Here is a 57671-nt window from a genome sequence, read left to right as displayed (position 1 = left end):
TTCCGGTCGTTTGAAACATTGCAGTAATGTCTAACGGTTTTCCTTCTGTAGCGTAGTCGCTCACATAACGAAGAACCGGGAAAACTCCAACATTTTCTCCTTGTTCTGTGGCTAAAGAAAAAGATCTTGGCCCTGATAATTGTATCAGTTTAGTTTGATCAATTTTTTCAAATCCCTGTCTAATTGCTGTGTTTAAAATAACTTTATCAAAAAAAGATGTTTTATTTAAACTATAAATGAAGTTATTACTAAAACTAATTTTTGTTCGGGTCTGTTTATATTTATCAATTTCAGGAGCTCCGTTATCAGGATCGTTTTTCTTCGAATCGATATTGCTTGAAAAATCAATATTTGAACGCCATTCTAAAGGATTAGACCAAAGATTTCCTTTCTTTTTTGAACGGATTGATGCGGTCATTCTCTGGTAATTTTCAAAATCATCGGTCGGATTAGATTTAGAATCTAAAAAGTCTGCACCTGCACTGATTTGCCAATTGTTATTAACTTTAAAACCTTTACCAACATAATATTGCTTGCTGAAACCGTCTGCTTTAAATCTTGCCTGTAAAGGAGATTCGCCAATTTTTCTTTCGATTTTTATCACTCCGGATGTTAAATCTCCATAAGATGCAGAAGGAATTCCTCGGATGATTTCAACTTTTTCAATGTCGTTCGTGGAAATTGTTCTCATATCTACCCCGGTTGTGGCAGTTTCTCTTGCTTCAGGTGAGTATCCAAATTGTCTGTTGTCTAACGAAACCTGCATGTCTGCATTAGAATTGATGACATTTCCGTCTATCATGAATTGGGTTCCCAATGCAGTTGTATTGTATTCTGATGTTCTATATGTAAATTGACCTCTGTTTTCACGAAGCATGGGTCTGTTATTTACACTCAGATTGGGTGTTTTTGCCAATCCACCCGGTAAAAGCTCCATCAAATCTGTAAAACTTGAGGGTTGCAAATGTTCCATTGCTTTTCTGTCGATAATGGTTTTAGTCGTTAAACCTTTTCCTTCTTTAGAGAAAATCACGATCTCTTCAAGTTTATCTACGGGTTGAAGCTGGAAATTAAGTGTTTTTGAATTGTTTAAAGTAACATCAAGCTCTTTTTCCTGATAATTGGAGTGGATGATTTTTAGATGATGTTTGCCTTCACTTAAAACTAATGTTGCAACTCCATTTTCATCCGTAACTGCAGAGTTTTGAGAACTTTTTACAGTAACGCCTTTCAGTTTCTGCTGACTTTCACCTGAAATACTAATGCTTAATTGTAATTTCTCGTTTTGAGCCAATAAAAGTTGAGAGCCGAAGAAAAAAAGTAATATAAATGTTAAGAGCCTGATCATCATTATTTTAGTTTGTCGAATGCAAAATCGACCGCAAAAGTAGGAATTAAATTTGCGGATATGAAATTTATTTAGAATAAATTAAAATAACTGACAAATGTCAGACAAGATATAAGGGAACTTTTTAGACTATAAAATATTAACCTCTCTTTCCAATTCAATCCCGAATTTTTCTTTAACGGAATCAATAATTAAACCTGAAAAATCAAAAATTTCTTTCCCAGAAGCATTTCCCGTTGCGTTAATAATCACTAAAGACTGTAATTGATGAGAAGCCACATTTCCGATTTGTTTTCCTTTCCAGCCACATTGTTCGATGAGCCAGCCTGCAGGAACTTTTACGAAATTTCCGTTCGGATAACCCTGAATGTTGTCGAATTTTAATTTTAAACCTTCAAACTGTGTTAAAGGAATAGTGGGGTTTTTAAAAAAACTTCCAGCGTTACCAATTTTTTTAGGATCGGGAAGTTTGCTTTGTCTGATGTTAATAACGGCTTTTGAAACATCCTGAATTGTTGGATTTTTTATTCCTAAATTTTCCAGTTCAGATTGTATAGCACCATATTCGGTTTTAATGGAGTGGTTTTGAGTGGTTAATTTAAAACTCACTTCCAAAATCACATATTTATTTTTTCCTTCTTGTTTGAAAATAGAATCTCTGTACCCGAATCTGCATTTTTCCAGATCAAAATTTTCAACTTCTAATGTCTGTAAATTCAAAACTTTACAGCTTAAAAAATGATCTTTTATTTCGGTTCCGTAAGCTCCGATATTCTGCATCGGTGAGGTTCCTACATTTCCTGGAATTAAAGAAAGATTTTCAAGTCCACCGTAATTTTTATTCAGGCAAAACATAACGAATTCATGCCAGTTTTCTCCGGCTTTTGCTGTTACTAAAACTTCATTTTCATTTAAAAATTTTTCAGAAATTCCTTTTAAATTTAATTGTATTGCTAAACCGTCAAAATCTTTTGTAAACAAGATATTGCTTCCGCCACCCAAGAATAGGAGTGGGAGAGTTTGAGTGTGGGAGAGTTTTAGAGTTTCAGTTAATTCTTCTACAGTATTTACTTCAACAAAATATTTTGCTTTTGCTTCTACTCCAAAAGTATTGAAAGGTTTTAGTGAAAAATTTTCCTGCATTGGATTTAGTAAATGTTTAGAATTAATTTGAAAATGAAATTTTATTGATATTCCTGAGGAATAATTTTTAAAAGCTCTTGCTTGAAACGGGCAAACTGATTGTAATGAATATCGTTTTGTGCGTTGACGTAAACGTGAGATTTTTTATTGGTTTTAATCTGAAAACTCTCATCAATACCATCAATCGGTTGAATACTTGGTGAACTTTCGATGCCGTCCAAATTTCTAATTTTAAAAGAAGAGGTCATGCTTTTCCAGGTCTCCGGTTTAATGGCGGAATGCCATTCTTTGTGCTTCTTTGTTGAGGTTGCCCCGGTCTCAAAATGAATGGAGTCTTTCGTAACTTTTATCACTCTGTAAAAACCTAATTGACCACCAATTTCCGATAAACCAATAAATGTGATTTCTTCGGTTTTAGAATCTGGTTTTTTATCAGCAGTTTTTTCACTGCATGAAAAAAAAATCAGCAGTAAAAACATTGAAACGAAAATTTTCAAATCACTTATTTTTACTGCCGACATATTTGTACTATTAAAGATTGAACTCTAATTTATATTTTTCAAGTGCATGTTTTAAGATTTCTGCACTTTTTCTTAAATCTTCTTCTTTCAGAACGTAAGCAATTCTCACCTGTTTTTTTCCTAATTCAGGATCGCTGTAAAATCCTCCTGCAGGTGCAACCATGATGGTTTCGTTGTTCAAAGTGTATTTTTCAAGAAGCCATTGCGCGAATTTTTCAGTATCATCTACCGGAAGTTCGGCAACACAGTAGAATGCTCCTTTTGGTTTAGGGCAAATAACTCCCGGAATTGCATTCAGCAAATCAACTAAAACATTTCTTCTGTGAGTATATTCTTCTCTTACGGCTCTGATGTATGCTCCATCATTCTGGTGAGCGGCAGTTGCAGCAATTTGTCCCAAAAGTACCGGGCTTAATCTTGCCTGCGCAAATAGCATTGCAGCATCGTGAATTTTTTTTGAACGGGTAATTAAACATCCGATTCTTACACCACACATAGAATAACGCTTAGATTCAGAATCGATAATGATGCAGTTTTCGCTTAATTCAGGAAAAGCAAGCATTGAAACTTGTTGTTTTCCGTCATAAACATATTCTCTGTAAACCTCGTCAGAAATAACAACGATGTCATATTTTAAAGCAATTTCTGCTAACTTCTGAAGTTCTTCACGGGTGTAAAGATATCCCGTAGGATTTCCAGGGTTACAAATAACGATTGCTCTTGTTTTTGCAGTGATTTTTTTCTCAAATTCTTCAATCGGAGGAAGTGCAAAACCAGTGTCAATAGAAGAAGGAATTGCAACTACATTCACATTGAATGTGCTTGTAAATCCGTTATAATTTGCATAATATGGTTCTGGAATAATTACTTCATCGCCGTCATCACAAAGAGTAGAAATGGCGAAATTTAAAGCTTCAGATCCACCGTTTGTTACAATGAAATTATCTGGAGTAAGATCTGTAAAATCTAAAGAATGATAATATTCTGTAAGCGCTTTTCTGTATTCAATATTTCCTTCTGAAAGAGCATATTCCAAAACTTTTAAATCAATGTTTTTTAAAGCATTCAAAGCGGTTTCAGGAGTTTCGATATCCGGTTGTCCGATGTTAAGGTGATATACTTTTGTACCTCTCTGTTTAGCCTGTAAGGCAAAAGGAACCAGTTTTCTTACCGGTGAAGGCGGCATCTGTTGTGCTCTGTTTGAAATGTTTGGCATTGTCTAAAATTTGTATGCACAAAAATAACAAAATATTTCGGCTCATAAGAATATATCTGAACTGATATTGGTAATATTATGTGGTAGATATTAATTATGTTATTAATGTTAATAATTCAAAAAAACGCAATTTAAAGTTATATAAATATTTATGTTTTGATTATAATATGTTAATATTTTAATTGTGTTGAAAATAATTTAAAATTAATATTGTGTTTTTAGATTTAATTCATAGTTTTACGCCGAACTAAATGAAACTAATATTCTATGAAAGGAAAAAGACTCTTTGGATTGGTTAATCTATGCGCGCTTTTCTATGCGCCAATGGCATTTGCCCAATATTATCACCCTGTTGCTGTAAGTGGGTTTACACAAGATGTAATTGCTAATGGAGTAGGAAATGCTTCTTCTAGTACAACGGCTTCTGTAGACGCAGTTGATTACGCTTATGTCTCAAAAGATTTTCAGGCTACTGCAACAAGTCCTGCGCTTACTTACGGACTTCCTGTTTCGGGTCAATTTATGAGTGTTGTTGGTACAACTCCGGGATTGACGTATCAATTAGCATCTTACAACAGCAGTAATGCTTTAAAGTTAAATGCTGTTTCTGATTCCGGAACCTTAACTTTTACTACACCAACCGCAGCATTTAATTTGTATTTCTTAGCAACCGGCGGAAGTGGATCAGGTGTTGTAAGTGCTGTTGTGAATTTTACTGACGGAACCAACCAGACGTTTACAAGTTTATCTGTCGGTGACTGGTATGATCAAACAAATTTTGCAATACAGGGAATTGGAAGAATCAAAATTACCACTAATGCATTGGAAGATGGAGGAGGTACAAATCCTAGAATTTATCAGATTCCTTTAGCAATATCGGCAACGAATCAATCTAAAACTGTACAGAACATTACTTTTAGTAAGACTTCAGGAACTGGTTTTATCAATATCTTTGGTGTTTCAGCAAACAGATTTACAACTTGTCTGGCGCCAACTGCAGTTACAGCTTCAGCGGTTACGGTAAGTTCTGCGACTCTTACATGGACTGCTCCAGCTACAGTACCTACTAATTACGATATTTATTATACTTCTTCTACAGTTGCGCCAAATAGCAATACAGCACCTACAGCATCTGGTGTTACCGGACTTACTGCAAATATCACTAGCGGAATTGCGCCTATGACCAAGTATCATGTTTGGATAAGATCAAACTGTGGTGGATCTGTGGGAGAATGGGCTTATGGAACAACTTTTACAACACCTTGTTCAACTTTTACAGTACCTTATTCTGAAAATTTTGATACCACATCAATTGGATCTTCTTCGAATACTAATGCACCAATGTGCTGGTCGTATTTAGAAACAAGTGGATTTGCAGGATACGGATATGTTACCAATAGCAACTCAAACTCACCAACAAATAGTTATTATTTATCTAATACTTCGGCAAGTACAGGTAATCAAATGTTAGTGTCGCCTCAAACAGTTGCTTTGTCTGATGGAACCAAGAGAGTGAAATTTTATGCAAAAGGTAGCGCAAACTATACTTTACAAGTAGGAACTTTGACTAATCCTTCAGATCCGTCAACCTTCGTTTCATTTAATACAACAACTATCACGGCAAATCATGCTCAGTATACTGTTAATATTCCATCGGGAGGAGGTTCTTATTTAGCTTTCAGACATAATTTGGGAGGAACTTACAGAACAATTTATCTTGATGACATTACGGTGGAGGCTATTCCTTCTTGTTTAGAGCCAGTTTCGCTTGCGGTTACAGGTCAAACGATGAATTCGGTAGGCTTATCTTGGACTGATACAGCAACCGTTCCTGTGAATAATTATGATATCTATTATAGTACAACTAATGCAGCTCCTACTACAAGTACTGTTTTAAATGCTACCAACTCTGTAACTTCTTCTACAACTACAGTTACGGTTCCGGGATTAGCTTCTGAAACAATTTATTATTTCTGGGTTAGATCTCGTTGTTCAGCTACGAATCAAAGTATTTGGGTAGGATCGGTTAATGCTTTTACTGGATATTGTTTACCATCTTCTTCTAACCAAAATTCTTGGATATCTGCATTTACTTCGACGGGAGCAGTTACAAATATGGCCTATTCTTCTGCAACCGCTGTTGCTGCAACTAATGGCTACCAAAATCTATCTTCAACAACAAATACCATTTCAAATGCTGCGGGAAGTACAACTTCAATTTCTATGACGGCAGGTGGACCAACTTGTGGAATGGCAGTTTGGGTTGATTGGAATAACGACTTAGTATTCAGTTCTACAGAAAGAATGTATGTAACAAGTACTTATGAAACAACCACACCTTCTACTGCATCAATTACTATTCCTGCGGGAACACCTCTAGGAAATTACAGAATGAGAGTAATGTGTGATTACAATTCAACAGCACCTTCCAATGCTTGTGCATCTGTTACAAGAGGAGAGTTTCTTGATTTCAAACTTCAGGTGGTAAATACATTAGGAACTTCAGATCTTACTACAAAGAATAAGGAGGTTAAAGTTTATCCAAATCCATTCAGTGATATAATTAATATCTCAGAATTTAAAGATGTTAAAACAGTTAAAGTTACTGATGTAGCTGGAAGAACATTAAAAACTATTGAAAATCCTTCTAAGGAAATCAATTTAAGTTCATTACATTCTGGACTTTATTTAATTACCATGTCTTATAAAGACGGTTCTCAAAATACGGTGAAAGCCATTAAAAAGTAAATTATTTTTGAATTATTTTTTTTAGCAGCCTTGCATTTATGTAAGGCTGTTTTTATTTTTCTAAAGATTTCGATTTAATTAAAACCTTTATTTTAAATTTGTTAAAAATTGAAACAATGCAAATTCCATCAACATCAGTAGAAGGTTATATCTCAAAAATTCCTGAAGAAAGACAGGCGGTTTTCAAAAAAATGTTTGATACAGTTAATGATAATCTACCTCAAGGATTTAGCCAAGGTGTCAGTTATGGAATGGTAGGATGGAATGTTCCTTTAGAAACTTTTCCTGCGGGTTATCATTGCACACCTGGTTCGGCGCTTCCTTTTATGGGAATGGCTTCGCAGAAAAATTTTATCGCCTTATATCATATGGGAATGTATGCAAAACCTGAACTTTTAGACTGGTTTGTGGCAGAGTTTCCTAAACATTCAAAAAGAAAACTGGATATGGGGAAATCATGTATCCGTTTCAAAAAAATGGATGAAATTCCTTTTGAATTAATTGCCGAACTGAGTAAAAAAATGACTGTAGATGAATGGATCAATATTTATGAAAGCAATCTTAAAAAATAGATTTCTATTAAACTTAGTTCTCTTAATTTCAATTTTACTTTTTGTTGTAAACTGTAAAAATTCTCAGACTTTAGGTTTGAAAAATGGAGACCTGTTGTTTGTTACGGCAAAAGAAAGTGGCTTGTCGGGTGCAATCAATAATGTGACGCAAAAACAGAAAAATGCTTCCTTCGATCATATCGGAATTTTGCAAAAAGATAAAACAGGTGTTTTTGTTCTTCACGCAGCACCAAAAGGTGGTTCTCAAAAACAGAATTTAAACGAATTTCTAAAAGATCAGGCGAATGACGGACAAAAAGTTGTTGCCTACAGATTAAAACCTCAATATCAGAAAAATATTCCTGATGCCATCGAAAAGGCAAATTCTATGTTGGGAAAGCCTTATAATTTCAACTATATTTTAGATGAAAATTCCTATTACTGTTCAGATTACATCGAAAGAGCATTTAGAAAAGATAAAATATTCACATTAGAACCGATGACTTTCGTTGATCCTAAAACAGGAAAAACAAATGTGTTTTGGGAAGAGTTTTATGCTAAAAAAAATCTTAAAGTTCCGGAAGGAGAGCTGGGCTGTAACCCGAACGGTTTGGCGGGTTCAGATAAAATCCAGCGTATTAAAGAATTATAATGATCTTTTTTGCCACGAATACACGAATTTAGTTTTTGCTATTTTATTTCATATAAATAGAATTCGTGCATTCGTGGCTTTTTATAAACATTTGTAAGTTGTAAAATTTGGGGAAACTGAAAGGCTTCTCTTTTTTTATGTTAAAATTAAAAAATATTAGTCCACTAATTTGGTGGACTAATATTTTTTTATACTTTTGTGAAAGAATTAATGAGAAAATATTTAAAAATATGTAATTCAGAAAGTATTATTTAATCAAAAATGTTTTAGTTATGATTACAACCAATGTGCAGGCTTTGCCAAAAAATGTAAACCTTATCCGAAAAGAACTGATCCTTGAAGTAGAACTGAATGGGAAAATGAAATTCGACCATCTTTTAAATGCTATTTATCAGCAGATGGGAATTTGTTACAAAGTATTAAGCGCAAATGTGGAGTATATGAACGGAAACAATTTTGGCTCATTTCAATTATACATCAATGCAACAGATGAAGAATCTCAGGAATTAGAATTTTTCCTTAATCATAATAAACTCTTGAATACCACTGTCGAATATACCTGCAGAAAGTATTCATAAAGCTGTACGTCCATATAGTTTGAGGAGCGTTCAATTTATTGAGCGCTTTTTTTATTTTTTTAATCTAATTTATGTTAGGATTATTCTGGATTACCGTCAGTTCGAGTAAAATTCTGCAAGAATTTGTATCGAGAACTTTTGTTATGAACTTCTCGATACAATTTTTTCAAAATCTACTCGAAGTGACGGAATTAATATTCATTATAGATTTTATTCAATTCTCCGAGAAAAAGATTATTTTTAATCTAAATTAAATTACAAAATTATGATTGCACTTATTATTGGTGGTGTTTTGGTTATTGCCTTACTTTACGGAGTATCTATCTACAATCGCCTCGTAAAATTGAGAAATCTCGTTCAGGAAGCTTGGAGTAGTATTGATGTAATGCTTAAAAAACGTCACGATCTGATCCCAAATTTGGTTGAAACGGTAAAAGGTTACGCTACTCACGAACGTGAAACTCTTGAAAATGTTACCAAAGCAAGAAATTTGGCGGTGGGAGCAGATTCTGTGGAAGCTAAAGAGGCAGCAGAAAAAAATCTGAACCAGGCAATGATGAATTTATTTGCTGTCGCAGAGCAATATCCCGATTTAAAGGCCAATGCAAACTTCCAGCAACTACAGGCTGAGCTAAGTTCAATTGAAAACGATATAGAAAAATCCAGAAGATATTACAATGGAACAGTAAGAGAAAACAATACTTTGGTAGAGTCTTTCCCGAGCAATATTATCGCCAATATGTACAAATTTGAAAAGTCTAAATTCTTCGAGCTTGAAAATATTGCCGAAAGAGAAGTTCCTAATGTAAAATTTTAAGGAATGAAAAAGCTTATAGCATTTCTTTTTCTTATTTTCTTTTCTCTGGGTTTTGCGCAGAATGCTGAAGGAGCTGTAGCTGTTGGTGAAGAGCAGACCGGTTTTGTAAGTGGTCCTGAAAAGATTCTGTCTTTTCATGCAGACATTGATGTCGATAAAAATTCTGGACTGAGCATTACTGAAAAAATAAAAGTTCACAGTGAAGGTAATGAAATTAAACGTGGGATTTTCCGCTCACTGCCTTTGGTAAGAAATCTGAATGACAGAACTCAAAAAGTAAAATACAACATCGTTTCGGTAAAGAAAGACGGTGTTGATGAAGATTTTCACGAAGAAATTGAGGATGGTTATCTTAAAGTGTATGTGGGAAATAAGGATGTCATTTTGTCTCCGGGAGATTACAATTACGAAATAAAATATACCACCGAAAAGCAGATTGGTTTTTTTGAAAAGTATGATGAATTATACTGGAATGTAAATGGTAACGAATGGAATTTTCCTGTTGACAGTATTTCAGCAACAGTAAATCTTCCGCAAGGTGCGGGAATTATTCAGAATTCTTGTTATAAAGGTGCTTACGGAAGTGCTTCTCAGGATTGTCTAGCAAAAGTTCTTTCTGAGCATTCAATTGAATGGAGTGCAAAAGATTTGGGATCTGGTGAAGGTCTCACAATTGCGGTTGGTTTCAAAAAAGGAATTATGGTTCCGCCACCGCCGCCAACTTTTCTTGAAAAATTTGGAATTCTGATTGCCGGAATTATCATTTTTTTAGGATTGCTGTTGTATTATTATTCAACCTGGAAAAAATATGGAGTCGATCCTGAAAAGCCTACTATTTATCCACAATTCAATTCACCGGATGATTTGTCACCGGCTTCTTTAGGCTATATTCATAATGAAAGTTTTAAAAATAAATACCTCACCGCCGCTTTGGTCAATTTGGCCATAAAAGGTTATGTTCAGATTGTTGAAGATGAAGATCCCGGAATTTTTGGTTTGTTTAAAACGAAAAAGTTTACGGTAAAAAAACTGAAGAACCCAGATCAGAATCTACCAAAAGAGGAAATTAATTTGATGAACAATCTATTTTCTAATATTTCAGACAGTATGAAATTTGACGGAAAATATGATTCTAAAATAGAACAGGCTGTTCGAAGTTTTCAATCAACGCTTAAATTTCAGCATGATAAAATGTTGAACGAAGGGAATAATTCTAAAAAGCTCATTTTACCGATCTTAGTGATCTTAGGAGTTTATTTTCTCGGGCTTTTCATAAGCTTCACCATTTTCCCGGAATTTGAAAAAGTGTTTTTAGGAATTTTCCTTCTTGCTGTTTTAACGGTGGCTTTTGTGGTTGCAATTATTTTGTTCAAATTTTTTCCTGGTTTATTTAAGATTTTCTTAGTTTTTCCAGTCATTGCCTTTGTCCTTTTAGGAATGCTTATTTATAAAGGAAGCGATTTTACGATCGACAATAATTTTAATATTTGTTATATTTTTATTGTCTTAGGGTTTATGTCTTTGGTGATTTATCAGTTTTTAATTAAACGTCCTTCAGAAGAGAAGTTGAGAAAAAAATCTTTGATTGATGGTTTCAAAATGTACATGGGAGCTGCCGAAAATCAACAGCGTAAATTTCATAATCCTCCGGAAATGACGCCACAGTCTTTCGAAAAACTATTGCCTTTTGCAATGGTTTTGGGTGTTGATGAAATTTGGGGCAAAAAATTCGATGATCTGCTCAAAAAAATGTCTTATGAATATCAAAGCAATTGGTACGTTGGTTTATCGATGAATCATTTTGCAATGGCAAGTGTGCTCAATTCCAGTTTAACCAATTCTATACAGTCTTCAGCGACACAACCTTCAAGTTCAGGAAGCAGTTCTGGTTCCGGATCTGGTGGCGGCGGTTTTTCCGGTGGCGGTGGCGGTGGCGGCGGTGGCGGTGGCTGGTAAAATTTTAGATATGAAAAATTGTATACAAATCATTGCTTTATTTTTCTGTTTTCTTGTTTTTGCACAGAATGAAGTCCCTACACTGGCTGTCGTTCCGGAAGAATCTGTGGATTTTGATCAAAATAATATTCAGAGGGAGAGAATTATTTCTTTTCGTTCTGATATTCATATTGCCGAAAACGCTGATGTTACCGTAACGGAAACCATCAAAGTTTTTGCGAATGGAAATGAAATTAAAAGAGGAATTTTTCGTGCTTTACCAACCGTAAGAAACATTAACGGCAGAAAAGAAAGTGTTTTTTACAAAGTCGTTGCTATTGAAAGAAATGGTGTAAAAGAATCTTACCATACCAAAAAGGAGGGTGGTATTTTTACGATTTATATCGGGAATAAAGATGAGCAACTTGCCTCAGGTTTTTATACCTACAAAATTATTTATCAAACGCAGGATCAGATTGGTAAATTCAAAGGATATGATGAATTTTATTGGAATGTAAACGGAACCGATTGGAGTTTTCCTGTTGAAAACATTCAGGCAATAGTTCATTTGCCTAAAAATGCAGATATTATTCAGAATTCTTGTTATACAGGCGGAGAAGAAAGTAAAGATCAGAATTGCACCAGAAAAAAAATATCATCTACACAGATTGAATTTAATGCTAAGAATTTAAATCCACACGAAAACCTTACCATAGCTGTAGGTTTTAAAGCCGGTGTTTTAAAAGAGCCTTCAGGTTTTTCTAAATGGATCAATAGAAATTGGCCAAGCCTTTCATTAGTTATCGTTGGTTTTTATCTGTTGTTTTTCTACTATAAAAACTGGAAGAAATACGGGAGAGATCCTGAAAAACCTGTAGTGATTCCACAGTTTAATGCACCAAATAATCTTTCACCTGCATCTTTAGGATACATCGATAAAGGTGAATTTGATGCCAATCTGGTGACAGCAAATCTTGTAGATCTTTCTATTAAAGGTTTTGTAGATATTGATGAGGTAAAAGACATTAAAGAAACTTTTCTCTCAAAAATGTTCACTTTAAAAAAGCTGGGATCAGAAAACAGCAGTTTGCAGAGCGATCAAAAGAGGCTTTTAAAAAAGCTATTTGGAAAAGAAAAGGAAGTTTCGGTAAACGGTACTTATAATTCTAAAATTAAAAAAGCGGTTGATGATTTTAAAGAATTTATTACTGAAGAAAATAAAATTTTTGTAGAAAAAGTTTCTAACAAAAAGATTGTTTACAAAGCCTTGAAGATTATTCTAATAACTTTTTTTCTTGCTTTAATTATAAGTTCTTTAATAACATGGAGTTTTCAAACATTACTTATAGCTTCTGTTATAATTATTTTTGCAAGTCTCTTTGCTACGATATTGGTATTGACTTGGCAGGAAGGAAATAAGCTTATCTTTTTGGTTGTACTTATGTTTTCTATGACGTTTATAGTGCCGATGTTTTTCATGGCATTTGCAGATTCTGATGATATTACAGCCATTGAATCGAACTGTTTTAAATTTTTAATATTCGGAATTATTTCGATTTTAATATTTCGTTATTTAATAAATAAACCGAGCGAAGAAAAAGTGAAAATGGAATCTGAGATTGATGGTTTCAAAATGTACCTGAGTGCAGCTGAAGAAAATCAGCTTCAATTTCATAACCCTCCGGAAATGACTTCAGATGTATATGAGAAATTTCTTCCGTATGCTATTGTTTTTGGAGTTGAAGGAATCTGGGGCAAAAGGTTTAGAGATAAACTGCAGGAAACCATTGATTCTGCTCAACCTTATGAAAATGTTCAGTATAATTTTGGATACAGCTTTGCTGGTGCTTTTACAAGTACTCTTAACGAAACAACAGTAGTTCCGGTGAGTAGCGGTTCTTCATCTTCTTCATCGAGTTCTTCAGGAAGTTCATCATCTTATTCTGGTGGATCAAGTTCCAGCGGTTCTTCTGGTGGTGGATCTTCCGGCGGCGGCGGTGGAGGTGGTGGTGGAGGCGGTTGGTAGCCGATCTTCATTAAAAGCATTAAAAAAAGATTTTGATTTAATAAATTAATTTTCTTTTAAATAAAGAGCCTTGACAAGGCTCAAAGATTAAGCATTTACATTCCTAATAAAAAAGCGTTCAGAAAAATAATTCTGAACGCTTTTTATATTTTAAATTGAATAGTAAAAATTAATTTATGCTAATAACTAATAACTAATAACTAATAACTAATAACTAATAACTAATAACTAAATCAAATTCTCTCAATATCCGCTCCAATCGCTTTCAATCTTCCATCGATATTTTCATAACCACGGTCGATTTGTTCGATATTATGAATGATTGATTTTCCTTCTGCTGAAAGTGCTGCAATTAAAAGTGCGTTTCCTGCTCTGATATCCGGAGAAACCATGGTTGTTCCACGAAGTGGAGATTCCTGATTTAAACCGATAACGGTAGCTCTGTGCGGATCGCATAAAATAATTTGTGCACCCATATCGATTAATTTATCAACGAAAAATAATCTCGATTCAAACATTTTCTGATGTACCAAAAGACTTCCTTTTGCCTGAGTTGCCACAACCAAAATAATAGAAAGTAAATCTGGCGTAAATCCTGGCCAAGGCGCATCTGAAACCGTAAGAATAGATCCGTCGATAAATTTCTGAATTTTATAATGTTCCTGAGACGGAATGTAAATATCATCACCACTTTGTTCAAGCTGAATTCCCAATTTTCTGAATGTATTTGGAATAACTCCTAATTGGTTCCAGTTGACATTTTTAATGGTGATTTCAGATTTTGTCATTGCTGCAAGACCAATCCAAGAACCGATTTCTACCATATCCGGAAGCATCGTATGTTCTGTTCCGTTTAGATGAGTTACTCCTTCAATCGTCAATAAATTTGAACCGATTCCGGAAATATTCGCACCCATTCTGTTCAGCATCTTACAAAGTTGCTGTAGATACGGTTCGCAAGCTGCGTTGTAGATTCTTGTTTTTCCTTTCGCTAAAGCTGCAGCCATTACAATGTTTGCAGTTCCTGTAACAGAAGCTTCTTCCAAAAGGATAAATTTTCCGTTAAGCTCTTTTGCTTTTAAAGAATAGAAATACTCTTCCTCATCATAATGAAATTCTGCACCAAGTTCTACTAAACCTTGAAAGTGAGTGTCTAATCTTCTTCTTCCTATTTTGTCACCTCCCGGAGTTGGCATATAAGCTTCACCATAACGAGCCAACATGGGTCCCATCAACATAATTGAACCTCTCAGTTTAGCACCGTCTTTTTTAAATTCGTTAGACTTTATATAATCAAAATTGACATTATCTGCCTTGAAAGTGTAATCTCCATGAGCATTTTTGGTCACTTTTACACCAAAGTCCCCCAAAATTTCAATGAGTCTGTTGACATCGTGGATGTCTGGAATATTTTTAATTCTTACCTCTTCATCAGTTAGCAAAACTGCACACAAAATTTGAAGAGCTTCATTTTTCGCTCCCTGTGGAGTGATTTCACCTTGCAGTCTTTTTCCTCCTCTTATTTGAAATGTTCCACTCATTACCTTCTGTTCTTATGATTATTGTTGTTATTGTTAAATCTTCTTTTTGCGGGTTGGTTTTTGTTGTTTGTGTTTTTATTGTTGTTATTCCTGTTGTTATTGGTAGCATAGTAGATTTTGCTCTTCTCTAAGCTTTCAATACCTGTAAGGTCTAATCTGTTTTGCGAAAGTTCTTTCAAATGACGGAAAATCACATCATCTGTTACATGTTCTTTGTTGTAAACATTGTAAGACTTTTTCATATTATTGGCAATCACTTCGATTAAGGCTTCTTTTTCGTCGCCTGCTTCAAGCTCGATTGCTTTTTCAATTAACTGAAGAATACTTTTTCCATAAAATTTGAAATCTCCCTGAAGTTTAGGGTATTCCATTCTTTTTGGCTTTTCTGCAAGTTCTTCTTTTGTAGGGAAAGGATATGGGGAATCTACATCTAAATCATGATTAGCAAGAATATAGAGGTGATCCCAAAGTTTATGTTTGTAATTTTCTTCGTCGCGGAGCTGTGGGTTTCTCTGACCCATAAAATCAATGATTGCCATTGCCATTTCGTTTCTTTCGTCTTTGTCTGAAACTTCTTTGCAACGCTCAACCAACTGTTGTATAATTCTGCCATATTCTGGCATATTGAGATGAGTTTTTTGGGTATTGTATTCCATAGTCTGCAAATATATGGATTAATAAAAATAATGCTTCGAAAAACTTAAATGTTTATAAAAATTTAATAAAAATATTTAAGATTTTCTTATAGTAATCTGATACCAAATTCTGAACCAAATCAGACTTCAATAAATTTCTTTTTCTGATGTTGATCGGGTAGGAAGCACTTTTGAGCCGAAAGCTTCATTCTGTTTTCAGAAATTTTGTTGTAAATTTTATCACTTATAAATGTAGGAATCAATTTTCCGATCACTGATAAATTATAAATTCCGCCTAAAAGATTGGCGATTTTTAGAACAGCTTTAGATTTAATAAGATAATATTGATGAGGTTTCCAAAGATAAAGTGTGTTGAACTGTTTTGTTTCCAGACCTCTTTCCGATAAAAATTTCTGCCCGAAATCTGATTGCAGGGAAGCAAACATAAACTGATCTTTTTGATCTTTTTCAAGAATCCACTGCACCCAAAAATTGCATACACCGCATTCACCGTCAAAAAATACAATATGTTTTTGTTCCCAAATTTCCGGCATGATTTCTATTATTCTGTTTTAAATTTTGTTTCCCGAATCTCTCTTTTAAAATAAGTAATCAGTTCTTTTCTTTGAGCTTCGGTTAGTTTCGCGTCTTGATGTCCCAAATAATAAGATTCCAAAGGCATTTCATGTTTCTCGAGCATTTCTACACATTCCTCCATTTTATGGATCTGTCTCTTCGGCTCGTAAGTAGCAAATGTAGAGAAATTAAGATGTTTTCTTCCTTCATCGATGTGATTTTTTATCCACCAGGAAGCCGGAGCAAGATTGGTGTACCATGGATATTTAGTTTCGTCAGAATGACAGTCGTAACACGAGTTGGTAATCAGTTTTGCTATTTCCGGAGAAGTATGGGTTTTAATTTTTAAAAAATCCATTCCCGGATTCAACGGCTTGTTGGTTTTATCAATCGGAAAAAACTGGATGATTATAAAAGCGACAAGAAGAATGATCATTACTTTTTTCATACGCTGAGATTTGAGTTTCTAAACTAATAAAGATATTAAATTTTTAGCAATGTATTAATATGATAAATTTTGAAACAGAGGTTTTAAATTGAATAATTCTAAATACGGGTACTTATTCTTGGTTTTTATCTAAAGTAATGCCAAATTTTATTAACTTAATTGCATTGTTATGTATTTTTTAGACTGTGCAAATTGGAATCGATAGTTAATTTGTTGTTATAGTTTTTAACTATTGTAAAAATTTTATTGATAGATTGTGTTTATTGATTAAGCATTGTAAGTTTGCATAGTTGTAAAGCAGATAAAATTATTAAAACGTTAAACCAACATAAAAAATTAAACTAAAATGGAAAATGATTTAAACGACATTAGTAAATGCCCGTTTCATAACGGAACTATGAAAAAAGAAAACGTTGCAGGAGGCGGAACCAACAATAAAGATTGGTGGCCGGATCAGTTAAGGGTTGATATTCTAAGACAGCATTCGTCTTTATCAAATCCTATGGAAAAAGATTTTGATTATGCTGAAGCTTTTCAAAGTCTCGATCTAGAAAGTGTAAAAAAAGATCTTCATGCATTAATGACCGATTCGCAGGATTGGTGGCCTGCAGATTTTGGACATTACGGACCTTTGTTCATTCGTATGGCTTGGCACAGCGCAGGAACGTATCGTGTAGGTGACGGAAGAGGTGGAGCGGGAGCGGGACAACAGCGTTTTGCGCCACTAAACAGCTGGCCGGATAATGTAAGTTTAGATAAAGCAAGAAGGTTACTTTGGCCAATCAAACAAAAATATGGCAAAAAAATATCATGGGCAGATCTTTTAATTCTTACAGGAAATGTTGCTCTTGAATCAATGGGTTTCAAAACTTTTGGGTTTGCAGGAGGTCGTGAAGATGTTTGGGAACCAGATCAGGATGTATATTGGGGAACGGAAAAAACTTGGTTAGGCGGAGATCTTCGTTATGCACACGGTTCTCCGGGTGTTGAAGGTCATGGTGTTCTTCCCGCAGAAGATGATTCTGAAGTTAATCATTCCAGAAATCTTGAAAAGCCTTTGGCGGCAGTGCAAATGGGACTTATCTATGTAAATCCTGAAGGTCCGGACGGAAATCCTGACCCGATTTTAGCAGCAAAAGATATTCGTGATACTTTCGGAAGAATGGCAATGAATGATGAGGAAACAGTTGCGTTAATTGCAGGTGGACATACATTTGGTAAAACTCACGGTGCAGGCCCCGCAGATCATGTAGGCAAAGAACCTGAAGCAGCCGGAATTGAAGCGCAAGGATTTGGATGGAACAGTTCTTATAAATCTGGAAAAGGTCCTGATGCAATCTCAAGTGGATTAGAAGTAACTTGGACTGAAAAACCAACGGAATGGAGTAATCTTTTCTTTAAAAATTTATTTGAAAACGAATGGGAATTGACTAAAAGTCCAGCTGGAGCTCATCAATGGGTGGCGAAAAACGGAGCCAACATTATTCCTGATGCCTTTGATCCCAATAAAAAACACAGAGCAACCATGCTTACAACGGATCTTTCGTTAAGATTTGATCCTGTTTATGAAAAAATATCAAGAAACTTTTTTGAAAATCCTGATGCTTTTGCAGATGCCTTTTCTCGTGCCTGGTTTAAATTGACACATAGAGATATGGGGCCGAAAGTTCGTTATTTAGGTTCTGAAGTTCCTTCTGAGGAATTAATCTGGCAAGATCCGATTCCTGAAGTGAATCATGAATTGGTAGATAATTCTGATGTTGATTCTTTAAAATCAAAAATTTTAAATTCTGGATTAAGTATTTCTGAATTGGTTTCTACAGCTTGGGCTTCAGCTTCAACTTTCAGAGGGAGTGACAAACGAGGAGGAGCAAACGGAGCAAGAATTCGTTTGGCTCCGCAAAAAGATTGGGCAGTGAACAATCCTGTTCAGTTGCAGAAAGTTTTATCTGTTTTGGAAAATATTCAGAATGATTTTAATAATTCTCAATCTGGAAATAAAAGAGTCTCATTAGCAGATTTAATTGTTTTGGCAGGAAGTACAGCGGTTGAAAAAGCAGCAAGAGATGCCGGACAAAATGTTTCTGTTCCTTTTGCTCCGGGTCGTATGGATTCTTCACAAGAGCAGACAGATGTAGAGTCAATGGGATATTTGGAGCCTGCAGCAGATGGTTTTAGAAATTATTTAAAGAAAAAATTCTCAGTTTCTACAGAATCTTTATTAATTGATAAAGCGCAATTGTTAACGCTTACTGCGCCGGAATTAACGGTGTTGATTGGTGGAATGCGTGCTTTAGATACCAATTTTGATGGTTCTAAAAACGGAATATTTACTCAGCGTCCCGGAATTCTAACAAATGATTTCTTTGTAAATCTTTTGGATATAAAAACGCAATGGAAAGCTATTTCAGAAGATAACGAATTGTATATGGGGACTGATCGATCAAGCGGACAACCAAAATGGACAGCAAGTCGTGCAGATTTAGTCTTCGGTTCAAATTCTGAATTGAGAGCATTAGCTGAAGTATATGCAAGTTCGGATGCTCAGGAGAAATTTGTAAAAGATTTTGTGGCAGCTTGGACGAAAGTAATGAACTTAGACCGATTTGATTTAAAATAGCTTATAAATCATATTTTTATAAAGACAGTCGTTTGACTGTCTTTTTTTGCTTTAGTTATTATGGTGATTAAGTATAAGTTCATTAAAAATTAGAATGATAAAAAACAACTATTTAAAAATATCAAATTCACAATCAGAGAGATTTTTATTGCTTAAATAATAAAAGCTTATCTTTGCAAAAAATTGAGCTCCAAAAGTTGGAGTAACTCATTGATAATCTTGTCCTATCGCTTTGTCGAAGGATTATTAAACATTTTTTATGTCAAATATTGTTGCTATTGTTGGGCGTCCCAACGTAGGAAAATCCACGTTATTTAATCGTTTATTAGAAAGAAGAGAGGCTATTGTAGACTCTACTGCTGGTGTAACGAGAGACCGTCATTACGGAAAATCTGACTGGAATGGTGTAGATTTTACTGTAATTGATACCGGAGGTTATGATGTTAATAACGATGATGTTTTCCAGGGAGAAATTTCTAAGCAGGTGCAATTGGCGATTGACGAAGCTACATCAATTATTTTTATGTTGAATGTAGAAGAAGGTCTTACCGATACGGATCACGAGATCCACGAAATGCTGAGAAGATCAAATAAACCTACTTACATCGTAATCAATAAAGTAGATTCAGCGAAAGAAGAGGTTGATGCTACGGAATTTTACCAGTTAGGAATCGAAAAATATTATACTATTTCTTCTGCAACAGGTTCTGGAACAGGTGAGATTTTGGATGATATTGTAAGAGATTTCCCAACTACAGATTATAAAGATCCTTTTGAAGGATTGCCAAAAATCACCATTGCAGGTCGTCCAAACGTAGGAAAATCTACAATGACGAATGCATTGCTTGATGCTGAAAGAAATATTGTAACGGACGTTGCAGGTACTACAAGAGATAGTATTCAGACATTGTATAATAAATTCGGACACGAGTTTGTGTTGGTAGATACAGCCGGAATGCGCCGTAAATCTAAAGTAAATGAAGATTTAGAATTCTACTCTGTAATGAGGTCTATTCGTTCTATTGAATATTCTGACGTGGTGATCATCATGGTTGATGCTACTTTAGGATGGGAATCTCAGGATATGAATATCTTTGGTCTTGCTCAGAAAAACAGAAAAGGCATCGTAATCGTTGTCAACAAATGGGATTTAATTGAAGACAAACAAACAAATACCATCAGAGATTTCGAAAAATCAATCAGAGATAAAATCGGTCAGTTCAGTGATATTCCAATTTTGTTTGTTTCGGCTTTAACGAAGCAGAGAATTTTGAAAGCTGTAGAAATGGCTATGACTGTTTACGAAGATCGTAAGAAGAAAATTAAAACTTCTAAGCTAAACGAAATTATGCTTCCGATTTTTGAAGCAACTCCACCACCTGCAAACAAAGGGAAATACATTAAAATCAAATATTGCGTACAGCTTCCAACGCCGTCACCGCAGTTTGTATTCTTCTGTAACTTACCACAATATGTAAAAGAACCATACAAGAGATTTACTGAAAACCAATTGAGAAAAGAGTTCGGGTTTACCGGAGTTCCTATCGAAGTGTATTTCAGACAAAAATAATTTTACCAATCCCTTTTAGATTTTCTAAGAGGGATTTTATTCTTAATTAAATTTTATATTAAAGCTTTTCAAAATAATGAATACAGTCTTATTATCAGAACAGTTTTCTTTGGTTAATACTTGGATTAATGAACTTAGAAACGTAGAAATTCAGCACGACCGAATGAGATTCCGTAGAAATATGGAAAGAATCGGTGAAATTGCAGCATTTGAAATAAGTAAAAGTTTAGAACAGAAAGAAGTTGAAATTCAAACTCCTTTAGATACGATTAAAGTAAAAGAAATTGCTGTTCAACCTGTAATTACCACAATTTTAAGAGCGGGAGTTCCTTTGTTTGAAGGGATTTTAAATTATTTGGATAGAGCAGATTGCGGTTTTGTAGCTGCGTATAGAAAACACGATGCCAACGATTATTTTTCAATCAAACAGGATTATCTTACCTGTCCGAATATTGACGGAAGACCTTTAATTGTTGCAGATCCTATGTTGGCAACCGGAGCTTCTTTAATTGAAGCGATTAAAGATTTGCTAACCAACGGAACGCCTACTCAGCTTCATATTGTAGCAGCAATTGCTTCAAAGGAAGGTGTTGAAACCATCGAAAAAGCCTATCCTGATGCAAAAATTTGGGTTGGAGCAATTGATGAAAATTTAACTTCAAAAGGATATATTACACCAGGTTTAGGTGATGCCGGAGATTTAAGCTACGGAGAAAAACTTCAGAGATAGTTTTAAAAAAACATTAGTTTTTAATCAAAATATATAAACCTTAGAAAAATCTAAGGTTTTTTTGTAATAAATTTTCTGTAATATTTCTTTAAGTTAATATTAATTTTATATTGTTTTGGGTTTTATGTTGAATTATATTTAAAAATTTCATATATTTAATTAATCGTTATTGAGTGTAGAAATTTAATGATGATTAAAAAACTAATAACCAAAAACTAATTCAATGAAAACATTTTTTTTAAGCCTTACTTTAGGCTCACTTGCGCTATGCTCCTGTAGCGAAGAGAAAAAGAATTCCAAATCAGATTTACCACCGGATGAACTGGTGAGAAAAGAAGCATTTAAGAATCATTCCGATTCTATCCCGAAAGACAGAACAGAATTTTTTAAATTAAATGCAGATTATCCTCGAACACAACCAGATGTAGGATTTAAACTCATTAATGATTTTAATGAAAAAATTACTGTACAAAATGCAGAAAAGTATGTTTCTGGACTGAAAGATTATGCATCACCGTTAATTACCAAAATGATTAATGAGAAAGATAAATTCAGTGCAAAAGATGTCGGCTGGTTTCACGAGCCTTGGATGGGAAGCAAAAGAGATCCTATTATGGGAACCTATCCCGGAAATCCAAATTCTGCAGGAACTTTTAAAGGCGTAAACAAAAACCAGGAAGGTTTTGTACTGGTATTGTACGATCCATTGGCGGCATTTACGATCGGTGAAGTTTTTGATAAGAACGGAAATGTTCCTTTAGAAATAGATTCGGCTTATTTTAAAAGCTCAAAACCGATTAATAGTTTTATCAGTGTTGATCTGAATAAAGATAAAGGTCAGTTCAAAGAAGGTTCGGTAATTGTGAAGTTTGCTTTTTCAGAGTTGAATGGCGATGAATGGTCAGATATGCAAGATGCGCCACTTTTTACCATTTATAATCAGTTGGATGCTCAATCTACGGATCCTTACAGAAACAGATTTGACTATAAAAAGGTGAGTTTGTTTCAGATAGATGTTGTGGTTAAAGATTCTAAAGCTGCTCCGGAAACAGGTTGGGTTTTTACAACTTTTGTGTATGATAAAAATATTAAATCCAATAATATCTTAGATAAATTTGTTCCGTTGGGTGCAATGTGGGGGATGGATCCGGAAGTTGATACCGATTTTGCAACTGTAGAAGTACAAAACCAAAAATTAACGCAAACATGGATTAATGATAATGCTCCTTACTATAGCAGAGAAACTCTAGGATGGGGAGGAAGATTAAGCGGTCCGAATGACGGAGCTGTTGCATTGCAAGGTGTGGTAGATGTTACCAATAAAGGTGTAACAAAAACAGATACAATTGCGAGATTGCCAATGACCTCTTGTATGAGTTGTCATGCACCGTCACAACAGCAAATCTCATCGTTTCTCTTGCCGTCGTCAAATAAGGGTGCGACTTTTTTTAATTATAACACTCCTGAATTTTTACGATACAATAGGAATTTGAAAGGAGAAAGTTTTGATCCTGGTCAATTCTCATTTGATTATAATATGGCGATGAATTTTAAATCGATGAATGCATATCTTGCCTTTCTGAATAAATATTATAAGTCTAAAAATAGTGGAATGATGAAGTCGAGTAGAGGATCTGAAGAATATGAAGATAGTTTCGAAGAATTTAGAAGAAAAAAAATAGATTAATAAAAATTTTTAAAGTCTCAATTGTAATGATTGGGGCTTTTTTAATGAAAAAAAGCCTTTAAAAAATCTTTGATTTTTATTCTTTTGAGAACTTTGATTATCTAATAATAGCTTTATGATTGTCTTTTGTTGCTTTTGCGGTTAAATCTAAAGCTATTTTAAACTGACTTAAAAATCATTCATCCATTGCCATTACCAAAACACTCACTTTGTTGTTTCCTGCTTTCAAAATTTCCCAGGCAATCGAAGCAATTGTATTTCCGGTGGTAAAAACATCATCAATCAATAAAATATGTTTTCCCGAAATATTTTCTGTGATGGAAAAGATATTTTGAGTTTCAAGACGATGTTGTCTGTCTTTCAAAGCCTGTGCTTTTGAATAATGATTTCTTTTAATTAAATCATGCCTAAAAGGAATCTCATAAAACTTAGATAATGTTTCTGTAAACAAATGCAGTTGATTATAGCCTCTCTCTTTTAATTTCTTTGGATGCAATGGAACAGAAACCAACAAATCAGGTTTTTTATTTTTGAAATCTAAACGTTCTGTCGTCCATTCAGCTAAAATCTTTCCTGCTTTTTCTCGATTTTTATATTTTAATTCGTGGATGATTTTTCGGCTTAAATTTTCCTTTTCAAATTGCATTAATGCAAAAGCATTTTCAATGGGAAAAAGAAGTTTACATTTCTCCAGAATATAATTATCCTCAAAAAAGTTAAAATGCGTAATGTGAATTTGCTCAAAACAAACATTGCAGACAAGCAAGTCGCCGTCAATAATCCGGTTGCAGTGAATGCAACGATTCGGGAAGAAAATATCTAAAATCATTTGTGTGTTGTGTAGAACTAAGATAGTGAATTTAGCTGGAAGATGGATGCTTGACGCTGGAAGTATTAAAAATTTCGTTTTAATTTTCTATTAATTAATTGAAACACTTTGAAATTAAAATTTGTGAGTTAGAAATATTTTCAATGCGTTAAACTTCCATCATCTAACTTCCAACTCCCATCCTAAAAATCCTTCCGAATCTTTTCAATCGCATTTTTCATACTTGAATTAAAATATTCCTTCTCAAGACGAATTGGTGGCGATTGTCTCACTTCGCAATCCGCAATGCTACACGATTCACAAGTCACACCAACATTGATGGTTTTTAAGGTTTCAGATTTAATAAAATTAATTTTTTTAATGGTCTGCGAGTTCAATAAGATTCCCAAACAATAACTTCTGTTACTTCCATCCGAAAACGGATTTTTTTGCGAGGTGGAAATCACCAGATAACTTACACCCTGGTCTTTGTAATGCGAAATTTGGGCATCCGTCAATGTTTTATTTTCAGTTAATTCATGCAGGTTTTTGATCGCGATCCATCTTCTGCAGTAGTGTTCATTCGTTGCATTCGCATGTGGAGCTTGTTGATGATTAAGATGTAATTCCTTTAAGATCTGAATTTTATCTGAATTTTTCTTTTTAACCAGACATAAATAAAACAAATCCTTAATTCCTAATTCTGAAGAAAGAATATTGGTTAAACGATAATAAAATGTTTCAGGTGAATGAGTAAACTTTTTAATTAGATCTTCAAAATTGGTTGGTTTCCAATCGTTTTGCAAGAAAAAATCAGATGTTTCTTCAATTGTTTTTTCTTTTGAGATCAGTAAAGCCCCTGCGAAATAAGAAGCATAAAAGTTGTTCAGAATTTCTTCAAAACTTCCAAAATCTAGCCATGAATAAGTGTTCGGACGATTCTTTAATTCCAAAACATTAAACCCTATTTCTTTCGCAAAAATAAAGGTCTTTTGATCTTGTTCTAATTTTTTATTTAAAAGCAATAATTTTTTCTCAGGAATAAATAACGACCGAAGATTATCCAATGTTCCATATTGTTCAAAATCTTCTGATTGAATCGTGTAATTGAATCTTTCAGTCAGAATTTTTTCTAAAATATCAGTTTGTAAATTTTTGTTGATTTTTAATTGATTTTCCTGTGCAAACTGCAAAACTTTATCTTCAATTTCTGGGAAATAATTGTCGTTTAATTCCTGAAACGAACGCAAGACAGCAAAGTAAAACCGCTCTTTTCCTAAATTGTAGTTCTGTGAAATTTCTATCAAAGCATTAATAAAAGCGGTCACTTTTTTTGGCGCGTCGCTGATAATACTGATGAGGTTATTTTTATTGATTCCGAAAAGATTAAGTGGAATTTCTTTGAAAAAATCTGATTGTAAAATTTCATTGAAAGGCGCTAAACTTTTATCAAGTTTTGTTGAAACTAAATCATCAAAAGTGCAGTTTAAAGATTCTGAAAGCTGAATAATTTTATCATGTTTCGGATATTTTTTACCGTTTTCAATTTCATTAAGGTAAGATTTTGATAATCCTGTCTTTAAGGCTAGATCCTGTAAAGACCAATTTTTCTTTTGTCTCTGCTGTTTTAGTTTGAGTCCGAAAACCGTTTTGATAAAGTTGCTGTCAGAATTCATAGTTCAAATATAATATTTAGAAGCGATTTTTCGCATAATAATTTTTAAAATAAATTTAGCGAACGTTCGCTGTATGTGAAAATTTTTATTTAGGTTTGTAATGTCGAATCACAAAATCAAGACGTTATGGAAACTAAAACACAATTAAATATAAACACTCAACCGCAGTTTGAAGAAGTGTTTACCAATGATCTGATCGATTTTTTGGTTGAACTTCATCAAAATTTTAATGCTAAAAGATTAGAACTTTTAGAAGAAAGAAAAAAAATGCAGCAGGAATTTGATAAAGGAAATCTTCCGAAATTTTTATCTGAAACAGAAGAAATCAGAAATGGAAATTGGATTTGCGCTCTGCTTCCTGAAGATTTGCTCGACAGAAGAGTGGAAATTACCGGACCGGTTGATCGGAAAATGATTATCAATGCTTTGAATTCTGGTGCTTCAACGTTTATGGCAGATTTTGAAGACAGTAATTCGCCAACCTGGAAAAACTGTATGGAAGGACAAATCAATCTTTCTGATGCCATCAATCGAAAAATTGATTTTACGAATGAGCAGGGGAAATCTTATCAGTTGAATGAAAAAACGGCTGTTTTATTGGTTCGTCCGAGAGGTTTGCATTTAAATGAAAAGCATGTTGAAATTAATGGTGAGCCAACTTCTGCTTCGTTAATCGATTTTGGAATTTACTTTTTCAGAAATATAAAAAGGTTGCGGGAAAATGGAAGTGGAGCTTATTTTTATCTTCCAAAATTAGAGCATTACAAAGAAGCTCGTTGGTGGAATGATGTTTTTGTTTTTGCTCAAAATTATATTGGGATTCCGCAAGGTTCTATTAAAGCAACAGTTTTAGTTGAGACAATCACGGCTTCTTTTCAGATCGACGAAATTTTATTTGAATTAAAAGAGCACAGCTCAGGTTTAAATTGCGGACGATGGGATTATATTTTTTCATTCATTAAAAAATTCAGAAATCTTCCTGAATTTATCGTTCCAGATAGAGATCAGGTGACCATGACTTCGCCTTTTATGAGTGCTTATTCTAAAAGAGTGATTGAAGTTTGTCACAAAAGAAACGTTCATGCAATTGGCGGAATGGCGGCACAAATTCCTATTAAAAATGATTATGAAGCGAATAGTCAGGCTTTCGGAAAAGTGAGAAATGATAAAGAACGAGAAGTTAAAAATGGTCATGACGGAACTTGGGTAGCGCATCCGGCTTTGGTTTCTGTAGCGAAAGATATTTTTGATCAGTTTATGCCTTCACAAAATCAAATTGATAAAAAGTTTGATTACAAAATCACAGAAAATAATTTGCTGGAAATTCCGAAAGGTGAAATCACTGAGAAAGGAGTAAGAAAAAATATCAACGTCGGAATTCTTTATATCGAATCTTGGTTAATGGGAATTGGAGCTGCAGCCATTTATAATCTGATGGAAGATGCAGCCACGGCTGAAATTTCAAGAACCCAAATCTGGCAATGGCTAAAAAATGAAGCGGTATTAAATGATGATCGAACATTGACGAGAGGAATGATTTTGCAGTGGGAATTTGAAGAATTGGAACGCATCGAAAAATATGTAGGTGAAGAACGTTTCAAAAACGGAAAATTCAATCTGGCAAAAGAACTTTTCAACGAATTGATCTTCTGCGAAAACTTCGAAGAATTTTTAACCTTAAAAACATATCCATTTATTTGAGTGGGAGAGTTGGAGGGTTTTAGTGTCTAAGAATTATAAGCTGTCAACTAAAAACCAACAACCATCAACTAACATCAAGCAATAATTAACTAAACAAAAAATATTATGAAAACAAAACAAGATCAAATTCAGGAAATAGAAAAAGACTGGTTAGAAAACCCACGTTGGAATGGTGTAAAAAGACCTTACACAGCTGAAGAGGTATTAAAACTTCGAGGTTCTTATAAATTAGATTATACGATTGCAACAGAAATGTCAAAGAAATTTTGGGATAAACTGAATTCTCAGGATTTTGTTGCGGGTTTAGGAGCTTTGACGGGAAATCAAGCGGTACAGGAAGTTGACGCAGGATTGGAAGCGATTTATCTTTCAGGATGGCAGGTTGCAGCAGATGCGAATTTATCTGGTGAAATGTATCCTGATCAATCTTTGTATCCTGCGAACTCAGTGCCTTCTGTTGTGAAAAAAATTAATAATGCTTTGTTGAGGGCAGATCAGATTCAATCGGTAAACGGAGGTGGAGAAAAAGAATATTTAGTTCCTATTATTGCTGATGCAGAAGCTGGTTTTGGTGGAAATCTGAATGCGTATGAATTGATGAAGCAAATGATTGAAGCGGGAGCTGCAGCGGTACATTTTGAAGATCAGTTATCTTCTGCGAAAAAATGTGGTCATTTGGGCGGAAAAGTTTTGGTTCCGACTCAGGAAGCGATTAATAAATTAATTTCGGCTCGTTTGGCGGCGGATGTTTTGGGCGTTCCAAGTTTAATTATTGCAAGAACGGATGCGGATGCAGCAGATTTGTTGACTTCAGATATTGATGACAGAGATAAAAAATTTGTAACTGGTGAAAGAACCTCCGAAGGTTTTTATGTGGTGAAAAATGGAGTGGAACAGGGAATTGACAGAGGTTTATCTTATGCTCCTTACGCAGATCTAATATGGATGGAAACTTCAAATCCTGATCTGGAACAGGCAAGAAAGTTTGCAGAAGGAATTCATGCTAAATATCCGGGAAAAATGTTGGCTTATAATTGTTCGCCTTCTTTCAACTGGGCAGCAAGACTAAGCGTTGAAGAAATGTTGAATTTCAGAGAAGAATTGGCAAAATTGGGTTACAAATTCCAGTTTATTACGCTGGCTGGTTTCCATGCATTGAATACGGCGATGTTTGAATTGGCTTTAGCTTATAAAGAAAAAGGAATGGCAGGTTATTCTGAACTACAGGAAAGAGAATTTGCTTTGCAGCAAAAAGGTTTCAGAGCAGTGAAACACCAGACTTTTGTGGGAACAGGATATTTTGATGAGGTTCAGAATATTGTTACAGGAGGTTCTTCGGCGACTGTTGCAATGAAAGATTCTACAGAAACTGCACAGTTTCATTAAAAGAGTTGATTAAAAATTATTTGTTAAAAAAACGCAGAGACGCAAAGCTTAATTAAATTTATAATGTTTCTAAGGCGCAAGAAAATCAAAGATTTTTAATATTAAAAGTTGTCAATTTTATCGAAGATAAAATCCTTGCGTCTTAAAACATGTAATTTGTAAGTTTCCTCGCGCCTTTGCATTTTCCAACAGGAAAAAATATTAAAAAGCTCATTTTAACTAAATTTAATTGTTAAGAACCTTCTCAATTTTTGGGAAGGTTCTGTTTGATATCTTATTTTTGAATAAATATTTGAAGAAGATGAGTTTGATTTTTGAAAAACAAATAAAAATTACGGAGCAACATATCGATTTAAATAATCACGTCAATAATGTGCAATATGTAAAATGGGTAGAAGAAATTGCAGGTGAACATTGGGATTCTGTAAAAAATAAACTGGGTTTTTCAGATGATATCTGGATGCTTCTCGATCATCATATTCAATACAAAAAGCAGGTTTATTTAGGAGATATAATTACTATAAAAACTTATCCAAAATCACCGGAAGGAATTCGACAGCCAAGAAAAGTAGAATTCTATTGCAATGATGCTTTGGTTGTAGATTCTCTCACGCTTTGGGTTTTTATTGATAAAGAAACGCAGAAAATTAAAAGATTGGATGAGAATTGGCTAAGCTTACTTTGATTTTTAATAAATATGTTTATTTTCGTGATCCTATAAAAACTACATGGAAACAAAATATACAGAAGATCAATTTGAGGAGTTTGAAAAATATGATGCACTTTCTGATCAGGATATTTTTACAAAAATCTGGACAGAGCCAAGAAGGGTTTTCAAATTTATAAACGATACCCGATACGAGAAATACTTATACATCCTGCTCATTTTTGCAGGTATTGTAAGAGCTTTTGATCGAGCCTCTTCAAAAGATATGGGTGATCATTCTTCTTTGCTTTTTATTGTTTTTGGTTGTATTGTTGGAGGAGGAATGTTGGGATGGATCTCTTATTACATTTATTCGGCATTATTAAGCTGGACAGGAAAATGGCTAAACGGAGTAGGAAATACTTCTTCTATTTACAGAGTTATGGCGTATGCAATGATTCCTTCGATTTTAGGATTGGTGTTTTTATTTTTACAAATTGCAGTGTTTGGAAATGATTATTTCAAGAGTAACACAGATTATCTTGAGTCTAGTATTGAAGGAAGCATTGTTTTCTGGATCTCATTTACAATGGAAATGCTTTTGTCTTTTGCATCACTTGTTCTCATGGTGATCGGGCTTTCTGAGGTGCAAAAATTTTCGATAGGCAAAGCAATTATTAATCTGATTTTACCCGTTGCCTTCATTGTTGTGCCAATTGTACTGATTGTATTTATAGCGACGATATTTTAATTAGATTAAAATTAAAGTCAGGGTAAGGTGATTCTTTTGCATATCGAATTTTCTTATCTTTGCACTATGATACGTATTACAAAAATTTTTACATTCGAAACTGCTCATGTTTTATACAATTATGACGGGAAATGTAAAAATATGCACGGACATTCCTATAAACTTTTCGTTACAGTAAAAGGAAAACCGATAAATGATCTTGAAAATCCTAAAAACGGAATGGTGGTAGATTTTGGCGATATTAAAGATATTGTAAAATCTGAAATTGTTGATGTTTGGGATCATGCTGTTTTGATTAACGGAGTTTCTCCGCATAGAGAATTGGGAGAAGGTTTGGAAAATCAGGGTCATAAAGTGATCTACTGTACTTTTCAGCCGACTTGCGAAAATATGTTGTACGCCATTGCTGCAAAAGTAAAATCAAAACTTCCGGAAGGAATTTCTTTAGCTTATCTTAAACTTCACGAAACCGAAAACTCTTACGGAGAATGGTTTGCAGAGGATAATTAATATTTTTTTTACTGAATTTAAAATATAAAAGGTGATTAAAACAACCATTAATTTAGAGCCGGGAAAAAAAGTGTATTTTGCTTCGGATCAGCATTTTGGAGCTCCTAATCCTAAGGAGAGTAAAGTGCGTGAAGAAAAATTTATCCGATGGATGAATGAGATCAAAGAAGATGCTCAGGTTTTATTTTTGATGGGTGACTTATTTGATTTTTGGCACGAATGGAATCATGTAATTCCAAAAGGTTATGTACGTGTTCTAGGAAAAATTGCCGAATTAAAAGACCACGGTATTCAGGTTTATTTTTTTGTAGGAAACCACGATTTGTGGATGAAAGATTATCTTGAAGAAGAGATTGGCTGTACCGTTTTTTATAAAAAACAATATTTTGAAATTGCAGGAAAACAGTTTCTCTTAGCTCATGGGGACGGATTAGGACCAGGAGACAAAGGGTATAAAAGAATGAAAAAAGTCTTTACAAATCCTATTGCACAATGGTTTTTCAAATGGCTGCATCCCGACATTGCAATGAAGATTGCTTTGTATATGTCACAGAAAAATAAAATGATTTCTGGAGATGAAGACAAAGCCTTTTTAGGAGAAGATAAAGAGTTTTTGATTATTTATTCTAAAAAGAAGCTTGAAACAGAGAATATTGATTACTTTATTTACGGTCACCGACATTTGCCGATGGTTTTAGATTTAGGAAAAAATTCAAAATATATCAATCTGGGAGACTGGATTTCCTATTTCACCTATGGAGTTTTCGAGCACGATTTTCAACTGAAAACTTTTGAAAAACAGGAATAAAAAAAATTACCCCATAAATGAGGTAATCCTTGTAAAAAGATTTTAAAATCTTTATTACTAATCCATATTCCGAGGATGAAGTTACAAAAACCCGACCAATTTTTTAATCTTTAACATTAAAAAATAATTAAAAGTTATGCTTAATATAGCAAATGCTTCATTTTGAGCTAATAACAGGTTTAAAAATATTTATATCATTGGAAAATATATTTAACATAAAGACGGAGCATGACTTTTTGGCTGCGTCACTCAAGACATTTCGTTATCAATATGATAATATAGAAGTGTATAGAAAGTTTGTTGACTATTTGAAAATCAATCCTGAAGAAGTTAAAAGTTTAGATAAAATTCCGTTTTTGCCGATTGAGATGTTTAAAAATCATCAGATTTTAGACAAGAATGTATCTACAGAATTATATTTTCAGAGTTCGGGAACAACTCAGATGAATTTGTCTAAGCATTTCATTGCTGATGAAAATATTTATCAGGAAAGTATTTATAAAAGTTTTGAACAGTTTATCGGAAAGCCGGAAGATTTTATTTTTCTTGGATTGTTGCCAAGTTATCTTGAAAAACAAAATTCTTCTTTAATCTATATGGTTGATTATTTAATGAAAAAATCCGATAAACCTGAAAACGGATATTTTCTTTACAATCATGAAGATTTATTTAAACTTTTAAATGAGTTAAAAGATAAAAATGTTATTCTCTTCGGTGTTTCATTTGCACTTTTAGATTTTTTGGATTTCTGCAAGTCAAACACTCAAACACTCAAATACTCAAACACTCTTACTGTGATCGAAACAGGCGGAATGAAGGGGCGAAAAGAGGAAATGACTAAAGATGAATTGCTGAAGATTTTGCAGGACGGTTTTAAAACCGATAAAATTTATTCGGAATATTCTATGACCGAGCTTCTTTCGCAAGCTTATTCTTTGGGACAAAATGAATATCAATGTCCAAACTGGATGCGTGTTTTAATGAGAAATGTAGAAGACCCATTCAGTTATGAAAAGGAAGGAAAAACCGGTGCCATTAATATTATTGATTTAGCTAATATTCATTCTTGCTCATTTATTGCTACTCAGGATTTAGGAAAAATTGTTGGCGATAAATTTCAGGTTTTGGGAAGAATTGACCATTCTGATATTCGTGGTTGCAGCTTGCTGGTAAGCTAATTGGATTGGAGAGTTTTAGAATGTGAGAATTTTAGTGTTTAATAATTGTTTCTTAAAAGTAATTAATGTTAAAAATAGAAGAGCTTGTTCATGCATACATTCATTCACAATGTGATTTTGAGAAAGAAATTGTGTTGACCAACCATTTTCAGGCAGATTGGGAAGCTGATATTTTAATTATAAATGCAGAAGGTTTTAGCCATGAAATTGAAATTAAATTGTCTAAAAGCGATTTTAAAAATGATTTTAAAAAATCTTACGTCAATACTTCTACAGGAGAGAAATTTCTAAAGCACGATAAGATTTGCTGTGGAGATTACATCTGCAATTCTTTCAGTTTTCTTTTGCCAATGGGAATGATTGAACATTCTGTTATTCCTGAACATTGTGGAATTATTGAGTTTTATCATAATGTAGATTCTTGGGAAACTGAATTTTATTTAATCCGAAAACCAGCAAAAGTTCATGAAGATTCTTATTGGAATCTTACTGATAAAGATCTTTTTATAAGAAAAATGGCGCTCAATTTATTATCAAAAAAAATGGAGGTGAAAGGAAAGCATGAAGAACTCATCTTTAAAAATCCTTTTGAAATTAAGAAAATAAAATAGAAAATCCTGTCTGAAAAGACAGGATTTATTTATATGAAAATGTGTTTTACTATTTTGCCGCTTCAGGCTTTTCAATCAATAAATTGTAAGTGAATGCTGCGAAAACCCCACCTAAAACGGGAGCTAAAATAAATAACCATAATTGAGAAAGCGCTTCTCCACCCGCAAAAATTGCGGGACCAATACTTCTTGCCGGGTTTACAGAAACTCCGGTTATTTTAATTCCAACAATATGAATTAGAACCAAAGAAAAACCAATTGCTAAACCTGCAAATCCACCATTGATGTTTTTTGTAGAAGTTGATCCTAAAATCACCATCAAAAAGATAAAAGTGAAAACGAATTCAGCAACAAAAGCTGCAATTGTATTATACTGATCAAGATATCCGGTTCCCCAACCATTAGATCCTAAAGCCCACGGTTTCATTTCTGCACCGGGATGGTTGGTAAAAATCAGGTAAAGAATTCCGGCTCCAATGATGGCTCCGATAATCTGAGCAATAACATAGCTAATTGCTTCGCCCATTTTCATTCTTCCTGCTGCAACCATCGCAATTGAAATTGCAGGATTAATGTGGCATCCCGAAATGTGACCAATTGCATAAGCCATGGCAACAACACTAAGGCCAAATGCGAAAGAAATTCCTAGAAGCCCTACTCCTGTGGTTCCATCTGCTCCTGCAATTACAGCGCTTCCGCAACCCATTAAAACTAAGACCATGGTGCCGAACATTTCAGCAACAAATTTTGAGGTTTTTGAAATCATCTCCTATTGTATTTTTTAATTAGTAAGCTAATTTACAAAAATTAATAATTCAATGATTTTTTATTTTAAATATTTATTTTATTATAATTGTGGTTTTATTTTTAGTGATAATTGTGTTAATTAACTTTTTTTAAGTTAATATTTTTAAATGTAAAATGTTATGCCATTTCTTGAAATTAATATCTTTGAATGTAAGAAAACCAATATTTATTTGTTTTACATTTTAAATGATATTTAATGAGGAAGTATCTTTTTATAATCCCTTTACTTTTCCATCATACTTTTTCTAGTCAGCAATCCAAAAAAACGCTGCCTTGTTATGATCTTACGGAAGTTTTAAAAGTTGAGCCGACTCCGCTTTATAAACCCCATTTAGATGCTTCGAAAAGTTTTAATGTGAAACTTCTGAAAACCACAGCAACCGTTCAGAAATATATCAATAACGGGAAATTTCATTCCATCAAAAAATCAGGAAAAGGCTTTAAGGTTCAAAAATTAGATTACAGTAGAGCCTGGATGGTTTCTAAAGGAAAGGCAACTTTAGAAAAAATCGGCGCAAGATTCAGTAAAGAAACAAAAGGTCATACTTTCATGGTTTCATCGATTACCAGAACACTTGAAGATCAATGCAGGTTGAGAAGAGTAAATTCTAACGCAAGTTTAGGGATTAGTTCGCATAATTACGGTAATTCATTCGATATTTCTTATGTAAGATTTAATGGTGTTTTAAAGAATAACCCAAAAATGGAAGCTGCATTAGAAAAGGTGTTAAAATACTATGCGGATGCAGGGCGCATTTATTACATTAAAGAAAAACAACAGAGCTGTTTTCATGTGACGGTGAGAAACTATTAAATAATTATTATTTATTCATGGGATGTTTGCGTAGTTTAGGCAGATTCAATAATTTTATGCACAGAAATTAAAAACCATCTTTATGAATAATTTAAACAGAGAAGAATATTCCATGGCTTTGGAAGGCTGGATTATGGCAAAGCAGGACATTAAAAGAATTGCAGAGCTTTTTCCCGAAAATTATGTATTCAATTTATCACCTGAGCAAGTGCAATGGCTTAAGAAAAATAACTCTAATAAAGAATTTTGTGTAGAAATAGGAGTTGTGAAAGATCAATTGACGATGATTTTATGTCCATTGGATGAAAAAGGAACTAAAGTAGCCGTTGGTGAATTTCCGTATTGCACTTTTGAAGCTTTAGAAAATGATCTGAAATTAACTGAAGTTCAGACTTATACTATTGTTAAGAATGCGTTATTATCAAAAGATATGCGTAAGATTGATAACGATTCTGATATGTTTTTTCCAATTACAAGCCAACCAATCATGGAGCAGGATAAAGCGGTAAATTCTATCGAATCTTGGCAAAGTAACGGTCAAGACTGGTTTTATGCTCAATATAAAGAAGATAAAGCAAAAACTATTTTTAATAAATTCTATGTTCCTTCAGAAAAAATTTGTCATGCAGATGCAGATCTTAGCTTTGTTTGTTCATTTGGGTTAAAATATTCAGAGATTTATCAAAAACAGTTACCGGCATTAATATTTATTGCTTTTCATAAAAATTTAGGAAATGGAGGAAGTGTAGAAACGATCTCAAATACTTATGATTATGCGAAGCCGTGTCCTCCGATTTGTAGAATACCTGGTGAAGAGTATTAACACTTATCAAGGAAATGGTAGACTTTTATAAAACATTTTTATTTATCAATTACGGATTACTTTTGGTTATCATTTTCCTGATATTCTGGAAATACATCATTCTCAATAAAAAAGAAAAACAATATGCATGGTATATTGTTTTTCTTTTTATAATTGAACTTTGTAGCTTGGTATTGCCCTATATACTGAAATCATACGATACCTCATTTATATACCATTTCTTTATTGCAGGAGAATTTTACCTTTTAACGGGACTTTTTATAAGGAAACTTAATCTAAATAAACTCTTTTTGATTATTTCAGGACTTCTTTCTCTCGGTTTTTTATTTGTGATTTATGGTTTAAAGATTAGTTTTAATTATGATTTGGCAAAAATTATTTCCAATCTGGTCATCATCTGTCTTGTTGCGACATTTCTTATTCAGCAGATTAAAAACGGAAAAAATATAGACCGCTTTATTTTGGTTGACGCAAGTATCTTCTTTTATTATTCGGTTTCTGTTCTTATTTTTGTCGTATTATCGCAATTTGTTAATTTATCTACAGAAAGTGTTTATTTAATCATGGGTGTTAATAATGTTCTGTCAACTTTTCTTTATTGTTCAATCGTATATACCTTTTTAAAATTAAAGAAGTAACCTTAAATATCAATCTGCTTATTCTGATAATTGTAACACTTGCAGTTATCGTATTTTTTATATTGTTGGCTTACAAAACTTTTGTAGATCGTATTTTAAAAGAAAAAGAAGCGCAGAATTTAGCTGAAATTCAGCATCAGAAACAGTTGGTTTTAGAAAACACCAAAGTACAGGAAGAAGAACGTAAAAGAATTGCGGTTTCGGTTCATGATGACATTGGCAACAGATTAAATATTCTTTCTTTATGGCTGAATAATCTAGATATTGAAGATGACTCAACATCAGAAGTTATTTCAGGCCAGATTTCAGAGTTAATTGATAGTACGAGAAATATTTCACATTCTCTTTATCCTGTAAACCTCGAAAGATTAGGTTTGATTTTATATATCGAAGAATTAATTACCAATTTATCGGCAAGAATTAATATTTCACTCCATGTTTCTTCAGAATATGATAAAAAAGATGTATTTGTAGAAGTTCAGATATATCGAATAATACAGGAGTTTACAACGAATGTGATTAAGCATTCAAGTGCAGACAAAATTGATATTCTCATCAAAGATTTTAACGATTTTACAGGAATTGTTATCTTTGATAACGGGCAGGGTTTTGATTATGAAAAGGTCAAAAAAGGAATGGGAATCAAAAATATAGAATCCAGAATGCAGTCGATGGATGCTAAATTCAAATGGAAAAGTATCATAAATAAAGGAAGCAGATTAATCTTTAAAATTCAGAAAAATAATGAGTGACCAAATAAAAATTGCCTTGGTTGATGATGAACAGCTAATTCTCGAAGGAGTAAAAATGCTTTTGTCAAAAGAAAAAAACTTTTCGGTAACGATGATGGCAAATAATGGAAACCTTTTTCTCGAAAATCTTGAGACGTGTGCTGAAGAAGATTTCCCAGATATTGCCTTAGTTGATGTTCAGATGCAACCGATGAACGGTTTCGAATTGGTTGAAATTTTAAAAGATAAATATCCTGATTTAAAAATTATTATCCTTTCATCTCATTACAAAACATCGGTTTTAGGTTACATGGTCAAGTTGGGAGTTTCTGCTTTTCTTCCAAAAAATTCCGACAAAAAATTGTTTATAGAAGCCATATCAAGAGTTTTTGAAAATGGTATTTTCTTTACGAATGAAGACCATGAGATGCTTCTTTCTTACATGAATAATACTTCTAAGAAAAAATCATTGTTTAGTATGGATCATGATCTTTCCGAAAGAGAAAAAGATGTTGTGAAGCTGATTTGCCAGGAATTTACCAATCATGAAATCGCCGAAAAGCTTTTTATCAGTCCACGAACTGTAGAAAGTCACCGACAAAGAGCCATCGAAAAAATAGGCGCAAAAAATACGGTAGGAATTGTAATTTACGCTATCGTCAATAATATTTATTCTCCAGCTTAAAAACAGATTCCGTACTTGTACGGAATTTTTTATTTGGTTATTTCTACGCTAATATTTGTTCTTTTATTCTCGTTACTTTGAATTGTGTTTTTTAGTAAAGCTTTACAAAATATTTTTCAAAACAACCAAAAAACAAATAGTAATCATGGAATACAGAAATAATGAAGTTGTCTTTGCTTCTGGTACAGGCAGCTTGGTAAAAGGAAGTTTTACTGTAAAAGACTTCTCAGTTACAGATGGGCAAGATCCCGATCATCATATTCGTCAAGGATTTTCTTCGTATTGCGGAAGCGATGGAAAGTTTAATTTTTCTATCGGTAGAAAAGGTTCGAAAAAAGTTGCAGAATGGTTTTCAAGACAGGTCAATAAAAACAATACCACATTCAATCACAATCCTGATGATTTGAATTTCGCAATGTTGGGAACTTTGGTTTTAGAGTTTCAGAACAATAAAATTTTTACTTTTAATAATATCGTTTTAGCTCAAGGTCACAGCGCAGGAAGCAACAACTGGTGGTTTGGCGGTACAGATTGTCATAATATTGGCGGAAATAAAGTAAATACGATCGTAAAAAGCAATAAGGGTTCTCTGAATGAATTTATTTTTCTAAGAGGTGGAAATTCTGTAAATGAAATCAGTTTTTCGTTCGGAATAATGCTGAATAGATGGATGGAAAGTATTTCTTCTGACAAAACGCTGAAGCAGATTACCATTCCCGGAAGTCACGATGCTGGAATGTCTGAACTTAGAAACTGCGCTCCTTTGAATTTTGCAAATCACTTGGTGAAAACCCAATATGACTCAATCGGTAAGCAACTCGAAAACGGCTCAAGATATTTTGATGTAAGAATAGATTTCGACAAAGATAAACTTGTAACATATCACAGAACCGATGGCAATGGCTGTAGCGGCGAATATTTTATTGATATTTTGAATGATGTAAGAAATTTTCTCAAAAATTCTCCGTTTGAAATCGCAATTCTGAAAATTTCTCATATCCGGGATTATAAAGATCATAAGCCAAGCGAAATTATCCCTAAAATAAATGACGTTATCAATAATTACACCGATATTTTATATAAATCTAATAATCCTGAAATTAATATTACTCAGGTGAAATTGGGCGACTTAAGAGGTAAAATGATTGTTGTGTTTGATTATGATGATTTTATCAATCCGGCTCAGGGAAAATGTAGATATCGTGATTTTGGTGATGGAAGTTATAATCTGGAAGTTTTTGACCAATATTCAGATACTAATAATTATGATAAAATGAAGAGTAACCAACTGGCTAAATGGGACGAATTTTCTAAAAATAATGAAAGTAAAAACAGCTTATTCTTATTATCATGGACATTAACTCCACAAGGATTTACCGACTTTTTTGATTCTATAGAAAACATGGCTAAAGAAGCCAACGGAAAATTACCTGCAGTTTTAAAGGATGAATTTGTAGTAAAAAGACATGCTTTGCCCAATATTGTTTACATCGATTTTCTGACCAACAAAATTTCTCAAAGCATTGTAGAATTTAATTTTTAAAAATGTAAAATACATTGTAAATAAAATAATTGTAGCGCAAAATATAGAATGTGAACAATTATTAAAAGAAAATATGATGCCTGCCGAAGCAAAGCTAGGACGGTAAATATTCTTGTTAAAATTTAGGATAGGGTCGTCTCACAAAGACGGCTCTTTTTTATTTTACTGTCATTCATTTCTTTTCCGTATTTTTGCACCCGAAAAAGATTCACATTCATTATTCACTTTAATATTCATTTCAAATGCTTTCGGTTCAGGGTTTAGGATTACATCATTCAGGTAATTATTTATTTCAAAACGTAAATTTCACCATCAAAAAGGATGATAAAATTGGTTTGGTTGGTAAAAACGGAGCGGGAAAATCTACGCTTCTGAAAATGCTTTCCGGCGAAATCACTTTCTATGAAGGAAACGTAGTTCCTGAAGGAAATATTACCATCGGATTTCTAAAACAGGATCTTGATTTTGTAAAAGGAAGAACCGTTTGGAATGAAACCATGCAGGCTTTTGAGCAAATTAATGCTTGGAAAGAAGAATTGGAAGAAATTAATCATCAATTGACGGTAAGAACCGATTACGAAAGCGATTCTTATACAGATCTGATTAACAGAATGACCGATCTGAATGACCTTTTGATGCACCATGATGCCTATAATTTGGAAGGTGATATCGAAAAAGTTTTATTCGGTTTAGGTTTTAAAGCAGATGATTTTCAAAAAATAACTGACGAGTTTTCCGGAGGTTGGAGAATGAGAATTGAATTGGCAAAATTGCTTCTTCAGAAAAACGATTTGATGCTTCTCGATGAGCCTACCAATCACTTGGATATGGAATCGATTATTTGGCTGGAAAATTTCTTGAAAGATTATCCGGGAGGAATTCTTCTGGTAAGTCACGATAAACAGTTTATGACTGCTGTTTGTAACCGTACTTTTGATGTAAACAACAGAAAAGTAGACGATTATAAAGCCAATTATTCTAAATATTTGATCATGCGTGAAGACCGTCGTGAAAAACTGATTCAGGCTAAAAAGAATCAGGATGCGGAAATCAAGCAGATGGAAGATAACATCAATAAATTCCGTGCAAGTGCGACTAAAGCGTCTTTTGCGCAGTCATTGATTAAAAAATTAGATAAAATAGAGCGTATTGAAGTTGATAACGAAGACGTTTCTAAATTCAATATCCGTTTCGTACAGTCGCAAGTTCCTGGAAAAGTTATTTTCGAAGCCGAAAATCTTGGGAAATCTTACGGTGAAAAACAGATTTTCGATGATGTAGATTTCATCGTTCAGCGAGGTGACAGAATTGCCCTTCTTGGACAAAACGGACAGGGAAAAACAACTTTAGCTAAAATTCTTTCAGGAGATATAAAAGATTATTCAGGAAACTGGAACTTAGGTCACAACGTAAATATTGGATATTTCGCTCAGAATCAGGAAGAAGTTTTAACTCCAAATAAAACCGTGCAGGAAGAAGCTGAAGATGCAGCAACTGAAGAAACAAGGCCTAGAGTAAGAGATTTACTTGGATCTTTCCTTTTCCAGGGTGAAGCGGTAAACAAAAAAACAAAAGTTCTTTCCGGAGGTGAAAGAAACCGTTTGGCGCTTTGTAAATTGCTTCTTCGTCCGTTCAACACGTTAATTATGGATGAGCCTACCAATCACTTGGATATTCAGTCTAAAGAGATTATCAAATTGGCTTTACAGAAGTTTGAAGGTACTTTAATTGTGATTTCTCACGATAGAGAATTTTTACAAGGTCTTTGTGATAAAATCTATGAATTCCGTGATGGTAAAATGAAAGAATTCTTAGGTGATATCAATGAATATCTTGAATTCAGACAGAAAGAATCAATCAGAGAAATTTCTGCCGAAAAAGCAAAGCTTCATGGTGATGAACCTAAAGTTGAAGTAAAAAAAGTTGAAGAAAAGCCATCAACTAATAATCAACAACAATCAACCATTATCAGCAAAGAACAGAAAAGTATTCAGAATAAATTAAAGAAAGTAGAAGAAAAAATTTCTGAACTGGAAACAGCAATCGAAACTTTTGAAGCTACGTTTACTAAAGAAAATCCTTCTGAAGAAACTTTAGAAAAATACAATAAAACCAAAGAAGAGCTCGATCTTGCATTACAGGAATGGGAACATTTGGGAACGCAATTGGATTAAATCTCTTTAGAAAAATAAATAGAAAGGATGGGTTGTTAAACTCATCCTTTTTTGTGAAATGTAATTTGCTCCGTAGGAGCAAAACCTTTGTAGCAAAGAATATTTTCAAAAACAGTAAGCTCCATAGGAGCGACACCTCTATAGCATAATCAATGTTAACAATTGAAATTTCTGAAACTAATAGTAGAATCTGCTCCATCGGAGCAATATCTGTGTAGAAAATAATATTGCAGCCAAATAATGCATTCCGTAGGAATGCTATCTTCCACAAATAATGCTCTATTATTCAAAAATTAATGTTTATTGAAAAGCCTTTCATTTATTTTTTATAATTTTGCCCAATGGTTTTTAAGGAAAGTAGACAATTAAAGAGTTTTATCTCAAAGCTGATGCTTGGGATTTACTTTTTTGCGCTCTTTTCTTCAAGCTTTCACAGTCACGAGTCTGGAGATTTTAAGCATTTTAATCTTAAAAAAACAGAAAATGCTATTTCAAAAACTGATGCAAAAGAAAAAGCTGGCGATTGTTTGGCTTGTCACTTTTTAGCAACAGCAAATACACTTTTACCAGATGAATTTAGTTTCACTTTGATCAAACATACTCATGAGGTAGAGCAGGTTTTTGCTGTACAGGAAAAAATCTGGTCACAAACTAAATTTTCTTTTCAACTTCGGGGACCTCCCGCAATTTCATAATCAATAGATTCTTTTCAGATTTTTTTGCTTTAAATTTTTCAAGATTTAAAATGTTGTTGAATGTAGTAATTTTGTATGATTACTGATTTTCTGACCTAAGAAGCTGAAGCGTTAAGAAAATTGAAATTCAATCCGTTAAAAAATTCCCACTGTTTGAGTGAGCCCTTATCTGTGTATCGAAACCGTAATTTTAAATGCGAACGAGTTTTGGGAATTTTAGGATTTAATTTTAATTTTTAGCGGAAGATTCTAGTCTTGAATTTTTGGTACTTTTTGCTTCAAGGCAAAAGTACAAATCAAAATAGCAAACTTTATCCAATTCAAAAATTTTAACGAATGTGTTTTTAAGCGTTTCACAAATGTGAAGAACAGCTTGAAAATACTCAATCAATCTATTTTACAATGAAATTGATATATAGTGTTCTGCTTATCCTTTGTGGATTTGCAATTACAAACGCACAGAAAACTTACACGGTAGAAGGAACTGTTCAGGATTTTCACGATAAAACCATGCTTGAAAATGCGGTGGTGAAAATTGGAGATTTTACAGCCAATACCAATAAAAAAGGTGAGTTTTCATTTAAAAATATTCCTGCAGGAAATTATCAGCTCATTGCTAAACATGCTCTGTGCGACGATTATACTGAAAATGTGGGAGTCGACAGAAATTTACACTTAGCAATCACGCTGGAACATCATATCGGTGATATAGAAACCGTGACCATTCACGGAAGTCACAAAACGAAAGGTTCTGTGATTATGAGAACGCTTGATAAAACGGAAATCGAAAGAAATTCTACAGAAAATCTGGGGAATTTATTATCGAAAATCTCTGGTGTTACCGCGTTGAAAACCGGTAATAATATTACAAAACCTGTAATCCGTGGGTTATATGGAAGCCGAATTTCTATCCTGAATAACGGTGTGAAAATGGCGGAACAGGAATGGGGAGTTGAGCACGCTCCAAATATCGATGTCAATGATTTTGAACACATTGATGTCATCAAAGGTGCATCTGCTTTGAAGTACGGAAATGAAGGAGTAGGCGGAGTTGTGGTTTTGGAACCGGCTATTTTACCAAAAAAAGATACCATTATGGGAAGCCTGAAACTTTCAGGAATTTCTAGTGGAAGAGGAGGTGAGATTGCTGCTAATGTTGCTAAATCTTGGGAAAACCAATGGTTTGTAAAAACCGGAGGGAGTTACAGAAAAACTGGCGATCAGTATGTTCCGCATCATACGCTGCAAAATACGGGAATGGAATTTAATTCTTTTAATTTCTCATTCGGGAAACATTCTTTTTTGCAGGGTTTTGATGTTTCTTATAGCGGAATTAACCAAGAATTCGGGATTTACAAAGGTGCGCATTTGTCGAGTCCCGAAGATTTTTATAATGCGGTGAATTTCGGGCAGCCTTTCTATCTTGATCAGTTTACACACAATATCGACAATCCGAAACAGAAAGTAGAGCATCATATTGCAAAACTTTCTGCTTACAAACGTTTTGCAGATTTTGGTAAGCTGACTTTTCAATACAGTTTTCAGTTAAACAGAAGACAGGAATATGATATCAGAAGGGGAGAATTGAGCGAATTGCCTTCAATGGATTTACGATTAATTACCCATTCTGCAAGTTTGGTGCATTTAATCGAGCGTACAAACTGGAGTTTAGAAAGCGGAATTTCTGCTGCTTTTCAGGATAATTTTCCTGATCCTGCAACAAAAGCAAGACGTTTGATTCCGGATTATTACAGGTATGATGGCGGAGCTTTTTCTGTTTTTAAATACCGTTTTAATTCAAAACTGAATGTTGAAGCTGCGGCAAGATATGATTTCAGCAGATATGATGCTTACAAATATTATGATTCTGATAAATGGAATGCCAATTATGCAGATATTTTCCCACAGTTTTTTGTGAGTGAATCAGGAAGCAGAACTTTAACCAGACCAATTTTAGATTATCATAATTTTTCGGCGAATTTAGGTTTAGATTATAAGCCGATTCAGAATCTTGAATTTAAGCTGAATGTATCCAGAGCAGATAGAAGTCCGAATGCCGCAGAACTGTTTTCAGATGGTTTGCATCATTCAGCGGCGGTGATGGAAGAAGGGAATTTAAACATTCAAAAAGAAACAGTTTATAATATTAATCTTTCATTGGCGGGTCATTTTGATGTGTTGAAAGGTCTTCATATCGAAGCCAATCCTTATATGATGATGTCTGATAATTTTGTGAACCAAATTCCAACGAGTGTTTTAAATACTAACCGAGGAGTTTTCCCGGTTTGGTCTTATCAGCAGATTAAAGCGAGAATTTACGGAGTTGATGCCGATGCAGAATTATCAATTTTAGATAATTTAAAATGGAAATCAGGATTCAGCATTTTGAGAGGTGACGATCTTTCGAATAATGAACCACTGATTTTGATGATGCCTGCAAAACTGAGAAATTCTATTGAGCTGAATCTGAATAAACCTAAGAATTTCTATGTTACTTTAGAAAACGAAAATACATTTAAGCAAAATCGTTTTCCGATAAGAAATTTACCGGTAACTTTTATTAAAGACGGAGTGGAAAGAAATGAAATCGTTGATTTTAGTTCTACACCTGCTGCGTTTACCTTATTTAATGCTTCTGTGGGAGCAGACTTATTTAAAAATCTGAATGTAAATTTCAGAATTAATAACGTATTTAATGTAGAGTATCGTGAATATCTGAACAGACTCAGATATTATATGTACGAGCCTGGAAGGAACTTCGTCGTGACTCTTAAATACAATTTCTAATTTATTTACAACTTAAAATTTAAAATTAAAATGAAAAAATTTATCAATATTACATTAGTCCTTTTTGCAGCACTTTTAGTATTTTCATGTAGGTCAGATGATGATACAATTCCAGAAGATGTTCATGAGCATGACGAGATTGGAAAAGTGGTTTTAAAACTGACTAATAAAGCTGATGCTGCAGACGTACAAACGGTTAGTGTTATCTCTGGTGAAGCAGTGGGACATTTACATCTAACCGTAGGAAGTACTTATTTAGCTGAACTTGATTTCCAAATTAAGCACGATGATCATTATCATTCATCTGATGAAATTGAGGAAGAAAAAGACCATCACTTTATTACATATGCTCCTGCAAACGCAGATATTACAGTCTTGAGAGCAGCGAATGATATTGTAAGAACAGACGGGCAAAAATTAGGGTTAAGAACTGAATGGAAAATCAATTCTACACAGCCAACAGGAAAGATGAACATCAAATTGATTCACGGTCCTGCAACGGTTAACCAGAATTATCCTTCAGCAACCAATCAATTAGGTCAGACTACAGGTGGTGAAACTGATGTAGATATTACGGTTGACGCACACTAAAAGTTAGTTCAGACAAATTTTTAATATTATAAAAAGGCATTATTTCGGTAATGTCTTTTTATTTTAACGTATTATAACAAAAGGAATGTCTTGTTTTAATAAAAAATTCATATTTTTGCAACCTAAAATTTTAATCAATAATGAAGGTTACCGCAAAAAACCATGATGATGTAAGTGCATTGCTTACAGTAACATTGGAGAAATCTGACTACAAAGAAAAAGTAGAAAAGCAATTGATTAATTATGCTAAAAACGCACAGGTTCCTGGTTTCAGAAAAGGGAAAGTGCCTTTGAGTATGGTTAGAAAGCAATATGAAGCAGGGATTGCATTCGAAGAAATCAACAAACAAGTTTCTGATGCTTTAAATAACTATATCAACGAAAACAAACTAAGATTAGTTGGTCAGCCGGTTCCACAACCTGTAAATGATTTCAATCATAATGCAGAGAAGTTGGAAGTAGCTTTCGAAGTAGGTTACGAGCCTGAGTTTACGATTGACTTGGCTAAATATGAAGCTCCTCACTACAAAGTTTCGGCTTCAGATAAAGAAATCAACAAGAGCATCGAAAATATGCAGAAGCGTTTTGCTGAGCAGGTTCCTCAAGATAAGATCACTAAAGATTCTTACATCAACTTCGAGATTACTCAGGTTGTAGAAGAAGATGCAGAAGGAGAGCACAATCATGCACCAAAAATCGCTACCATTACAGCTGAAAACAAAGCAGCTTTCAAATTGCTTAAAGGTTTGAAAATGGATGAGTCTGTAAAAGTTTCTAAAGAAACTCTTGCTGCTGACGAAGATTTAGCTAAAGAATTAGGTTTCTCTAAAGAAGAAGTTGAGCATTTACACCACGCTGAAGTTGAAGTTAAAGTAAAAGATTTCTATAGCTTAAACTTGGCAGAACTTAATCAGGAATTATTCGATAAAGTTTACGGTGAAGGAAACATCAAAACTGAAGAAGAGCTTAAAGAAAAAGTAAAAACTGAATTAGACGAGTACTTCCAGCAGAATGCAGACGTACACTTTGTAAACAAAGTGTTGGAGCAAGTTTCTGAAAAAGAAGAAGTAAAACTTCCTGAGTCTTTCTTGACGAAGTGGTTGATCTTCTCTAACCAGAACATTCAGTCTGAAGAGCAGGCGCAAGCAATTCTTGAAGCTGAGAAAACTCAATTGAAATATCAGATCATCGAAGGTAAATTGATGTCTGATAACGATATTCAATTAGATTATGCTGATGTTTTGGCTCAGGCTGAACAATTAGTGAAAAATCAATTGGCAATCTACGGAATTCACCACTTAGGTGACGAAGAAATTCAAAAATATGCTGCTGAAATGTTGAAAGACCAAGAGCAGGTAAGACAAATTTCTTCTGAAGTAGCAATGGCTAAGTTGAAAGACGTTATCCTTGAAAAAGCAACGAAAAAGGAAACTGAAATCTCTCACGACGAGTTTTTAGAAGAACTTAAAAAATAATTTATTTTGATATAAATATTTGAAAACCTCCAAGAAATTGGAGGTTTTTCAGTTTATGCCAATTGATTATAATTGCTAAGGTTTTCTATTTTTGCACACTGTAAAACCTTAGTTTTGATTTTATTAATAAACTGTATCTTTAGAATCACAAAAAATATACATATGAAAAAAGGTCTACTCCTTATTAGTTATCCGTTCTCAGATTCATTTGTTATTTTTAACGGAAAAAGAAGCAGAAACTTGAGTTTCTATGCATTGTTGTTCGTATTAATGTTGTCTTCAAACGTTAAAGCGCAGGGCAGTTTTATCACTTTGCCCGGTCTTAGTGGTGAAGATGGGGCTTTTCTGGGACCCTATTCAAATGTTCCAAGAAGATTTCAGATGCTTATTGCTCATGCTCCAATTTCTTTAATGACCAACAAATATATTAGCTCGATTTCGTTCAGGCTTCAGGATTCTCATACGAATTCCTGGCCGATTTCTGATACTACATTTGGCAGCTATGAGATTTATCTCAGCAAAGGAGTGACTCCTCCCAATATGCAAATGAACTTTGCAGCCAATATTACCGGGAATCAGACTATGGTGAAATCGGGCAGTCTTACGATCCCTGCAGGCTCTGTTCCTGGCGGAAACAGCAGCAATCCTTACGCTTATACCTTCATATTCGATACCCCTTATCTTTATACGGGCGGAAATCTTGTTATAGAAATACGCCATACAGGGAGTAATAGTTCTACTTCGGTTCCTTCAAAGGCTATTTATACCAATTCCACAGCTTATGGAACCTATTTGTCTGCATGTTGGGAGCTGAATACTGGCATCACAGTGGCTAATTTTTCTTATATCAAAATAAATGCAGTAGAAAGCTTGGGTGTAAAATCTGTGACGATTGATAATGGTACGTCAGTTTATCCCAACCCTGTAAAAGATATTCTTTATGTAAAATCTCCTGAAGAAATTGATGAGTTTCATGTATTCGATCTTGCAGGTCGTAAAGTTTTTTCACAGAAAAACAGCTCAAAGCTATCGCAACTTAATGTGTCATCGCTGTCAAAGGGAAATTATATTTTACAACTAATCCATAAAGATGGAAACTCAACCTCTACAAAATTTATTAAAGATTAAAAGCTGAAGGTAGGCTCTTGCAATAATTGCTGGTTTCATTTCTCAAAAGAATTTTTTTCGAAATATTAAAGATGTTTCGGAGGTTTAATGTATATCCTATAATATGATTATCTTTACCACTCCTAATTTAACAATGAAACCGAAAGAAATAATGAGGTTTCACAAGCTTTTTAAACAATAAATATTTCAATATGAAAAAGATCATCATTCCGTTTTTCTGTGCAGCATTGTTTACCACTACTGTAAATGCGCAGACAAAAACGGCTATTACTGCACCGGTAGTAAAATCTCAAGTTTCTCCTCAGTTGGTTATCGATAGCTACCTGAATGCATTGGGTGGAAAAAGTAAACTGGAGGCTGTAAAAACAACGATTACAGAAAACACAATGTCTCTTCAGGGAATGGAAATTGCCATGAATACTAAAAAAATGGGTAATAAATTCAAATCTGTACAGTCAGTAATGGGACAAGAAGTTACACAGATGTTTGATGGGGAAAAAGGATACATCAATCAAATGGGGAACAAAAGCGACTTTCCTGCAACAGCAATTCCTGAATTGAAAAAAGGAAAAACCATCGATGCTTTAGGATATGATGCAGCTAATTTCAGCGGAGTTACCGTAGAAAAACTAGACGGTAAAGATTACAATGTATTGACTTCAGATAAAGGGAAATTCTATTTTGATGTCGCTACAGGTCTTTTATATAAATCAAATACAGAAATGGGGGATGCGGTAATAAAATCTTACCTTACTGTTGATGGAATTAAATTTCCGGGAGATATAGAAGCTGAAGGAAATGGGCAAAAAGTAGTTATTAAAACGACAAAAGTTACCATCAACTCTGGAGTTACTGATGCAGATTTTAAGTAATTGTTATTAATTATATATTTTAAACCGGCTTTTGCCGGTTTTTTTGTTTTTTAAACTTTAACGCAAGTTTAACTAAAAAATTAGAGATTAAATTTCTTCATACTGGGATTAATTTTTAAATTTATCTGAAATTAAAAATCAAATTGTATGAAAAAAATTTTATCGTCAGTAGCGGCAATAGTTTTAATGTCGTCTATGGCTTTTGCGCAGAATATCCCGATGGATCCTTCTGTAAGAACCGGTACTCTTCCAAACGGAATGAAGTACTACATCAAAAAAAACACTTTACCTGAGAAAAAAGTAGATTTCAGATTGGCAATCAACGCCGGATCTATTCTTGAAGATGAAAACCAGAGAGGTCTTGCTCACTTTATGGAGCATATGAACTTCAACGGGACAAAAAACTTTCCAGACAACAAATTAGTAGACTTTCTACAGTCGATCGGAGTGAAGTTCGGTCAACACCTTAATGCTTACACAAGTTTTGATGAAACTGTTTATATGCTTCCCGTTCCTTTAGACAAACCGGGGAATTTGGATTCTGGTTTGAAAGTAATGGAAGATTGGGCTTTCAATGCGACATTAACCGATGAGCAAATCAACAAAGAAAGAGGAGTTGTTTTAGAAGAATTAAGATTAGGTTTAGGAGCAGACAAAAGAATGTCTGATAAATATTTACCAAAGCTTCTTTACAATTCTCAATATGCCAACCGACTTCCTATCGGTAAAAAAGAAGTTCTGGAAAACTTTAAGCCTGAAGTGATAAGACAGTTTCATAAAGACTGGTACCGACCGGATCTGATGGCAATTGTTGTAGTAGGAGACATTAATGTAGATGAGGTAGAAAAGAAAATTAAAACTAATTTCAGCAAATACAAAAATCCTTCTAAGCCGAGAGAAAGAAAAACTTTTGATCTTCCAAATCATAAAGAAACTTTAGTGGCAATAGAAACTGATCCGGATGCGACTAATTCTATGGTTCAGTTCATCATGAAGGATGTAGATTCTTATACACCGGATGTTACTGTTCAACAATACAATCAAAGTTTGGTTGAAAACTTAGCAACGCAAATGCTGAACAACAGATTAAGAGAATTGGTGAATTCTAATAATCCACCATTTACTTTTGGATCTGTTTATCACGGCGGAACGTATGCAAGAACTAAGGAAGCTTTCCAGGGATTTGCGATGGTAAAAGAAGGAAATCAAATTAATGCTTTAAAAGTACTTTTAGAAGAAACTGAAAGAGCAAAAAGATTTGGTTTCACACAAAGTGAATTAGACAGAGCAAAATCTCAGATCATGTCTAATATGGAAAGATCTTACAACAACCGCGACAAAACGGAAAGTGATATGTTGGTAGACGAATATGTAAGAAACTTCCTGGAGCAGGAACCAATGCCGGGAATTGCCTGGGAATATGAAGATGTAAAAGGCTTCTTACCATCTGTAACATTGGCTCAAACCAATGACATCATCAAAAAAATGGTAAAAGAAGATAGCAGAGTAATCGTAATTACAGGTCCTAAAAAGGATAATGTGACAATGCCTACAGAAGCTTTGGTTCTAAAAACTTTTGACGATGTAAAAATGGCTGATCTTAAACCTTACGAAGAAAAGGCTACCATTAAAAACTTAGTAAAACCATTCAAGTCTGAAGGTAAAATTGCTAAAACAGAATCTGATGCAAAATTAGGAACCACAACTTGGACGCTAAGCAACGGTGCAAAAGTTACCTTCAAAAAAACCGACTTTAAAGACGATGAGATCGTTTTCTCAGCAAGAAGTTTAGGCGGAAACTCATTATTGAATGATGCAGATTACAATAAAACTCAGTTCGCTTATCAGGCTTTAACCGAAGCTGGAGTAAGCGGTGCTTCAAAAGCAGATCTTACCAATTATTTGGCAGGAAAACAGGTGAGTGTAAATCCTTACATCAGCAGTACTTTGGAGGGGATTTCAGGAAGAACCAATCAGAAAGATTTAGGTACCGCAATGGAGCTTGTTTATGCTTATTTTACAAGTTTAAATTACAGTCCTGAAGCATTCAATGCTTACAAGGTAAAGCAGTCTGCAATGCTCGATAATTTGCTTTCAAATCCTCAGTTCTATTTTTCAAGTGAACATGCTAAGTTTACTAATCAGAAAAACCCGAGATTCATCGGAATTATTCCAATGGAAAAAGACTGGGCAGCGACAGATTACAAAAAAGCATATGATGTTTACAAAGAGAAATTTGCCAATGCAGGAAACTTCCACTTCTATTTTGTAGGAAATATTGATGAAGCTAAATTTAAAAATGAAGTTTTACAATATATCGCAAGTCTACCAACTACAGGAAAAGCTACCAATTTTAAAGACACAGGATATAGAGGAATCACCGGAGATTATACCAAAGTCTATAAAAAAGGTAAAGATCCGAAGAGCATGGTTCAGATTGTTTATTCAGGTGAAGCTCCTTATAACGAGAAAGAAGCTTTGGCACTTTCAGCATTAGGTGAAGTGGCAACCATCAAAGTTATTGAAAAACTAAGAGAAGACGAAAGCGGAATCTACGGTGGTGGAGCAAGAGGTTATATGGGAAAAGTTCCTTACAGCAGCTATAGCTTTAGCTTAAGTTTCCCTTGTGGACCTGAAAATGCAGATAAACTGACGAAAAGTGCAATTGCAGAACTTCAAAAACTAATTGATAAAGGTCCTGAACAAAAAGATCTTGATAAGTACAAAGAAGGGGAGATGAATGATTATAAAACAGACATCAAAGACAATAATTATTGGATGAATGCTATTTCTAAAAATCAATTAGACGGAAGCGATAAGTACGAAATCTTAAATTATCAGGAAAAAGTAAAAGCATTGACTGTAAAAGATTTGCAAGATGTTGCTAAAAAATATCTTTCAAAAAACAGAATTGTAGCTACTTTAATGCCTGAAGACGGTTGGGAAAATGCCCCTAAAAAGGAAACTTCTGGAGCAGTAAAAGCTACCGTAGTAAAATAATCTTAGTCGATTACATATAATGAAAACCACCGCAGAAATTTTTCTGCGGTGGTTTGTTTTTTTTAAGAATAATGCTAAAGTGTTTTGTGATAATTTCATTTCATTAATAGAATTTCATCCTATTCTTTGCTAAATCGTCCCTTCGGGACTTTCAATCAGAGAGAAACATAATAATGATAACAAAATCATTTATTTTTCAACTATCAACTATCAACTATCAACTATCAACTATTTCCCATACTCTTTCTTCCACTCTTCAGCAACATCGCTCAATGTATCATAAAAATCTTCACCATATTTTCTGGTAAGCGGAGTTTTAAGAAATTTATAAACCGGAACCTGAAGTTCTTTTCCTAAAGTACAGGCGTCGCTGCAAACACTCCACTCATGATAATTTAAAGCTGAAAATGTAGAATAGTCGGTAACTCTGATCGGGTAGAGGTGACAAGAAATCGGTTTCTGCCAATCTACAGCCCCATCTTCGTAAGCTTTTTCGATGCCACATTTTGTAACGCCTCTTTCATCAAAAGTTACATAAGCACATTCTGCATCTTCAATCATCGGAGTCACATACATTCCGTCTGTAGGATCGGTTGTCCATGTTCCTTGCTCGTCGAGTGCTTTAATTCCGGCTTCTGTAAGATAAGGCTTTATTTTATCATAAATATTATCTAAAATCACAAGCTCGTCTTTATCTAAAGGAGCGCCTACATCACCTTCTACACAACATGCACCTTTACATTTGGTAAGGTTACAAACAAATTCTTCAGAAAAAATATCTTCAGAAATTAATTTATCGTCTATTTGAATCATAATCTTTTTTTTAAAATAAATTAAAGTGAGTTCCTGCTTTAAAAGCAATTAAACTTACAATGGTTAACCAAACACTTGTTTCCTGCATCCAGTATTTAGGTAAGAATTTCATCATACGGCTTAAAATAATCGTTGATGGAAAAGCCAGAAGTAATAAATATTCGTAGTTCTTATTCATATAAAGAACGATGCTTATAAGCTGAGCTAAAGAAAAAACAAGTAAAAAAGTATATTTATATCGGCTTACAGGGCTTTTCTTATTATAATGGGTAAAGTGGTCATATATTGCGTAGATCAGCAGTAGAGCAATTGGAATCAGCGAAAATAAATCTGTGTAATCCGTCATCATTTCCATTTTCCCGAAAGGAATGTAATCGGTATTCCAGGAATTGAACTGAAGGAAAAACATCACCGAAAAATAACTCAGTCCAATCATGATAATTCCCAGCAGAAATCTGAAAATATTTAAACCGACTCTTTCTGAAGTAACAATCAAATGAATCAATACAAAGATCATCATTGGCCATGTTGTTGGCAAAAATATAAAGTTGAGCGCAACAATAGAACCAACTAAAACGTATGATTTTTTTCTTACATCTTCATTGGTACTCGTTAAAAGCAGCAAAAGAAAAGAATTGGTAAGAATGGCGACTGCAATTCCGAGGTCGATATTACCATCGTAAAGTCCGAAAATAAAAAATGTGTAGAGGAATAATGGTAAATGAGTGTGATAATTAAGATCAATGGCGTTGAAACAGAAATATCCCAATGCAATTCCTACAAAAGTAATTCCTGCAATAATTCCTTCGTAAGTATTGAAATTCAGTATGTTAAATAGTATTACTATTAGAAGCAGAAAACCAATGTACACAGGAATTGAAAAAATATTGCTTTCTTTTGAAAGTAATCTAAACATTTTTTATAAATTTGTGCAAAGTTAATTTAAAAAAGGAAAATAATGACGTCTTTCTTTCTATTCTTAAGTGATGCATTCAAATGGGCATTTGGTTTCTACGATATTTTTGGAAACGTTTTAAACTGGATTTTGTTCGCAGTATGTTGCGTACTATTCACGTATTGGTGCTACGTTTTGGTGGTAACTCTTGGTGGAGACAAAGACAAAGAATATTATTCTCCTACAGAAGGGAAACACCCTTACTACGATCCTGCGATCTATAAAAAAGAAGGTTAATTAATTGGTTATATAGAAAAAGACCGGTCAAAATTTTTGATCGGTCTTTTTTATTTTTTTAGTTGAAAAACTATTCATGAATTGGAAGAACCAACACCGGAATTTTCGAGCTTTTCGTTAATCCTTTGGTTAAACTTCCTACAAACACATCGTAAATACCACTTCTTCCGTGAGAACCCATTACAATGTAACTCGCATTTTTAAGATCAGAATATTCCAGAATAATATCTTTTGCGATACCTTGTTTCAGAATATGTTCGCAATCTACATCCTGAGCGAGAATTCTTTGGTTAATTTTATTTAAAAGAACCAGTTCTTCTCTGATTTCATTTTCTTCCACTTCCGGAAAATACTGGTATCCCATATCTCCGATTGCAAAACCAATATCTGTTGGCGCAACATGAATAAGGCAAATCTTTCCGTTTACTTCTTTGGCAAATTTTACGGCGCCATCAACAAGCTGATCTGTTTTCTCTCCAAAATCTACAGGTAAAATAATGTTTATCATAAGTTTGAATTTGTAATTTAAGTCTTATTAAAGATATGAAAAAAACAGACCAATCTCAAATGATATTGTTACATAATTCTTATATCCAAGATTTTTTCGTCTTCGAGATAAGCTTCCAAAACGTCATTTTCAGATACTTTTCCTACACCTTCCGGAGTTCCTGTAAAAATCAAATCACCCACTCTCAATGTAAAATATTGTGAAACAAAAGCAATGATATCATCAATACTGAAAATCATGTCTTTTGAATTACCTTTTTGAACTTTTTCTTTGTTTTTGAGAAGCGAAAAATTCAATGATTCAAGATTATAATTTTCTTTTTTAAAGAAATTGCTCACCACTGCAGAACCATCAAAACCTTTTGCCAGTTCCCACGGAAGACCTTTAGATTTTAGGTCACTTTGAAGGTCTCTCGCAGTAAAATCGATTCCCAAACCAATCTCTTCGTAATGTTTATTGGCGGTTTCTTTTTGGATGTATTTTCCGCCTTTTGATATCTTTACCACCACTTCCAATTCGTAATGTACATCGTTGGAGAATTCAGGGATGTAAAAATCATTTCCTTTTAAAACCGCGGTGTCGGGTTTCATAAAAATCACAGGTTGATCGGGAATAGCATTTCCCAGTTCTTTTGCGTGTTCGCTGTAATTTCTTCCTATGCAGATTATCTTCATAATTTATTTTTCAGTGTGATGAGCGAAGCGAAAAAACAATCTCAGAATCACTCATTTTTATTTATTAGTAGTATTTTTTAAGGAGCTTTTTCCCGCTTTCCGCTGTATCTTTTGTTCCGCTGCGCTGCACAAAAGGATGTCGCTGCAATCGGGGCTAATAAAATTGTTGTGTTGAAAACCACCCCGTCAAAAATTTCTTTGAAATTTTTGCCACCCCTCCAAAGGAGGGGAATTCCGCGTGTCATTTCAAATGTATCATTGCGAAAAGTGGAATTAGCTTGTGCTAAGTTGATTGAAGCAAAACAATCTCAAAATTTATTCTCAATCATGTCAACTTCCATCACCCAACATCCCGCTTCAAACATATTAATGCGTAAACTCATTCTCACAATAGTAACACACATATCTATCACTCGAAAGCAAAGAAATTCCAAAAAAGCTCGTCGATCTGTCGTCTTTGTAGATGTGATTTGAACCACATTTAGGGCAGACAAAATCAAACTTCGGGTGTTCAATCGTATGCTCTACTTCAAGGGCAAACTTTTCGTTTTCTTTATAATCAGCTAAGATTTTTTCGGCGCTTTCAAAATCATCTTCAAAAACCTGTAACTGAATTCCACCAACAGCTTGTGAAAGCAGCCAGTCTGATTGTATCAGTTGTTCGTTTGCAATAAAACTGTTGATGTTGCTCTCGGCAAGAATCTGCTTGTCTCGATTGGCTTCAAGTGCAGTTTCGTAAAATTTAAACTTAACTAAGTTGCTCATCCTTTTTTAATTTTTTATAACTCAATTTTCATACCTTATAGAAAATTAAAAGATTATTAAACTTAAAATTTACTTGAAAGCTGAATTTTAGTAAAAACTTTCTTGGTATACAAAGGGAAATCAGCGTTTTGCAACCATCCGAAATATCCCAGATCTTTTTGGAAAACTTCTTTTACAACTTGACCTTTGTATTTTCCGAAAGCAAAAATTTCCTGATCTTTTGCATTGTAATGAATCATTCCTGCTAAATCTGCAAATTTATTCTGAGTAGAAAACTCACTGAGTTCGGCAACTTCATTAGGAAGATCATCATATTTTCCAACTTGTGCGTCCAAAACTTCGAACGTTGCCAAAACATCAGCTTCCGCAGAATGGGCGTTTTCTAAAGTTTTTCCACAGTAAAACTGATAAGCAGCACCCAAATTTCTTGGTTCTTTTTTATGGAAAATAGTTTGTGCATCGACTAATTTGAATTTGTTTAAGTCAAAATCAAATTCTGCACGAAGTAATTCTTCAGCCAACAAAGGAACATCGAAACGGTTCGAGTTAAAACCTCCCAAATCAGATCCGGAAATCATCTCAACAATTTTTGGGGCAATTTCTTTGAAAGTTGGTGCGTCTTTGATGTCTTCATCATAAATTCCGTGGATCTCACTTGACGAAACAGGGATCGGCATTTCAGGATTTACTCTCCATGTTTTGCTTTCTCTTGAAGAATCGGGATTTACTTTTAAAATACAAATTTCAACAATTCGGTCTTTACCAACGTTGGTTCCTGTTGTTTCAAGATCAAATACACAAAGTGGTTTATGCAGTTTTAAGTTCATTTTTTATAATTTGAGAATGTATTAATTTGAGAATGAGATCTGGATAAACTTCCAGCTTCCAACATCCAGCTTCTTAATTCAGCTGTTTTTGAAATATAATTGAAATAAAAATATAATAAAGAATAACCATCGGGATTCCGACAATTTTAAATATCGCTAAAATAAGAATTGAGCCAATTAATAAAGCTAATTTCGGATAATTATCCTGTAGTTTCATCGATTTGAATTTCATGGCAATCATTTTAATAGGACTGATAAGGATCCAAGAAGAAATTACAGTGAAGATCAATAAAAATAATGCATTTTCAAGAAGGAAACTAAAGCTTTGGGTTTCTTTGAAAGCATAAAATAATCCAAAAATCAAAATCGTATTTGAAGGAGTATTTAAACCTTTAAAATAATATTTCTGCTCTTCGTCAAGGTTAAAAATTGCTAATCTCAAACAAGAGAAAAGCGTTATTAAAAATCCAAAATATTTAATTTCAAAAGGAAGCTGTAATCCGAAAAGTTCATTTCCGAACGGTTCCAACATTTTAAACATCGTCAATCCCGGGATAAAACCGAAACTTACCATATCTGCCAAAGAATCTAGCTGGGTTCCCAAATTCGAATTGGCTTTTAAGGCTCTTGCCACAAAACCATCGAAAAAATCTAAAATCAACGATAGAATGATACAAATCGCAGTTGTTTGGTAATCACCTAAAATCAAATG

The 57671-nt window shown here is 33.8% G+C and carries 52 protein-coding genes and 1 pseudogene (2 of these 53 cut by a window edge); 34 read left to right on the top strand and 19 right to left on the bottom strand.

Going from position 1 to position 57671, the window contains the following annotated elements:
* The 4 genes from BUR17_RS09630 to BUR17_RS09615 all read right to left on the bottom strand — a co-directional run.
* Positions 1-1351, bottom strand: partial view of a TonB-dependent receptor gene (locus tag BUR17_RS09630; protein WP_074230072.1) — the beginning only. 1409 nt of this gene lie to the left of the window's left edge; the window shows 1351 of its 2760 coding nt (coding positions 1-1351); it begins with the start codon at positions 1349-1351; its stop codon lies beyond the left edge, outside the window.
* A 126-nt stretch (positions 1352-1477) separates the two neighbouring features.
* The gene (gene murB, locus BUR17_RS09625) at positions 1478-2491 is read right to left on the bottom strand and encodes a UDP-N-acetylmuramate dehydrogenase (RefSeq protein WP_074230071.1); all 1014 of its coding nucleotides are present in this window, start codon (positions 2489-2491) and stop codon (positions 1478-1480) included.
* A 41-nt stretch (positions 2492-2532) separates the two neighbouring features.
* Positions 2533-3012 carry a hypothetical protein gene (locus BUR17_RS09620; protein WP_074230070.1) on the bottom strand — a complete coding sequence of 160 codons (480 nt, stop codon included), beginning with the start codon at positions 3010-3012 and terminating at the stop codon, positions 2533-2535.
* 10 nt (positions 3013-3022) lie between these two features.
* Positions 3023-4228: a pyridoxal phosphate-dependent aminotransferase gene (locus BUR17_RS09615; RefSeq protein ID WP_074230069.1), complete on the bottom strand. Its 1206-nt coding sequence runs from the start codon at positions 4226-4228 to the stop codon at positions 3023-3025.
* A gap of 267 nt (positions 4229-4495) precedes the next feature.
* Between BUR17_RS09615 and BUR17_RS09610 the strand changes: the two genes are divergently transcribed.
* The 7 genes from BUR17_RS09610 (at position 4496) to BUR17_RS09580 (ending at position 13535) form a co-directional block, all read left to right on the top strand.
* The gene (locus tag BUR17_RS09610) at positions 4496-6976 is read left to right on the top strand and encodes a GEVED domain-containing protein (RefSeq protein ID WP_074230068.1); all 2481 of its coding nucleotides are present in this window, start codon (positions 4496-4498) and stop codon (positions 6974-6976) included.
* A 116-nt stretch (positions 6977-7092) separates the two neighbouring features.
* Entirely contained in the window at positions 7093-7548 is a 456-nt protein-coding gene (locus BUR17_RS09605) for a DUF1801 domain-containing protein (RefSeq protein WP_074230067.1), read from the top strand.
* The gene (locus tag BUR17_RS09600; protein ID WP_074230278.1) at positions 7526-8179 is read left to right on the top strand and encodes a YiiX/YebB-like N1pC/P60 family cysteine hydrolase; all 654 of its coding nucleotides are present in this window, start codon (positions 7526-7528) and stop codon (positions 8177-8179) included. Before BUR17_RS09605 ends, BUR17_RS09600 begins: the two co-directional genes overlap by 23 nt.
* Positions 8180-8451: 272 nt before the next feature.
* Positions 8452-8757 carry an NIL domain-containing protein gene (locus BUR17_RS09595; protein ID WP_074230066.1) on the top strand — a complete coding sequence of 102 codons (306 nt, stop codon included), beginning with the start codon at positions 8452-8454 and terminating at the stop codon, positions 8755-8757.
* A 265-nt stretch (positions 8758-9022) separates the two neighbouring features.
* A complete protein-coding gene (locus BUR17_RS09590) occupies positions 9023-9574 on the top strand; it encodes a LemA family protein (RefSeq protein WP_074230065.1) in 552 nt (183 codons plus the stop codon).
* 3 nt (positions 9575-9577) lie between these two features.
* On the top strand, positions 9578-11530 hold the full coding sequence (locus BUR17_RS09585; protein WP_074230064.1) for a DUF2207 domain-containing protein: 1953 nt from the start codon (positions 9578-9580) through the stop codon (positions 11528-11530).
* A gap of 10 nt (positions 11531-11540) precedes the next feature.
* Positions 11541-13535 carry a DUF2207 domain-containing protein gene (locus tag BUR17_RS09580; RefSeq protein ID WP_143747551.1) on the top strand — a complete coding sequence of 665 codons (1995 nt, stop codon included), beginning with the start codon at positions 11541-11543 and terminating at the stop codon, positions 13533-13535.
* Positions 13536-13768: 233 nt separating this feature from the next.
* Here the strand turns inward: BUR17_RS09580 and murA are convergent, their stop codons facing one another.
* The 4 genes from murA to BUR17_RS09560 form a co-directional block, all read right to left on the bottom strand.
* Positions 13769-15076: a UDP-N-acetylglucosamine 1-carboxyvinyltransferase gene (gene murA / locus BUR17_RS09575; RefSeq protein ID WP_074230062.1), complete on the bottom strand. Its 1308-nt coding sequence runs from the start codon at positions 15074-15076 to the stop codon at positions 13769-13771.
* Positions 15076-15732 carry a DUF4290 domain-containing protein gene (locus BUR17_RS09570; protein WP_074230061.1) on the bottom strand — a complete coding sequence of 219 codons (657 nt, stop codon included), beginning with the start codon at positions 15730-15732 and terminating at the stop codon, positions 15076-15078. The genes murA and BUR17_RS09570 overlap by 1 nt, the downstream gene beginning before the upstream one ends.
* Before the next feature lie 119 nt (positions 15733-15851).
* A complete protein-coding gene (locus BUR17_RS09565) occupies positions 15852-16265 on the bottom strand; it encodes a thiol-disulfide oxidoreductase DCC family protein (RefSeq protein WP_074230060.1) in 414 nt (137 codons plus the stop codon).
* Positions 16266-16273: 8 nt separating this feature from the next.
* Positions 16274-16735 carry a heme-binding domain-containing protein gene (locus BUR17_RS09560; protein WP_074230059.1) on the bottom strand — a complete coding sequence of 154 codons (462 nt, stop codon included), beginning with the start codon at positions 16733-16735 and terminating at the stop codon, positions 16274-16276.
* 346 nt (positions 16736-17081) lie between these two features.
* On the opposite strand from BUR17_RS09560, the gene katG reads away from it, so the two are divergent.
* The 4 genes from katG (at position 17082) to BUR17_RS09540 (ending at position 23342) form a co-directional block, all read left to right on the top strand.
* On the top strand, positions 17082-19355 hold the full coding sequence (gene katG / locus BUR17_RS09555; protein WP_074230058.1) for a catalase/peroxidase HPI: 2274 nt from the start codon (positions 17082-17084) through the stop codon (positions 19353-19355).
* A gap of 259 nt (positions 19356-19614) precedes the next feature.
* Entirely contained in the window at positions 19615-20925 is a 1311-nt protein-coding gene (gene der / locus BUR17_RS09550; RefSeq protein WP_074230057.1) for a ribosome biogenesis GTPase Der, read from the top strand.
* A 76-nt stretch (positions 20926-21001) separates the two neighbouring features.
* Positions 21002-21655: a uracil phosphoribosyltransferase gene (gene upp / locus BUR17_RS09545; protein WP_074230056.1), complete on the top strand. Its 654-nt coding sequence runs from the start codon at positions 21002-21004 to the stop codon at positions 21653-21655.
* Between the two features lie 223 nt (positions 21656-21878).
* Positions 21879-23342, top strand: coding sequence for a hypothetical protein (locus tag BUR17_RS09540; protein WP_074230055.1), 1464 nt, complete (start codon positions 21879-21881; stop codon positions 23340-23342).
* Between the two features lie 175 nt (positions 23343-23517).
* Here BUR17_RS09540 and BUR17_RS09535 read toward each other — a convergent pair whose 3' ends face one another.
* From BUR17_RS09535 to BUR17_RS09530, 3 genes and pseudogenes are all read right to left on the bottom strand, one after another.
* Positions 23518-23988 (bottom strand): ComF family protein, encoded by a 471-nt coding sequence (locus BUR17_RS09535; RefSeq protein ID WP_317043311.1) that lies wholly within the window; start codon positions 23986-23988, stop codon positions 23518-23520.
* 126 nt (positions 23989-24114) lie between these two features.
* Positions 24115-24171: pseudogene (locus tag BUR17_RS21185) on the bottom strand (hypothetical protein); the annotation flags it as partial.
* 182 nt (positions 24172-24353) lie between these two features.
* A complete protein-coding gene (locus BUR17_RS09530; protein WP_074230053.1) occupies positions 24354-25826 on the bottom strand; it encodes a helix-turn-helix domain-containing protein in 1473 nt (490 codons plus the stop codon).
* Between the two features lie 126 nt (positions 25827-25952).
* Between BUR17_RS09530 and aceB the strand changes: the two genes are divergently transcribed.
* The 8 genes from aceB (at position 25953) to BUR17_RS09490 (ending at position 33417) form a co-directional block, all read left to right on the top strand.
* Positions 25953-27527, top strand: coding sequence for a malate synthase A (gene aceB, locus BUR17_RS09525; protein ID WP_074230052.1), 1575 nt, complete (start codon positions 25953-25955; stop codon positions 27525-27527).
* 105 nt (positions 27528-27632) lie between these two features.
* Entirely contained in the window at positions 27633-28913 is a 1281-nt protein-coding gene (gene aceA, locus BUR17_RS09520; RefSeq protein WP_074230051.1) for an isocitrate lyase, read from the top strand.
* A gap of 301 nt (positions 28914-29214) precedes the next feature.
* Positions 29215-29598, top strand: a complete 384-nt coding sequence (locus BUR17_RS09515) for an acyl-CoA thioesterase (RefSeq protein ID WP_074230050.1) — start codon at positions 29215-29217, stop codon at positions 29596-29598.
* Between the two features lie 43 nt (positions 29599-29641).
* On the top strand, positions 29642-30310 hold the full coding sequence (locus tag BUR17_RS09510; protein WP_074230049.1) for a Yip1 family protein: 669 nt from the start codon (positions 29642-29644) through the stop codon (positions 30308-30310).
* Between the two features lie 66 nt (positions 30311-30376).
* Positions 30377-30820 carry a 6-pyruvoyl trahydropterin synthase family protein gene (locus BUR17_RS09505; protein ID WP_074230048.1) on the top strand — a complete coding sequence of 148 codons (444 nt, stop codon included), beginning with the start codon at positions 30377-30379 and terminating at the stop codon, positions 30818-30820.
* 31 nt (positions 30821-30851) lie between these two features.
* Positions 30852-31628 (top strand): UDP-2,3-diacylglucosamine diphosphatase, encoded by a 777-nt coding sequence (locus tag BUR17_RS09500; protein ID WP_074230047.1) that lies wholly within the window; start codon positions 30852-30854, stop codon positions 31626-31628.
* A gap of 197 nt (positions 31629-31825) precedes the next feature.
* A complete protein-coding gene (locus tag BUR17_RS09495; protein ID WP_074230046.1) occupies positions 31826-32806 on the top strand; it encodes a LuxE/PaaK family acyltransferase in 981 nt (326 codons plus the stop codon).
* A gap of 65 nt (positions 32807-32871) precedes the next feature.
* Positions 32872-33417: a hypothetical protein gene (locus BUR17_RS09490; RefSeq protein ID WP_074230045.1), complete on the top strand. Its 546-nt coding sequence runs from the start codon at positions 32872-32874 to the stop codon at positions 33415-33417.
* A 49-nt stretch (positions 33418-33466) separates the two neighbouring features.
* Here the strand turns inward: BUR17_RS09490 and aqpZ are convergent, their stop codons facing one another.
* Complete coding sequence (aqpZ, locus tag BUR17_RS09485; RefSeq protein ID WP_074230044.1) at positions 33467-34183, bottom strand: aquaporin Z; 717 nt, start codon at positions 34181-34183, stop codon at positions 33467-33469.
* Positions 34184-34420: 237 nt separating this feature from the next.
* Here aqpZ and BUR17_RS09480 point away from each other — a divergent pair, with 237 nt between their 5' ends.
* The 14 genes from BUR17_RS09480 to BUR17_RS09415 all read left to right on the top strand — a co-directional run bounded on the left by BUR17_RS09480 (position 34421) and on the right by BUR17_RS09415 (position 52180).
* Positions 34421-35038: a DUF5715 family protein gene (locus tag BUR17_RS09480; protein ID WP_074230043.1), complete on the top strand. Its 618-nt coding sequence runs from the start codon at positions 34421-34423 to the stop codon at positions 35036-35038.
* Positions 35039-35120: 82 nt separating this feature from the next.
* Positions 35121-35861: a hypothetical protein gene (locus BUR17_RS09475; protein WP_074230042.1), complete on the top strand. Its 741-nt coding sequence runs from the start codon at positions 35121-35123 to the stop codon at positions 35859-35861.
* Between the two features lie 14 nt (positions 35862-35875).
* On the top strand, positions 35876-36499 hold the full coding sequence (locus tag BUR17_RS09470) for a hypothetical protein (RefSeq protein ID WP_074230041.1): 624 nt from the start codon (positions 35876-35878) through the stop codon (positions 36497-36499).
* A gap of 65 nt (positions 36500-36564) precedes the next feature.
* Positions 36565-37251, top strand: a complete 687-nt coding sequence (locus BUR17_RS09465; protein WP_228418656.1) for a sensor histidine kinase — start codon at positions 36565-36567, stop codon at positions 37249-37251.
* On the top strand, positions 37244-37915 hold the full coding sequence (locus BUR17_RS09460) for a response regulator transcription factor (RefSeq protein WP_074230040.1): 672 nt from the start codon (positions 37244-37246) through the stop codon (positions 37913-37915). The genes BUR17_RS09465 and BUR17_RS09460 overlap by 8 nt, the downstream gene beginning before the upstream one ends.
* A 145-nt stretch (positions 37916-38060) precedes the next feature.
* The gene (locus BUR17_RS09455; RefSeq protein WP_074230039.1) at positions 38061-39458 is read left to right on the top strand and encodes a PI-PLC domain-containing protein; all 1398 of its coding nucleotides are present in this window, start codon (positions 38061-38063) and stop codon (positions 39456-39458) included.
* 242 nt (positions 39459-39700) lie between these two features.
* On the top strand, positions 39701-41632 hold the full coding sequence (locus tag BUR17_RS09450) for an ABC-F family ATP-binding cassette domain-containing protein (RefSeq protein WP_074230038.1): 1932 nt from the start codon (positions 39701-39703) through the stop codon (positions 41630-41632).
* A 389-nt stretch (positions 41633-42021) separates the two neighbouring features.
* Complete coding sequence (locus tag BUR17_RS09445) at positions 42022-42327, top strand: hypothetical protein (RefSeq protein WP_228418654.1); 306 nt, start codon at positions 42022-42024, stop codon at positions 42325-42327.
* A 402-nt stretch (positions 42328-42729) separates the two neighbouring features.
* Entirely contained in the window at positions 42730-45114 is a 2385-nt protein-coding gene (locus BUR17_RS09440; RefSeq protein WP_074230036.1) for a TonB-dependent receptor, read from the top strand.
* Positions 45115-45144: 30 nt separating this feature from the next.
* The gene (locus BUR17_RS09435; protein ID WP_074230035.1) at positions 45145-45705 is read left to right on the top strand and encodes a hypothetical protein; all 561 of its coding nucleotides are present in this window, start codon (positions 45145-45147) and stop codon (positions 45703-45705) included.
* 140 nt (positions 45706-45845) lie between these two features.
* Positions 45846-47180 (top strand): trigger factor, encoded by a 1335-nt coding sequence (locus BUR17_RS09430; protein WP_074230034.1) that lies wholly within the window; start codon positions 45846-45848, stop codon positions 47178-47180.
* Positions 47181-47342: 162 nt separating this feature from the next.
* Entirely contained in the window at positions 47343-48308 is a 966-nt protein-coding gene (locus BUR17_RS09425; protein ID WP_074230033.1) for a T9SS type A sorting domain-containing protein, read from the top strand.
* 191 nt (positions 48309-48499) lie between these two features.
* Positions 48500-49180, top strand: coding sequence for a hypothetical protein (locus BUR17_RS09420; protein ID WP_074230032.1), 681 nt, complete (start codon positions 48500-48502; stop codon positions 49178-49180).
* 147 nt (positions 49181-49327) lie between these two features.
* On the top strand, positions 49328-52180 hold the full coding sequence (locus tag BUR17_RS09415; RefSeq protein WP_074230031.1) for a M16 family metallopeptidase: 2853 nt from the start codon (positions 49328-49330) through the stop codon (positions 52178-52180).
* Between the two features lie 228 nt (positions 52181-52408).
* Here the strand turns inward: BUR17_RS09415 and BUR17_RS09410 are convergent, their stop codons facing one another.
* A complete protein-coding gene (locus BUR17_RS09410) occupies positions 52409-52993 on the bottom strand; it encodes a DUF3109 family protein (RefSeq protein WP_074230276.1) in 585 nt (194 codons plus the stop codon).
* 10 nt (positions 52994-53003) lie between these two features.
* Entirely contained in the window at positions 53004-53909 is a 906-nt protein-coding gene (locus BUR17_RS09405; protein ID WP_074230030.1) for a DUF6427 family protein, read from the bottom strand.
* Positions 53910-53951: 42 nt separating this feature from the next.
* Here BUR17_RS09405 and BUR17_RS09400 point away from each other — a divergent pair, with 42 nt between their 5' ends.
* On the top strand, positions 53952-54185 hold the full coding sequence (locus BUR17_RS09400) for a DUF6341 family protein (protein WP_074230029.1): 234 nt from the start codon (positions 53952-53954) through the stop codon (positions 54183-54185).
* Positions 54186-54255: 70 nt separating this feature from the next.
* Here the strand turns inward: BUR17_RS09400 and BUR17_RS09395 are convergent, their stop codons facing one another.
* The 5 genes from BUR17_RS09395 to BUR17_RS09375 form a co-directional block, all read right to left on the bottom strand.
* The gene (locus tag BUR17_RS09395) at positions 54256-54693 is read right to left on the bottom strand and encodes a universal stress protein (protein ID WP_074230028.1); all 438 of its coding nucleotides are present in this window, start codon (positions 54691-54693) and stop codon (positions 54256-54258) included.
* Positions 54694-54761: 68 nt separating this feature from the next.
* Positions 54762-55367, bottom strand: coding sequence for a fumarylacetoacetate hydrolase family protein (locus BUR17_RS09390; protein ID WP_074230027.1), 606 nt, complete (start codon positions 55365-55367; stop codon positions 54762-54764).
* A gap of 366 nt (positions 55368-55733) precedes the next feature.
* Positions 55734-56132 (bottom strand): putative signal transducing protein, encoded by a 399-nt coding sequence (locus BUR17_RS09385; RefSeq protein WP_074230026.1) that lies wholly within the window; start codon positions 56130-56132, stop codon positions 55734-55736.
* A 62-nt stretch (positions 56133-56194) separates the two neighbouring features.
* Positions 56195-56959 (bottom strand): 3'-5' exonuclease, encoded by a 765-nt coding sequence (locus BUR17_RS09380; RefSeq protein WP_074230025.1) that lies wholly within the window; start codon positions 56957-56959, stop codon positions 56195-56197.
* 73 nt (positions 56960-57032) lie between these two features.
* On the bottom strand, positions 57033-57671 hold the 3' portion of the coding sequence (locus BUR17_RS09375) for a CDP-alcohol phosphatidyltransferase family protein (protein WP_074230024.1). The gene runs 75 nt beyond the window's last position; 639 of the gene's 714 nt are visible here — the last part of the coding sequence; its start codon lies off the right edge, out of view; the stop codon is at positions 57033-57035.

It is taken from the genome of Chryseobacterium scophthalmum (assembly GCF_900143185.1).
Taxonomy (GTDB): domain Bacteria; phylum Bacteroidota; class Bacteroidia; order Flavobacteriales; family Weeksellaceae; genus Chryseobacterium; species Chryseobacterium scophthalmum.
Note: the sequence above shows the minus strand (reverse complement) of the source record. Positions and strands in the feature narration are given on the sequence as shown.

What these genes read in the sequence shown, in the direction of transcription:
- murB (WP_074230071.1), bottom strand. Translation starts at nt 2,491, where the DNA reads ATGCAGGAAAATTTTTCACTAAAACCTTTCAATACTTTTGGAGTAGAA.
- BUR17_RS09620 (WP_074230070.1), bottom strand. Translation starts at nt 3,012, where the DNA reads ATGTCGGCAGTAAAAATAAGTGATTTGAAAATTTTCGTTTCAATGTTT.
- BUR17_RS09615 (WP_074230069.1), bottom strand. Translation starts at nt 4,228, where the DNA reads ATGCCAAACATTTCAAACAGAGCACAACAGATGCCGCCTTCACCGGTA.
- BUR17_RS09610 (WP_074230068.1), top strand. Translation starts at nt 4,496, where the DNA reads ATGAAAGGAAAAAGACTCTTTGGATTGGTTAATCTATGCGCGCTTTTC.
- BUR17_RS09605 (WP_074230067.1), top strand. Translation starts at nt 7,093, where the DNA reads ATGCAAATTCCATCAACATCAGTAGAAGGTTATATCTCAAAAATTCCT.
- BUR17_RS09600 (WP_074230278.1), top strand. Translation starts at nt 7,526, where the DNA reads ATGAAAGCAATCTTAAAAAATAGATTTCTATTAAACTTAGTTCTCTTA.
- BUR17_RS09595 (WP_074230066.1), top strand. Translation starts at nt 8,452, where the DNA reads ATGATTACAACCAATGTGCAGGCTTTGCCAAAAAATGTAAACCTTATC.
- BUR17_RS09590 (WP_074230065.1), top strand. Translation starts at nt 9,023, where the DNA reads ATGATTGCACTTATTATTGGTGGTGTTTTGGTTATTGCCTTACTTTAC.
- BUR17_RS09585 (WP_074230064.1), top strand. Translation starts at nt 9,578, where the DNA reads ATGAAAAAGCTTATAGCATTTCTTTTTCTTATTTTCTTTTCTCTGGGT.
- BUR17_RS09580 (WP_143747551.1), top strand. Translation starts at nt 11,541, where the DNA reads ATGAAAAATTGTATACAAATCATTGCTTTATTTTTCTGTTTTCTTGTT.
- murA (WP_074230062.1), bottom strand. Translation starts at nt 15,076, where the DNA reads ATGAGTGGAACATTTCAAATAAGAGGAGGAAAAAGACTGCAAGGTGAA.
- BUR17_RS09570 (WP_074230061.1), bottom strand. Translation starts at nt 15,732, where the DNA reads ATGGAATACAATACCCAAAAAACTCATCTCAATATGCCAGAATATGGC.
- BUR17_RS09565 (WP_074230060.1), bottom strand. Translation starts at nt 16,265, where the DNA reads ATGCCGGAAATTTGGGAACAAAAACATATTGTATTTTTTGACGGTGAA.
- BUR17_RS09560 (WP_074230059.1), bottom strand. Translation starts at nt 16,735, where the DNA reads ATGAAAAAAGTAATGATCATTCTTCTTGTCGCTTTTATAATCATCCAG.
- katG (WP_074230058.1), top strand. Translation starts at nt 17,082, where the DNA reads ATGGAAAATGATTTAAACGACATTAGTAAATGCCCGTTTCATAACGGA.
- der (WP_074230057.1), top strand. Translation starts at nt 19,615, where the DNA reads ATGTCAAATATTGTTGCTATTGTTGGGCGTCCCAACGTAGGAAAATCC.
- upp (WP_074230056.1), top strand. Translation starts at nt 21,002, where the DNA reads ATGAATACAGTCTTATTATCAGAACAGTTTTCTTTGGTTAATACTTGG.
- BUR17_RS09540 (WP_074230055.1), top strand. Translation starts at nt 21,879, where the DNA reads ATGAAAACATTTTTTTTAAGCCTTACTTTAGGCTCACTTGCGCTATGC.
- BUR17_RS09535 (WP_317043311.1), bottom strand. Translation starts at nt 23,988, where the DNA reads ATGCAATTTGAAAAGGAAAATTTAAGCCGAAAAATCATCCACGAATTA.
- BUR17_RS09530 (WP_074230053.1), bottom strand. Translation starts at nt 25,826, where the DNA reads ATGAATTCTGACAGCAACTTTATCAAAACGGTTTTCGGACTCAAACTA.
- aceB (WP_074230052.1), top strand. Translation starts at nt 25,953, where the DNA reads ATGGAAACTAAAACACAATTAAATATAAACACTCAACCGCAGTTTGAA.
- aceA (WP_074230051.1), top strand. Translation starts at nt 27,633, where the DNA reads ATGAAAACAAAACAAGATCAAATTCAGGAAATAGAAAAAGACTGGTTA.
- BUR17_RS09515 (WP_074230050.1), top strand. Translation starts at nt 29,215, where the DNA reads ATGAGTTTGATTTTTGAAAAACAAATAAAAATTACGGAGCAACATATC.
- BUR17_RS09510 (WP_074230049.1), top strand. Translation starts at nt 29,642, where the DNA reads ATGGAAACAAAATATACAGAAGATCAATTTGAGGAGTTTGAAAAATAT.
- BUR17_RS09505 (WP_074230048.1), top strand. Translation starts at nt 30,377, where the DNA reads ATGATACGTATTACAAAAATTTTTACATTCGAAACTGCTCATGTTTTA.
- BUR17_RS09490 (WP_074230045.1), top strand. Translation starts at nt 32,872, where the DNA reads ATGTTAAAAATAGAAGAGCTTGTTCATGCATACATTCATTCACAATGT.
- aqpZ (WP_074230044.1), bottom strand. Translation starts at nt 34,183, where the DNA reads ATGATTTCAAAAACCTCAAAATTTGTTGCTGAAATGTTCGGCACCATG.
- BUR17_RS09480 (WP_074230043.1), top strand. Translation starts at nt 34,421, where the DNA reads ATGAGGAAGTATCTTTTTATAATCCCTTTACTTTTCCATCATACTTTT.
- BUR17_RS09475 (WP_074230042.1), top strand. Translation starts at nt 35,121, where the DNA reads ATGAATAATTTAAACAGAGAAGAATATTCCATGGCTTTGGAAGGCTGG.
- BUR17_RS09470 (WP_074230041.1), top strand. Translation starts at nt 35,876, where the DNA reads ATGGTAGACTTTTATAAAACATTTTTATTTATCAATTACGGATTACTT.
- BUR17_RS09460 (WP_074230040.1), top strand. Translation starts at nt 37,244, where the DNA reads ATGAGTGACCAAATAAAAATTGCCTTGGTTGATGATGAACAGCTAATT.
- BUR17_RS09455 (WP_074230039.1), top strand. Translation starts at nt 38,061, where the DNA reads ATGGAATACAGAAATAATGAAGTTGTCTTTGCTTCTGGTACAGGCAGC.
- BUR17_RS09450 (WP_074230038.1), top strand. Translation starts at nt 39,701, where the DNA reads ATGCTTTCGGTTCAGGGTTTAGGATTACATCATTCAGGTAATTATTTA.
- BUR17_RS09445 (WP_228418654.1), top strand. Translation starts at nt 42,022, where the DNA reads ATGCTTGGGATTTACTTTTTTGCGCTCTTTTCTTCAAGCTTTCACAGT.
- BUR17_RS09440 (WP_074230036.1), top strand. Translation starts at nt 42,730, where the DNA reads ATGAAATTGATATATAGTGTTCTGCTTATCCTTTGTGGATTTGCAATT.
- BUR17_RS09435 (WP_074230035.1), top strand. Translation starts at nt 45,145, where the DNA reads ATGAAAAAATTTATCAATATTACATTAGTCCTTTTTGCAGCACTTTTA.
- BUR17_RS09430 (WP_074230034.1), top strand. Translation starts at nt 45,846, where the DNA reads ATGAAGGTTACCGCAAAAAACCATGATGATGTAAGTGCATTGCTTACA.
- BUR17_RS09425 (WP_074230033.1), top strand. Translation starts at nt 47,343, where the DNA reads ATGAAAAAAGGTCTACTCCTTATTAGTTATCCGTTCTCAGATTCATTT.
- BUR17_RS09420 (WP_074230032.1), top strand. Translation starts at nt 48,500, where the DNA reads ATGAAAAAGATCATCATTCCGTTTTTCTGTGCAGCATTGTTTACCACT.
- BUR17_RS09415 (WP_074230031.1), top strand. Translation starts at nt 49,328, where the DNA reads ATGAAAAAAATTTTATCGTCAGTAGCGGCAATAGTTTTAATGTCGTCT.
- BUR17_RS09410 (WP_074230276.1), bottom strand. Translation starts at nt 52,993, where the DNA reads ATGATTCAAATAGACGATAAATTAATTTCTGAAGATATTTTTTCTGAA.
- BUR17_RS09405 (WP_074230030.1), bottom strand. Translation starts at nt 53,909, where the DNA reads ATGTTTAGATTACTTTCAAAAGAAAGCAATATTTTTTCAATTCCTGTG.
- BUR17_RS09400 (WP_074230029.1), top strand. Translation starts at nt 53,952, where the DNA reads ATGACGTCTTTCTTTCTATTCTTAAGTGATGCATTCAAATGGGCATTT.
- BUR17_RS09395 (WP_074230028.1), bottom strand. Translation starts at nt 54,693, where the DNA reads ATGATAAACATTATTTTACCTGTAGATTTTGGAGAGAAAACAGATCAG.
- BUR17_RS09390 (WP_074230027.1), bottom strand. Translation starts at nt 55,367, where the DNA reads ATGAAGATAATCTGCATAGGAAGAAATTACAGCGAACACGCAAAAGAA.
- BUR17_RS09385 (WP_074230026.1), bottom strand. Translation starts at nt 56,132, where the DNA reads ATGAGCAACTTAGTTAAGTTTAAATTTTACGAAACTGCACTTGAAGCC.
- BUR17_RS09380 (WP_074230025.1), bottom strand. Translation starts at nt 56,959, where the DNA reads ATGAACTTAAAACTGCATAAACCACTTTGTGTATTTGATCTTGAAACA.